This window comes from Pseudomonas sp. TWR3-1-1 (assembly GCF_049896545.1).
GTDB lineage: Bacteria > Pseudomonadota > Gammaproteobacteria > Pseudomonadales > Pseudomonadaceae > Aquipseudomonas > Aquipseudomonas weihenstephanensis.
Map to the genome: position 1 here is coordinate 1 of NZ_JAFCUO010000011.1, position 57,671 is coordinate 57,671.

At 57.7% G+C, this 57,671-nt stretch carries 47 protein-coding genes, 1 tRNA gene and 1 pseudogene (1 of these 49 running past the window's edge); 18 read left to right on the forward strand and 31 right to left on the reverse strand.

All coding sequences use genetic code 11. The annotated features are described in order from the left end of the window. The 4 genes and pseudogenes from ACP7A4_RS19940 to ACP7A4_RS19955 all read left to right on the forward strand — a co-directional run. A pseudogene (locus tag ACP7A4_RS19940) lies at window positions 1-228 on the forward strand (SAM-dependent methyltransferase); the annotation flags it as partial. Between the two features lie 68 nt (window positions 229-296). Continuing rightward, window positions 297-677, forward strand: coding sequence for a hypothetical protein (locus ACP7A4_RS19945; protein WP_426248036.1), 381 nt, complete (start codon window positions 297-299; stop codon window positions 675-677). A gap of 40 nt (window positions 678-717) precedes the next feature. Beyond that, entirely contained in the window at window positions 718-1,122 is a 405-nt protein-coding gene (locus ACP7A4_RS19950; RefSeq protein WP_338101696.1) for a hypothetical protein, read from the forward strand. Continuing rightward, on the forward strand, window positions 1,008-2,171 hold the full coding sequence (locus tag ACP7A4_RS19955; protein WP_338101697.1) for a tyrosine-type recombinase/integrase: 1,164 nt from the start codon (window positions 1,008-1,010) through the stop codon (window positions 2,169-2,171). The genes ACP7A4_RS19950 and ACP7A4_RS19955 overlap by 115 nt, the downstream gene beginning before the upstream one ends. 78 nt (window positions 2,172-2,249) lie before the next feature. On the opposite strand, the gene ACP7A4_RS19960 is transcribed toward ACP7A4_RS19955, so the two are convergent. From ACP7A4_RS19960 to thrS, 9 genes are all read right to left on the reverse strand, one after another. Beyond that, window positions 2,250-2,326 (reverse strand) — tRNA-Pro (locus ACP7A4_RS19960). 83 nt (window positions 2,327-2,409) lie between these two features. Beyond that, a complete protein-coding gene (locus ACP7A4_RS19965) occupies window positions 2,410-2,766 on the reverse strand; it encodes a MerR family transcriptional regulator (RefSeq protein WP_047275136.1) in 357 nt (118 codons plus the stop codon). Then, entirely contained in the window at window positions 2,747-3,049 is a 303-nt protein-coding gene (gene ihfA, locus ACP7A4_RS19970; RefSeq protein WP_002553164.1) for an integration host factor subunit alpha, read from the reverse strand. Before ihfA ends, ACP7A4_RS19965 begins: the two co-directional genes overlap by 20 nt. Before the next feature lie 3 nt (window positions 3,050-3,052). Then, complete coding sequence (gene pheT / locus ACP7A4_RS19975) at window positions 3,053-5,431, reverse strand: phenylalanine--tRNA ligase subunit beta (protein ID WP_426248037.1); 2,379 nt, start codon at window positions 5,429-5,431, stop codon at window positions 3,053-3,055. A 26-nt stretch (window positions 5,432-5,457) separates the two neighbouring features. Beyond that, a complete protein-coding gene (gene pheS / locus ACP7A4_RS19980; protein ID WP_048365677.1) occupies window positions 5,458-6,474 on the reverse strand; it encodes a phenylalanine--tRNA ligase subunit alpha in 1,017 nt (338 codons plus the stop codon). Window positions 6,475-6,583: 109 nt separating this feature from the next. Continuing rightward, a complete protein-coding gene (gene rplT, locus ACP7A4_RS19985; RefSeq protein WP_047275143.1) occupies window positions 6,584-6,940 on the reverse strand; it encodes a 50S ribosomal protein L20 in 357 nt (118 codons plus the stop codon). 28 nt (window positions 6,941-6,968) lie between these two features. Next, window positions 6,969-7,163: a 50S ribosomal protein L35 gene (gene rpmI, locus ACP7A4_RS19990; RefSeq protein WP_003442181.1), complete on the reverse strand. Its 195-nt coding sequence runs from the start codon at window positions 7,161-7,163 to the stop codon at window positions 6,969-6,971. 59 nt (window positions 7,164-7,222) lie between these two features. Continuing rightward, window positions 7,223-7,774: a translation initiation factor IF-3 gene (infC, locus tag ACP7A4_RS19995; protein WP_169916631.1), complete on the reverse strand. Its 552-nt coding sequence runs from the start codon at window positions 7,772-7,774 to the stop codon at window positions 7,223-7,225. Then, entirely contained in the window at window positions 7,774-9,696 is a 1,923-nt protein-coding gene (gene thrS / locus ACP7A4_RS20000) for a threonine--tRNA ligase (RefSeq protein ID WP_059762875.1), read from the reverse strand. The genes infC and thrS overlap by 1 nt, the downstream gene beginning before the upstream one ends. A 364-nt stretch (window positions 9,697-10,060) precedes the next feature. Between thrS and ACP7A4_RS20005 the strand changes: the two genes are divergently transcribed. Both ACP7A4_RS20005 and ACP7A4_RS20010 read left to right on the forward strand, forming a co-directional pair. Beyond that, on the forward strand, window positions 10,061-10,381 hold the full coding sequence (locus ACP7A4_RS20005) for a hypothetical protein (protein ID WP_426248038.1): 321 nt from the start codon (window positions 10,061-10,063) through the stop codon (window positions 10,379-10,381). A 273-nt stretch (window positions 10,382-10,654) separates the two neighbouring features. Then, window positions 10,655-10,867, forward strand: coding sequence for a cold-shock protein (locus tag ACP7A4_RS20010; RefSeq protein ID WP_003179963.1), 213 nt, complete (start codon window positions 10,655-10,657; stop codon window positions 10,865-10,867). A gap of 74 nt (window positions 10,868-10,941) precedes the next feature. Here ACP7A4_RS20010 and ACP7A4_RS20015 read toward each other — a convergent pair whose 3' ends face one another. Continuing rightward, window positions 10,942-11,250, reverse strand: coding sequence for an I78 family peptidase inhibitor (locus ACP7A4_RS20015; protein ID WP_059762877.1), 309 nt, complete (start codon window positions 11,248-11,250; stop codon window positions 10,942-10,944). A 162-nt stretch (window positions 11,251-11,412) separates the two neighbouring features. Then, window positions 11,413-11,718 (reverse strand): hypothetical protein, encoded by a 306-nt coding sequence (locus ACP7A4_RS20020; RefSeq protein ID WP_059762912.1) that lies wholly within the window; start codon window positions 11,716-11,718, stop codon window positions 11,413-11,415. Between the two features lie 144 nt (window positions 11,719-11,862). On the opposite strand from ACP7A4_RS20020, the gene ACP7A4_RS20025 reads away from it, so the two are divergent. Continuing rightward, a complete protein-coding gene (locus ACP7A4_RS20025; protein WP_203302778.1) occupies window positions 11,863-12,057 on the forward strand; it encodes a hypothetical protein in 195 nt (64 codons plus the stop codon). A gap of 33 nt (window positions 12,058-12,090) precedes the next feature. Here ACP7A4_RS20025 and ACP7A4_RS20030 read toward each other — a convergent pair whose 3' ends face one another. From ACP7A4_RS20030 to ACP7A4_RS20060, 7 genes are read right to left on the reverse strand one after another with little or no spacing between them, the layout of a single operon-like run. Further along, complete coding sequence (locus tag ACP7A4_RS20030; protein WP_426248039.1) at window positions 12,091-13,119, reverse strand: nucleoside hydrolase; 1,029 nt, start codon at window positions 13,117-13,119, stop codon at window positions 12,091-12,093. A gap of 25 nt (window positions 13,120-13,144) precedes the next feature. Next, window positions 13,145-13,549, reverse strand: coding sequence for a D-ribose pyranase (rbsD, locus tag ACP7A4_RS20035; RefSeq protein WP_426248040.1), 405 nt, complete (start codon window positions 13,547-13,549; stop codon window positions 13,145-13,147). Further along, window positions 13,546-14,466: a ribokinase gene (gene rbsK / locus ACP7A4_RS20040; RefSeq protein WP_426248041.1), complete on the reverse strand. Its 921-nt coding sequence runs from the start codon at window positions 14,464-14,466 to the stop codon at window positions 13,546-13,548. Before rbsK ends, rbsD begins: the two co-directional genes overlap by 4 nt. Window positions 14,467-14,476: 10 nt before the next feature. After that, complete coding sequence (locus ACP7A4_RS20045; protein WP_426248042.1) at window positions 14,477-15,508, reverse strand: LacI family DNA-binding transcriptional regulator; 1,032 nt, start codon at window positions 15,506-15,508, stop codon at window positions 14,477-14,479. A gap of 3 nt (window positions 15,509-15,511) precedes the next feature. Beyond that, window positions 15,512-16,489, reverse strand: a complete 978-nt coding sequence (locus ACP7A4_RS20050) for an ABC transporter permease (protein WP_059762883.1) — start codon at window positions 16,487-16,489, stop codon at window positions 15,512-15,514. Then, on the reverse strand, window positions 16,486-18,039 hold the full coding sequence (locus ACP7A4_RS20055; protein WP_059762884.1) for a sugar ABC transporter ATP-binding protein: 1,554 nt from the start codon (window positions 18,037-18,039) through the stop codon (window positions 16,486-16,488). Before ACP7A4_RS20055 ends, ACP7A4_RS20050 begins: the two co-directional genes overlap by 4 nt. 54 nt (window positions 18,040-18,093) lie before the next feature. Further along, window positions 18,094-19,047, reverse strand: a complete 954-nt coding sequence (locus ACP7A4_RS20060; protein WP_059762885.1) for a sugar ABC transporter substrate-binding protein — start codon at window positions 19,045-19,047, stop codon at window positions 18,094-18,096. A 442-nt stretch (window positions 19,048-19,489) separates the two neighbouring features. On the opposite strand from ACP7A4_RS20060, the gene ACP7A4_RS20065 reads away from it, so the two are divergent. Then, complete coding sequence (locus ACP7A4_RS20065) at window positions 19,490-20,569, forward strand: asparaginase (protein WP_059762886.1); 1,080 nt, start codon at window positions 19,490-19,492, stop codon at window positions 20,567-20,569. Window positions 20,570-20,652: 83 nt separating this feature from the next. Here ACP7A4_RS20065 and ACP7A4_RS20070 read toward each other — a convergent pair whose 3' ends face one another. The 5 genes from ACP7A4_RS20070 to ACP7A4_RS20090 all read right to left on the reverse strand — a co-directional run bounded on the left by ACP7A4_RS20070 (window position 20,653) and on the right by ACP7A4_RS20090 (window position 26,180). Continuing rightward, window positions 20,653-20,874 (reverse strand): MbtH family protein, encoded by a 222-nt coding sequence (locus tag ACP7A4_RS20070; protein ID WP_047275172.1) that lies wholly within the window; start codon window positions 20,872-20,874, stop codon window positions 20,653-20,655. Between the two features lie 82 nt (window positions 20,875-20,956). Then, on the reverse strand, window positions 20,957-22,363 hold the full coding sequence (locus tag ACP7A4_RS20075; RefSeq protein WP_059762887.1) for an aspartate aminotransferase family protein: 1,407 nt from the start codon (window positions 22,361-22,363) through the stop codon (window positions 20,957-20,959). Window positions 22,364-22,589: 226 nt separating this feature from the next. Continuing rightward, a complete protein-coding gene (gene cycA / locus ACP7A4_RS20080) occupies window positions 22,590-24,014 on the reverse strand; it encodes a D-serine/D-alanine/glycine transporter (protein WP_059762888.1) in 1,425 nt (474 codons plus the stop codon). A 169-nt stretch (window positions 24,015-24,183) separates the two neighbouring features. Beyond that, window positions 24,184-25,503 (reverse strand): ATP-binding protein, encoded by a 1,320-nt coding sequence (locus ACP7A4_RS20085; protein WP_177332369.1) that lies wholly within the window; start codon window positions 25,501-25,503, stop codon window positions 24,184-24,186. Next, window positions 25,500-26,180: a response regulator gene (locus tag ACP7A4_RS20090; RefSeq protein ID WP_048365661.1), complete on the reverse strand. Its 681-nt coding sequence runs from the start codon at window positions 26,178-26,180 to the stop codon at window positions 25,500-25,502. Before ACP7A4_RS20090 ends, ACP7A4_RS20085 begins: the two co-directional genes overlap by 4 nt. A 127-nt stretch (window positions 26,181-26,307) precedes the next feature. Between ACP7A4_RS20090 and dsbD the strand changes: the two genes are divergently transcribed. Genes dsbD through dsbG form a run of 3 tightly spaced genes read left to right on the forward strand, consistent with a single transcriptional unit; the run spans window position 26,308 to window position 29,672 of the window. After that, window positions 26,308-28,050 (forward strand): protein-disulfide reductase DsbD, encoded by a 1,743-nt coding sequence (gene dsbD, locus ACP7A4_RS20095; RefSeq protein WP_203302771.1) that lies wholly within the window; start codon window positions 26,308-26,310, stop codon window positions 28,048-28,050. Further along, a complete protein-coding gene (locus ACP7A4_RS20100; RefSeq protein ID WP_203302770.1) occupies window positions 28,051-28,920 on the forward strand; it encodes a TlpA disulfide reductase family protein in 870 nt (289 codons plus the stop codon). Further along, window positions 28,899-29,672, forward strand: a complete 774-nt coding sequence (gene dsbG / locus ACP7A4_RS20105; RefSeq protein WP_203302769.1) for a thiol:disulfide interchange protein DsbG — start codon at window positions 28,899-28,901, stop codon at window positions 29,670-29,672. Before ACP7A4_RS20100 ends, dsbG begins: the two co-directional genes overlap by 22 nt. Before the next feature lie 47 nt (window positions 29,673-29,719). Here the strand turns inward: dsbG and ACP7A4_RS20110 are convergent, their stop codons facing one another. Beyond that, window positions 29,720-42,721, reverse strand: a complete 13,002-nt coding sequence (locus tag ACP7A4_RS20110; protein WP_426248043.1) for a non-ribosomal peptide synthetase — start codon at window positions 42,719-42,721, stop codon at window positions 29,720-29,722. 71 nt (window positions 42,722-42,792) lie between these two features. Beyond that, the gene (locus tag ACP7A4_RS20115) at window positions 42,793-43,551 is read right to left on the reverse strand and encodes a thioesterase II family protein (protein ID WP_203302767.1); all 759 of its coding nucleotides are present in this window, start codon (window positions 43,549-43,551) and stop codon (window positions 42,793-42,795) included. Between the two features lie 368 nt (window positions 43,552-43,919). Here ACP7A4_RS20115 and ACP7A4_RS20120 point away from each other — a divergent pair, with 368 nt between their 5' ends. Continuing rightward, window positions 43,920-44,468, forward strand: a complete 549-nt coding sequence (locus tag ACP7A4_RS20120; protein WP_059762894.1) for an RNA polymerase factor sigma-70 — start codon at window positions 43,920-43,922, stop codon at window positions 44,466-44,468. 64 nt (window positions 44,469-44,532) lie between these two features. On the opposite strand, the gene ACP7A4_RS20125 is transcribed toward ACP7A4_RS20120, so the two are convergent. Next, window positions 44,533-45,534 carry a GNAT family N-acetyltransferase gene (locus ACP7A4_RS20125; protein WP_426248044.1) on the reverse strand — a complete coding sequence of 334 codons (1,002 nt, stop codon included), beginning with the start codon at window positions 45,532-45,534 and terminating at the stop codon, window positions 44,533-44,535. 61 nt (window positions 45,535-45,595) lie between these two features. Beyond that, window positions 45,596-46,387 carry a substrate-binding periplasmic protein gene (locus tag ACP7A4_RS20130; RefSeq protein ID WP_426248084.1) on the reverse strand — a complete coding sequence of 264 codons (792 nt, stop codon included), beginning with the start codon at window positions 46,385-46,387 and terminating at the stop codon, window positions 45,596-45,598. Between the two features lie 220 nt (window positions 46,388-46,607). Between ACP7A4_RS20130 and ACP7A4_RS20135 the strand changes: the two genes are divergently transcribed. Both ACP7A4_RS20135 and ACP7A4_RS20140 read left to right on the forward strand, forming a co-directional pair. Next, window positions 46,608-47,159, forward strand: a complete 552-nt coding sequence (locus ACP7A4_RS20135; protein ID WP_203302766.1) for an exonuclease domain-containing protein — start codon at window positions 46,608-46,610, stop codon at window positions 47,157-47,159. Window positions 47,160-47,229: 70 nt separating this feature from the next. Beyond that, window positions 47,230-47,511 carry a pyrimidine/purine nucleoside phosphorylase gene (locus ACP7A4_RS20140; protein WP_048365652.1) on the forward strand — a complete coding sequence of 94 codons (282 nt, stop codon included), beginning with the start codon at window positions 47,230-47,232 and terminating at the stop codon, window positions 47,509-47,511. 99 nt (window positions 47,512-47,610) lie between these two features. Here ACP7A4_RS20140 and ACP7A4_RS20145 read toward each other — a convergent pair whose 3' ends face one another. Further along, the gene (locus tag ACP7A4_RS20145) at window positions 47,611-49,377 is read right to left on the reverse strand and encodes an ABC transporter transmembrane domain-containing protein (RefSeq protein WP_426248045.1); all 1,767 of its coding nucleotides are present in this window, start codon (window positions 49,375-49,377) and stop codon (window positions 47,611-47,613) included. A gap of 251 nt (window positions 49,378-49,628) precedes the next feature. Here ACP7A4_RS20145 and ACP7A4_RS20150 point away from each other — a divergent pair, with 251 nt between their 5' ends. Next, window positions 49,629-49,808 (forward strand): PA1571 family protein, encoded by a 180-nt coding sequence (locus tag ACP7A4_RS20150; RefSeq protein WP_048365650.1) that lies wholly within the window; start codon window positions 49,629-49,631, stop codon window positions 49,806-49,808. Between the two features lie 92 nt (window positions 49,809-49,900). Here the strand turns inward: ACP7A4_RS20150 and pdxB are convergent, their stop codons facing one another. After that, window positions 49,901-51,043 (reverse strand): 4-phosphoerythronate dehydrogenase PdxB, encoded by a 1,143-nt coding sequence (gene pdxB / locus ACP7A4_RS20155; protein ID WP_203302764.1) that lies wholly within the window; start codon window positions 51,041-51,043, stop codon window positions 49,901-49,903. A gap of 165 nt (window positions 51,044-51,208) precedes the next feature. Between pdxB and ACP7A4_RS20160 the strand changes: the two genes are divergently transcribed. After that, window positions 51,209-52,612, forward strand: coding sequence for an MATE family efflux transporter (locus ACP7A4_RS20160; RefSeq protein ID WP_048399158.1), 1,404 nt, complete (start codon window positions 51,209-51,211; stop codon window positions 52,610-52,612). Between the two features lie 104 nt (window positions 52,613-52,716). Here the strand turns inward: ACP7A4_RS20160 and tusA are convergent, their stop codons facing one another. Together tusA and rlmM are read right to left on the reverse strand one after the other, a co-directional pair. After that, window positions 52,717-52,965, reverse strand: coding sequence for a sulfurtransferase TusA (tusA, locus tag ACP7A4_RS20165; protein WP_059762900.1), 249 nt, complete (start codon window positions 52,963-52,965; stop codon window positions 52,717-52,719). 14 nt (window positions 52,966-52,979) lie between these two features. Beyond that, window positions 52,980-54,056: a 23S rRNA (cytidine(2498)-2'-O)-methyltransferase RlmM gene (gene rlmM, locus ACP7A4_RS20170; protein ID WP_426248046.1), complete on the reverse strand. Its 1,077-nt coding sequence runs from the start codon at window positions 54,054-54,056 to the stop codon at window positions 52,980-52,982. Window positions 54,057-54,271: 215 nt separating this feature from the next. Here rlmM and acnA point away from each other — a divergent pair, with 215 nt between their 5' ends. Continuing rightward, entirely contained in the window at window positions 54,272-57,013 is a 2,742-nt protein-coding gene (gene acnA, locus ACP7A4_RS20175) for an aconitate hydratase AcnA (RefSeq protein ID WP_059762901.1), read from the forward strand. A gap of 115 nt (window positions 57,014-57,128) precedes the next feature. After that, on the forward strand, window positions 57,129-57,671 hold the 5' portion of the coding sequence (locus ACP7A4_RS20180) for a CPBP family intramembrane glutamic endopeptidase (RefSeq protein ID WP_059762902.1). The gene runs 249 nt beyond the window's last position; the window shows 543 of its 792 coding nt (coding positions 1-543); the start codon lies at window positions 57,129-57,131; its stop codon lies beyond the right edge, outside the window.

Sequence of the window (57,671 nt, forward strand, 5' to 3'; positions counted from 1 at the left end):
CTACGGGCCAAGTACGGGCTGCTAACAGATGACTGGCGCGATGACTTGGCCAAGGGCTTTGCGGAGTGCTTTCGCGTGTTGGCCACTGACGGAGTATTGATCTTCAAGTGGAACGAAACCCAAGTCAAAGTCAGCGAAATACTGGCCCTAACTGATCAGCAGCCTCTGTTTGGCCATAAGTCCGGCAAGCGTGTGAACACACACTGGATGACGTTTATGAAGCGCTAAACCTTCTGCTTCAAACCCAAACCTCACAACTCAATCAACCTGCCGCCCTAGGCGGGCAAGGATTTTTCATGCCTGAAATTAAGTGTCACCACGGCTGCTCATTGCATGTCAGCACGCCCGAGTGGGTCGCCACTCTCACCGTCGACCAGTTGCGTTGCGCCCGAGAGGCGATGGACGCAAAGATCAAAACCGTTGAGGAATCCCCAAAGCGCACAGTGTGGCGGGTATGTATAGGCGTCATCTCTGAGGCCAATTACCGCGAAGATGATTTCGATAAAGCAGCAGACCATCTGTTACGGATCTTCAAAAGTCGGTTCATGCGTGAAGCGGCTGACTGGATCGAGAAGCCATATGGCTACCTGAACTTTGAACGCAACCTGCCCCATATCACTCCTGAGCTGGTTTCCCAGATCGAATACGACACCGAATGGTTTCCAATCAAATCCTAATCAACCTTCTGCCGCCCGGCGCGGCGGCACGGAGACAGCCATGTCAAATCGAAGCGCGGCGCAGGTCGCGTCTACCCCTCCAAGGTTCCTGCGCGCCATGGATGCGCCCGCTTATCTCGGCATGTGCCGGGATGAGTTCAACAAAACAGTTCGCCCGGATGTGCGCGAATTCCCGATAGGAAAACAAGGCATTGGCTTTGATCGAATTGAGCTCGACGCATGGGCTGATGCTTACGTTGAGCGTAAGTCGATTGAAAAAGCAGCAAATCAGGACAACAATCGGCCTCGCAGCGAGCGCCTACAAGGATTAGATCCATGGCGCGAAAAACAATCACCGGCATCTACAAGAAAGGCGGCATCTGGCAAATCGATAAGGTCTTCCGGGGCCAGCGATTTCGCGAAAGCACTGAAACTAGTGACAGGGAAGAAGCCGAGCAGTACCTGATTCTCAGGCTAGAGCAGCTTCGGCAGGAAAAAGTATATGGCGTTAGACAAGTTAGAACCTTTTCCCATGCAGCGGCACGCTTTCTAACAGAGTTTCAAGATCAGCCCTCTATCAAGTTGTCAGCGCATCACCTGTCACAACTGATCGAGTTTATTGGAGAAGTGCCTCTCACCCACATTGATGACCAGGCGCTTGCGCCCTTCATCAAGGATCGGCTTGCAACGAAAAAGCTCGACGATGGAACCGTGAAGAAAGGGGTTGCGAACAGAACGGTCAATATCTCAATAGAGCGCGTGGTAAGGGTTTTAACGCTTTGTGCGCGCAAGTGGAGAGATGACGAGATGAGGCCGTGGCTTGATAGCGTGCCAATGCTCACAAAGCTGGAAGAGAAGAAGTCGAGCCGTAAGCCCTACCCCATGTCATGGGAAGAGCAGTCGATTCTTTTTGGAGAGTTGCCTGCCCACTTGCAGGCGATGGCCTTGTTCAAGGTGAACACAGGTTGTCGCGAACAAGAGGTCTGCAAACTGAAGTGGGATTGGGAGATTGCGGTACCGGAACTGGGCACCAGTGTATTTCTGATACCTGCCGATTTTGGCGGGCGAAATGAACGCTCGGGCGTGAAGAACGGCGATGAGCGCTTAGTGGTACTCAACAACGTGGCCAAGTCGATCATTGATAAGCAGCGCGGTATCAGCAAGGAATGGGTATTTCCTTACAGCGGGACCGCGATGCACCGAATGAACGACTCAGCTTGGAAGAAAGCGCGAGTGAGAGCGGCGAAACTCTGGCAGGAGAAAAACCTTCGCCCCGCTCACCCTGGATACTTGTCTATCCGGATTCACGATTTGAAGCACACGTTTGGTCGGCGTCTGCGAGCAGCAGGTGTGACTGAGGAAGACCGCAAGGCATTGCTCGGTCACAAGAACGGCAGCATCACCAGTCACTACTCCGGCGCAGAGCTGGGGCAACTGATTGAAGCTGCAAATATGGTATCAGCAACCGACTCAAGAGGCCCGGTTCTGACAATTTTGAAGAGGAGGCAGGGATGAAAATCGGAAAAGCCCCGAAAATCTCCCGAAAATGAAAAAGCCCAACTCGCAAAAGTTGGGCTAAGTCATTGAATAATATGGTCGGGACGGAGTGATTCGAACACTCGACCCCTAGCACCCCATGCTAGTGCGCTACCGGACTGCGCTACGCCCCGACTAGGCGTTAGAACGACTTGCTATAACAAACGCGGTTGAATATACCTCATGCTTTCAGAATGCGAAAGCACTTGATCACGCATTATTTACGGAGAATCAGCAAAACATCCTCCAGCTCGGAGATTGTTTGACGTATCAATTGCTTGTACTGCGTTGTGTCATCTTTGGCCTCATCACCCGAAAGACGCAAACGCGCCCCGCCAATAGTGAAGCCTTGGTCATAAAGCAAGGCGCGTATCTGCCGGATCATCAGCACATCCTGTCGCTGATAATACCGGCGGTTACCGCGGCGCTTTACGGGGTTGAGCTGAGGAAACTCTTGCTCCCAATACCTCAGAACATGCGGCTTAACCGCACATAGCTCACTTACTTCGCCTATGGCGAAGTAGCGTTTGCCTGGTATTGGCGGGAGCTCGTCGTTATGACTTGGTTCCAGCATAAGCCTCTACTCGGGCCTTCAACTTCTGCCCTGGACGAAAGGTGACCACACGGCGTGCCGTGATCGGGATTTCCTCTCCCGTTTTCGGATTGCGGCCAGGCCGCTGTCGCTTGTCACGCAAATCAAAGTTGCCAAAACCTGACAGTTTGACCTGTTCATTGTCTTCAAGAGCGTGCCTGATTTCTTCGAAAAACAACTCAACCAACTCTTTGGCTTCGCGTTTATTCAGGCCTAGCTCTTCATAAAGACGTTCCGCCATCTCAGCTTTCGTCAGAGCCCCCATACGTCACTTCCTTAACGTGGCGTTCAACCTTTGTTCGAGCGAGGTGAGGATATTTTGCGTAGTAGTATTCACCTCATCGTCATTAAGAGTGCGCGATGGATGCTGCCAGGTCAAGCCAACTGCAAGGCTTTTTCTATTTGGATCAATACCTTTACCTTGATAAACGTCAAAAAGCCTTAGGTCCGTCAGCCACTCTCCTGCATTTTCACGAATGACTTTCAGGACATCGCTGGCCGCTACGTTGCAATCAGCAATCAACGCCAAGTCCCGACGCACTTCGGGAAAGCGCGAGAGTTCTTGGAATTTAGGCATTTTACCCAAGGCAACTTCCGCCAATACCATCTCAAAGACGAATACCGGTCGATCTAGGCCCAGCTTTTTTGACAGCTCAGGGTGGATTGCGCCTACATACCCCACCTCTCGACCCTCGCGCTCGATACGAGCGGTTTGACCCGGGTGCAGCGCCGGATGCTTGCCTGACACAAAAGTGAAAGCGTCCAGAGCACCTGCGAATCCAAGAACAGCCTCGACGTCTGCCTTAACATCGAAAAAATCCACAGCATCACGACCCTGCGCCCAGCCTTCTGGCAAGCGCGAGCCACAGACTACGCCTGCCAACATTGGCTCTTGCTTCAGGCCTTCCAACTGCCCCACGAAACGCAGTCCACTTTCGAACAAACGAACACGATCTTGTTGACGGTTGAGGTTGTGCTGCAGCGATTTGATCAAGCCTGGCCACAAGGACGCACGCATCGCCGCCATGTCGTTAGAAATCGGGTTAGCCAGCAGCAAGGGTTCAACACCCGGACTGAATAGCTCGAACTGCTTAGGATCGATGAAGCTATAGGTGATGGCTTCTTGATAACCGCGTGCGACTAACAGGCGACGAAGCTCTGGCAGGTCGCTGCGTGCTTCAGCTTTGGCTTGTGGCGCCAAGCGAGCTTGCGGGTAGCGAACCGGCAGGCGGTTGTAGCCGTACAATCGCGCGAGTTCTTCAATCAAGTCGACTTCAAGGCTGATGTCAAAGCGGTGACTAGGCACTTCTACGCGCCACTGCCCTGCGGTTTCTGCTGTGACGGTCAGGCCCAGTGCGCGCAGCAAGCGCTCAACCTCAATCGGGTCCATCTCCATGCCCAGCATCTGACTGATACGCGCGGCCCGCAGAGTTATAGGGGCAATCGACGGCAAATACTGTTCGTTGACGGCTTCGATGATCGGACCCGCTTCACCGCCCGTGATGTCTAGCAGCAAGCCAGTGGCTCGCTCCATAGCCTCACGCGCAAGCTTCCAGTCCACCCCGCGCTCATAACGGTGCGAAGCATCCGTGTGCAGACCATATGAACGGGCTTTACCTGCTACTACGATCTGATCGAAGAAAGCACTTTCAAGGAAGATGTTTCGTGTTGTTGAGGTTACACCGCTGTGCTCGCCACCCATGACACCTGCTATGGCTAACGCACGCTGATGGTCAGCAATTACAAGCGTGTCGCTACGCAAGGTAACTTCCTGACCATCAAGGAGTACCAGTTTCTCTCCTTCCTCAGCCATACGCACTCGGATACCGCCATGGATCTGAGCGAGATCAAACGCATGAAGCGGCTGCCCCAGCTCAAGCATCACATAGTTGGTAATATCCACGGCCGCGTCGATACTACGTACGTCGGCGCGACGCAAACGCTCAACCATCCACAAGGGTGTAGGTCGTGATAAATCCACGTTACGAATGATACGGCCCAGGTAGCGCGGACATGCTGACGGGGCAAGCACGTCTACCGGGAGGACTTCGTCGTGTACGGCAGCAACAGGTGCTACAACTGGACGCGTCACTTGGGCAGCATATAAGGCGCCCACTTCACGGGCCAGACCTGCCAACGAGAGGCAGTCACCACGGTTCGGGGTCAGATCGACTTCAATGCTGGCATCTTCAAGCTGCAGGTAGGCACGAATATCCTCACCCACCGGCGCATCGGCTGGAAGCTCCATCAGCCCGTCATTGCCTTCACCGACTTGCAGCTCAGCTTGCGAGCACAGCATGCCGTTTGACTCAACGCCGCGTAGCTTGGCCTTCTTTATTTTGAAGTCGCCCGGCAGTTCGGCACCCAACATGGCAAACGGTATTTTCAGACCCGGACGCACATTCGGCGCTCCGCAAACGACCTGAAAAGTTTCGGCGCCATTACTGACCTGACAAATGCGCAGCTTGTCGGCATCGGGGTGCTGCTCGGTACTCAGCACCTCACCCACCACAACACCACTGAAAACACCGGCAGCCGGGGTAACGCTATCAACCTCAAGACCCGCCATCGACAGACGAGCAACCAGCTCATCGCGACCTACCTGCGGATTAACCCAACCACGCAGCCATTGTTCACTGAATTTCATTCTGCTCTCCTAAGAATCCGTTACGACTAGCGAAATTGCGCAAGAAACCGCAAGTCGTTATCGAAGAACAGACGCAAGTCGTTCACGCCGTAACGCAGCATGGCCAAACGCTCTACCCCCATACCAAAGGCAAAGCCCGAGAACTCTTCCGGGTCAATCCCGGACATACGCAGCACGTTCGGGTGAACCATGCCGCAGCCCATAACCTCAAGCCAGCCGGTCTGCTTGCAAACGCGGCAACCTTTACCGCTGCACATCACGCATTCCATATCAACTTCGGCCGATGGCTCTGTGAACGGGAAGTACGAAGGACGGAAACGGACAGCCAGTTCTTTTTCGAAAAATACCCGCAAGAACTCTTCGATAGTGCCTTTGAGGTCAGCAAAATTAATGTCGCGATCGACCAACAAGCCCTCAACCTGGTGGAACATTGGCGAGTGAGTGATATCGGAGTCGCTGCGATAAACACGGCCTGGGCAGACGATGCGAATCGGGGGCTGCTTGGATTCCATGGTGCGGACCTGTACCGGTGAGGTATGGGTGCGCAACAGCATGTTCGCATTGAAATAAAAGGTGTCATGCATCGACCGGGCCGGGTGATGGCCAGGGATGTTGAGCGCCTCAAAATTATGGTAATCGTCCTCAACTTCCGGGCCTTCGGCGATGCCGTAGCCAATATGAGTGAAAAACTGCTCAATGCGCTCCAGAGTCCGGGTGACCGGATGGAGACCGCCTGAGGTCTGGCCGCGGCCAGGCAGGGTCACATCAATGGATTCGGCAGACAGTTTGGCGGCCAGTTCAGCCTCTTCAAACAGTGCCTTACGCGCATTGAGAACCTCTGTTACACGCTCCTTGGCAACGTTGATCAGGGCGCCGACTTGCGGACGCTCCTCTGCAGGCAAATTCCCCAGGGTCTTCATCACCTGAGTCAACTCACCTTTCTTGCCAAGGTACAGAACCCGGATTTGCTCCAGGGCATTGATGTCTTCCGCGCTTTGCACAGCCTCTAGTGCTTGGGCGACCAGCGCATCCAGGTTTTCCATGTACAGACTCCAGATACAAAATAGGGGAAGAGCTTAAAGGCTCTTCCCCTATTTATGACGTTTAGTATCCGAGCTCACACAGGTAGGCCCGGATGACTGTCGGGGGTACTTAAGCCAGAGTGGCTTTAGCTTTCTCGACAATCGCAGCAAACGCCGCTTTTTCGTTCACTGCCAGATCAGCCAGAACCTTACGGTCGATCTCGATGGACGCTTTTTTCAGGCCGGCGATGAAACGGCTGTAAGACAGACCGTTGATACGTGCACCAGCGTTGATACGAGCGATCCACAGAGCGCGGAACTGACGTTTTTTCTGACGACGGTCACGGTAGGCGTATTGGCCTGCCTTGATTACCGCTTGCTTGGCAACACGGAATACGCGTGAGCGTGCGCCGTAGTAGCCTTTAGCCAGTTTCAGAATTTTTTTGTGACGTTTACGGGCGACAACGCCACGCTTTACACGAGCCATGAGTTACTTCCTCTATTCTTGACCGAAATTAGCAAAGGCGCAGCATGCGCTTCACTTTTGCCACGTCAGACGGATGCAGCAAGCTGCTACCGCGCAGTTGACGCTTACGCTTAGTCGACATTTTGGTCAGGATGTGGCTCTTGAAAGCGTGCTTGTGCTTGATGCCGTTAGCAGTTTTCAGAAACCGCTTAGCAGCACCACTTTTAGTTTTCATCTTTGGCATGTTCGGTACTCCGCATTCAGTTGATAAACATAATCAGAAGGCCTGCCGTGCCCAATTGATTACTTCTTCTTTTTCGGGGCGATGACCATGATCAGCTGGCGTCCTTCCATCTTAGGATGCTGTTCGACGGTACCGTATTCCGCGAGGTCAGCCTCAACCCGCTTCAACAGTTCCATACCCAGCTCCTGGTGGGCCATCTCACGGCCGCGGAATCGTAACGATACCTTGGCCCTGTCCCCATCACTCAGGAAACGTACCAGGTTGCGCAGTTTTACCTGGTAATCCCCTTCCTCCGTCCCTGGACGAAACTTGATTTCTTTAACCTGGATCTGTTTCTGGTTTTTCTTTGCAGCGGCAACCTGCTTCTTCTTTTCGAAGATCGATTTGCCGTAGTCCATCAGTTTACAAACTGGGGGTACTGCATCAGCGGAAATTTCCACCAAATCCAGTTTGGCCTCTTCAGCTTTAAGAAGCGCGTCTTCAATTGACACAATCCCAAGCTGCTCGCCTTCAGCCCCAATTAACCGAACCTCGCGTGCCGAGATATTCTCGTTGATCGGGGCTTTCGGTGCAGCTCGTTTATCTTGTCTCATTTCACGCTTAATAATAATTACTCCGAATCATGGCGACCACGCCGGGAAACCGCTTGTGCGAGGAATTCAGCGAATTGCGCGACGGGCATAGAGCCCAGGTCAGCACCTTCACGTGTACGCACAGCGACAGTCTGCATCTCGACTTCCCGATCTCCGATAACCAAGAGATAAGGAACCTTGAGCAAAGTATGCTCGCGGATTTTAAAGCCGATCTTTTCATTTCTCAAGTCAGACTTGGCACGAAATCCGCTCTGATTGAGAGTTTTTTCAACTTCAGCAGCAAATTCTGCCTGTTTATCAGTGATATTCATGATCACTGCCTGAGTTGGCGCTAGCCACGCAGGGAACGCACCTTCGTAATGCTCGATCAGAATACCGACGAAACGCTCGAACGAACCGAGGATCGCGCGATGCAGCATGACAGGGTGCTTGCGGCTATTGTCTTCAGACACATATTCTGCGCCAAGACGGATAGGCAGGTTGAAATCGAGCTGTAAGGTACCACACTGCCAGACACGACCCAGACAATCTTTCAAAGAAAATTCAATCTTGGGTCCGTAGAAAGCACCCTCACCCGGCTGCAAATCATACGCCAGGCCAGCACTATCAAGGGCTGAAGCCAATGCGCTCTCAGCGCGATCCCACAACTCATCTGAACCCACGCGTTTTTCCGGGCGAGTCGAAAGTTTCAGCTCGATGTCTTTGAAGCCGAAATCTGCGTAAACATCCAGCGTTAGCTTGATGAACGCTGCGGACTCCGCCTGCATTTGCTCTTCCGTGCAGAAAATATGCGCATCGTCTTGCGTAAAAGCCCGAACCCGCATGATGCCGTGCAAGGCGCCCGACGGCTCGTTACGGTGGCAAGCACCAAATTCAGCCAAACGCAGCGGCAACTCACGGTAGCTTTTCAGGCCCTGATTGAAAACTTGCACATGGCACGGACAGTTCATCGGTTTGATCGCGTAATCGCGGTTTTCCGACTCAGTGGTGAACATGTTTTCAGCATAGTTAGCCCAGTGACCGGACTTTTCCCACAAGCTGCGATCCACAACCTGAGGCGTCTTGATCTCCAGGTAGCCGTTATCACGCTGCACTTTGCGCATGTATTGCTCAAGCACTTGATACAGCGTCCAGCCATTCGGGTGCCAGAACACCATGCCCGGCGCTTCTTCTTGTGTATGGAACAGACCCAGGCGCTTGCCGATTTTACGGTGATCGCGCTTCTCAGCCTCTTCGATACGCTGGATGTAGGCTGCCAGCTGCTTTTTATCCGCCCATGCGGTGCCGTAAATACGCTGCAACTGCTCATTCTTGGCATCGCCGCGCCAGTAAGCGCCTGACAATTTAGTCAGCTTGAAGGATTTGAGGAAGCGCGTATTAGGCACGTGAGGCCCACGACACATATCGACGTATTCTTCGTGAAAGTACAGACCCATCGCCTGCTCATCGGGCATGTCCTCGATCAGGCGAAGTTTGTAGTCTTCACCGCGCTCAGAGAACAGCTCGATAACTTCTGCGCGAGGCGTGACCTTTTTGATCACGTCGTAGTCTTTCTCGATCAGCTGCTGCATACGCTGCTCGATAGCAGCCATGTCATCCGGGGTGAAGGGACGATCATAGAAAATATCGTAGTAAAAGCCTTCCTGAATGACAGGACCAATGACCATTTTGGCCGTTGGGTACAGCTGCTTCACTGCATGGCCTACCAAGTGGGCGCAAGAGTGACGAATGATCTCCAGCCCCTCTTCATCTTTAGGCGTGATGATTTGCAGAGTGGCGTCATTTTCAATCAGATCGCACGCATCAACCAGTTTGCCGTTGACCTTGCCGGCCACGGTGGCTTTTGCCAGACCTGCGCCAATCGATGCTGCAACATCGGCAACAGAGACTGCATGATCGAACGAACGTTGACTGCCGTCGGGAAGAGTAATAGTTGGCATGGCGCCTCCTCTCCTAGTGGTGACCCCTACCAAAGGTCACGTGGGTTGGGATGAGCCAGTACGCGATTCGGCGGTGTGCCTGCCTCACAGTGGCAGGAGCCTTGCGGCCAACCATTTACCGAACCAGAGTGACTGGAGTTCAAATCAAAAAGGGTGTATGGCTCTGTTCCGGGGCTAACACTGGGCGCACCGAGAAAAAAGCCAAGGGCGGCATGCTAGCACAGATGCCTGGTTGATGCAGCGTACCCCGGCATTCAGCGCTTCACGCTGCCCTTTTTTGCATAATGCTGAACTTGAGCTGCACTTGTGCCCTCAAATACACCGTGAATCACGTTCGACTTAAATGTCCAAGAAGGAGCATCACATGCGCTTGAATCCTCTGTTTGCTTTCGCTGCCCCTCTGGCACTGCTTATTCCTCTAAGCGCTCACGCCGATAACTGGCCTGCGGGCGCTAAAAGTGACTACATGAAGGACTGCGTTGCAGCCGCCAGCCAAAGCGTCGATCTAAAGACGGCTCAACAGCATTGCGCCTGCGGTGCTGACAAATTATCCGAAAAGTTTTCGACTGCCGAAATCACGCAGTTAATGAGCAAGACCACTCAGCCTAGTGCCGAACTACGCACTAAAGCTCTGGATGCAATTCAGACCTGCCGCGCTGAGAAAAAGCCCGCCACCAAAGGCTGAGCTAGTGCTTTCGCGAGTAAAAACGACTTAAAAAGCACTTATCCTTAAAAAAAAATCATTCACAGCAGCTTTTTTTTAAAGCGTTTTTCGACCCCAAGCCCCCATAAAATGGGGGCCATGGCGGTTTTCAGCAACACATACACGCTAACAATTGTGCAAACTGTGACTCAGGGGGGGTTCCAAACCGTACATTTCGACTATGATAGCCAAGTGTGCCCAGTTGGCCTGAGCAACACAGTACTACTGAAAATATAAGTTTCTTGGAGATACACCATGTCTAATCGCCAAACCGGCACCGTAAAATGGTTCAACGATGAAAAAGGCTTCGGCTTCATCACTCCTCAAGGTGGCGGTGACGACCTGTTCGTACACTTCAAAGCTATCGAAAGCGACGGTTTCAAAAGCCTGAAAGAAGGCCAGACCGTTTCCTTCGTGGCTGAGAAAGGCCAAAAGGGTATGCAAGCTGCGCAGGTTCGTCCGGAGTAAATCTCCCTCGAACAAAAAAACCCCGTCCATGTGACGGGGTTTTTTATGCCTGACAGAACGTTAAACCGCTGCGCCTAACCGCAATTCACGCGCGTAATGATCGCGTTATCGTCAGCATTCAGGTTCAGTCGATCAGAACGATACTCAAGCGTCATAACGTCGTGCGGCCCCAGAATGCGTGCGTTCTGCGCCCCGGCCTTGACTCGTGCCTGCTCCAGAAGCTCAGAGGAGGCTTTTTTACCGATCACAAACGCTGCTGCTTGAGCGTCGCACCGGCTGTGTCCAGCGTCTTGTGTCACCTCGTTGTCAGAACTCGGCGTGGTGCAGCCAGATAAGACCAGCACCGCCAACAACGAACCCAATGGCATTAGCTTCCAGGACATGAAACCTCCTTAAATTGAATGATCGAAGCCTTTGCGACAGCGGTATCGCAAAGAGGTTGCACGGCACAAAGCAACAAAACACCTCATGACCGAAAGGCGCGTGATTCTGGACGAAAAATTGGCTATTGCTCATTCCCAATCGTCACGGCATGTGTGCACGCTCTAGTACACGTCAATGTAGTCAAAAGCAGGATTGGGCCAGTTCTCTTTGAGCGCGTTGAAAATCTGCATCACCCAAACCTCATCGTTGGCCGCCACGTTGCCCACGTACCCCGACCCTGCCGCCCAGGTTTCCAGCCTGAACAGCAGCCCGTCGATATCGGTTCCACCTACGGCACTGACAGACAGATACGCAATGCCTGCTTTCGTTACGCGCAACTGCGTATGTACATCATCGCTGGCAGAGGCCAGCAACTGGCGCACGGCGTCAATGGTGAGCGCATCCGCTTTGTTCAAATCAATGCTTATCATCCACCTGCCCCTCAAAAAGGCCAAGTGTGACACGCACCCGTCACAGATGGGCCTAAGGATTGGGACACGACGGCCTCCAACGCTGGTGGCTTATCGATAGCATTTTGCTAAAATCGCGATTTTAAACGCCATGAGATAACCATGATCACAGTCACGATTGACGCAAACATCAAGGCAAAGTGGTCTCAAGGCCAGTGTTCATACAGCCCGGGCACCCCTGAAGAACTGGCGATTATCGGGATTGATCTGCTGGTCAAGGAGCTGGGAACAGACGCTGCGCACGTATTTGTCAGCCAGATTTTCGAGAAATATGGAGACCTGTCCCGCGCCACATGAAGTTGCGCAGACATGCGTCTGCGCACTTTCTGGTTATTTCAAGCGCCCTAAACGAGCCGTCAGCAAATCAAAAAAACCTTGGGCGTTTCCGTTTTCGACCCAAAATGCATTTTTTGGCTGATCTAAGGTGTTGTACCAATCAGCAATCGTCTGACCAAACGTCGGGCCTTCGCGTGTATCAATCACAAGATTGACTTCACGCCCTGTAAACAAGCCAGGCTCCAGTAAATACGCGATAACACTGGCATCGTGCACCGGCCCACCTGGCAAACCATAGTGCTCCATGTCCCCTTTCACGTATTCATTCAAAATACCGCCTACCAGTTTCCCGGCCGTATTACCCAACGATGCAATTTGCTTTAACCGCGCTTCGCTGGTGAGGATTTTGTGTGTCACATCCAGCGGTATATAAGTCAGCTTGACCCCGCTTTTGAGCACCACATCGGCCGCATGTGGATCTGCGTACAGATTGAACTCTGCAACCGGAGTGATATTGCCGCCGTTAAAGTGCGCCCCACCCATTACCACCACTTCTTTAATGCCCTTGGCAATGCCAGGCGCCTGGGTCAACGCCAGCGCAAGATTGGTCTGAGGCCCCAGCATGGCAATGGTCACACTGCCAGGCTTGGCAGCCGTAAGCGTTTCGATCAGGTAGTTGACTGCATTTTTGGGCTCAAGACCTTTGGCAGGCTCATGCACAGGCACACCCGTTATGCCTTCCTGACCATGAATGTTCTCTGCGTAGATAGGCGAGCGAACCAGGGGGCGTGGCGCACCCGCGTACACCGGAATCTCTTCGCGCCCTGCCCACTCACGCGCCAGACGCGCATTGCGCGAGGTTTTATCCAGACGCACATTCCCGGCCACCGTGGTGATAGCGCGCACGTTCAATTGCCCTGGAGACGCCAGTGCCAACAGCAAAGCAACCACATCATCAGCCCCCGGATCGGTGTCGATGATGAGATCTATCTTTTCTGCGGCCTGAGCACTTGAAAGCGTGATAGCTGACAAAAACAAGACACTCCTGATGACGTGAGGCAGACGTGGTGTAAAGCGTGGCATAACCGAATTCCTGTATTGAACGTTATTAAAATGTAACACCCGCAAACAACGCGATATTGCTGTAAGGACGACACTCCCCCGTACGCACGATCACTTTTGCCTGCTGGCATAAGTCTTTGAACGCATCATGTGAAAGCAGGCGCCGACTCCCCAGCTCGGCCCCTCTTGCATGCGCCTCGATACTGTCCAGCGCGGGACTGGGCGCCAGCAGCAGCTCGTGGGCCAGCGCATGACTTTGCACCTGCATTTCACTCAATACGGTCCGTAAGGTGCTAGCGAAGTCCGGCACGCCTTGAGTCAAGGCCAGGTCGATCAACTCAACACCTTTGGGCACCGGCAAACCCGCATCTGCAATCACCACGATGTCTCCATGGCCCAGCGATGCAATGAGCCGGGAGAGCGCAATATTCAATAAAGGCGTCTTTTTCATGACGGTGAAAACCCCTCAACGTCCGATAAATGAGGAATAGAGGGTTGAGCGCCTGAGCGTGTGACCGACAAGGCCGCCGCCACCTGGGCAAATCGGATGGCTTGATCCTCGCTACGACCAGCGGCCAGTGCGGCAGAAAACGCACCGACAAAGGTGTCGCCAGCGGCCGTCGCGTCAACCGCCAGCACCTTGGGCGCCGCAAAATGCACCGCCCGTTGCTCGCTGACAAACAGAGCGCCCTGAGCGCCAAGCGTGACAATGACCTTGCCTGCACCGAACCCCATCAACGTGCGCGCCGCCAATTCGGCTGAGTCGAGTGAGTCGACAACCACACCGCTGAGTGCCTGCGCTTCACTTTCATTGGGAATCAAATAATCAACAGCGTCATACCACTCAACCGGCAATGGGCCGCTGGCCGGCGCCGGGTTGAGAATGACGGTTTTATTCAGCGCGCGCCCCCGATCGAGCGTGTAACCCACAGTGCTCATTGGCACCTCAAGCTGACACACAATCACATCGGCTTTTTGCAATGCGCTATCACACGCATCGATGTCTTGTGACACCAGGCTCGCATTAGTACCCGGCACGACCACGATGGTGTTCTGACTGTTGGCATCGACCACAATCAACGCCACGCCACTGACGCCACCTTCAACGTTACGCACACCTTGGCAATCAATCTGTTCGGCCAACAGCCCCTCGCGCAATTGCAGACCATACGCGTCACTGCCCACGCACCCTATCATCGCCACCTGCGCACCAAGCCTCGCCGCTGCAACCGCCTGATTAGCCCCTTTGCCCCCGTGCACGGTCGCCAACGAATGACCAAAGAGCGTCTCGCCCGGTTGAGGTAGTCGCTCGGTACGCGTTACCAGATCCATATTCAGACTGCCAACCACTACGACATTTGCTTGCATGTATCGACACTCATCCATGGGATTGCTGTGGGTATTGCAAGGCTACGTCGTACGGACCCGTGGACTCTCGCAATACGATGTTGGGCGCAACAATCAACTGTTCGACGGCCTGCTGCGGTGTAGCAATGCGTCGTAATAAAACCTGTGCGGCGGTTTCACCCAGTTGCAGGATCGACTGCCCCACAGTGGTCAAGGCCGGGTACACATAACGGCTCATTTGCACATCATCAAAACCGATGACAGACAACTGCTCGGGCACCCGAATGTGCCGCTCGGCAGCTGCGCGCAGCACACCAATACCCATCATGTCGTTGCACGCAAAAATGGCCGACGGCCTGTCGCCGCTCAACAAGCGGCCCGCCGCCTCATAGCCACCCGTACAACTGAAGTCACTCTCGATCATCCAGTCGTCGTTGGGTATCAGGCCCGCCTCGCTCAGCGCTCTCAGATAACCGGCCTTGCGCATGTGGGCCACGCTGGTGATGGCTGGCCCGCCAATGCACGCGATTGCGCGATGCCCCAGATCAAGCAGGTGCCGTGTCGCGAGATAAGCGCCCTGCTCGTGATCGATTCGCACCAGATCGGCATCTATGCCTTCAAGGCTGCGGTCGACGATCACCATCGGTGTGCGAACCCCCGCCAACCCGCTGGCAAGGCCCGCATCACCCCCCGCAGAGGCGACCACCAGCCCATCGACGCGTTTTTCCAGCAACACGCGCAAATAGCTGCGCTGCTTGTCGGGGTCATCGTCGCAATTGCACAGGATCACGCAGTAATTGTTGCGCTCGCAATAATCCTCAATGCCCCGCGCCAACTCAGCGAAATAGGGGTTGAGGCTATTGGCAACCAGCAGGCCAATGGTTGCCGTGCTTTTGGCCTTCAAGGAACGAGCGACAGCGCTGGGCACGTAGTCAAGGCGCGCAATGGCCTCTTCCACTTTCAACCGCACGGGTTCACTCACCGGGCGCGTTTTGTTCAACACATGAGAGACCGTTGTGTAGGAAATCCCTGCCAGTGCCGCGACATCTTTAATCGTTGCCATTGCTTAATTCCGTCGACGTGCTCGTTGACTGCGGTAAGTGTCCAGAATCACTGCTATCACAATGACAGCACCGGTAATAATACGCTTGGTCGGCTCCGTTGCGCCGATTTGGGCCAATCCGGCCGCCAGCACCGAAATAATCAGCACACCAAAAAACGTGCTGATGACCGAGCCACGTCCGCCCATCAAGCTTGTGCCGCCGATCACCACGGCAGCAATGACCTGCAATTCAAGGCCAGAGCCCGCATTGGGATCTGCGGCCTCAAGACGTGAAACCTGGAACAACGCCGCCACGCCAGCCAGTAAACCCATCAGGCTGAACACCAGCACCTTATAAGGTTTGGGGTTGATACCCGCCAGCCGCACCGCCTCTTCGTTGGTACCAATGGCGATCAGGTAACGACCAAACACCGTTCGGGTCAGCACTGCTTGAGCAATCAGGATCACCAGTAAAGCGATGATGAACGAAGGCGCGATGCCAAACGCTATCGGGTTGGAGAGCCATGCAAAGGCGTCACCGATATAAGCCGTGCGCGAGCCTGTCATTTGATACGCCGCGCCGCGCGCCATTTCCAGCACCCCCAGTGACACGATGAACGAGGGAATACGCCAGGCAACGGTGATCGAACCCGTGATCGTTCCGGCCAATGCTGCGCAGCCCATACCCAGCAACGCAGCAGGCAAAACGCCCCACCCCCAGCCGAGTATTGCCACGCTCACCACCGAGGCTGCCAGCGCCAGTACCGAACCCACCGACAGGTCGATGCCGCCAATAATCAGCACGAACGTCATACCGACCGCGAGCACCATCAGGTCCGGGATCTGGTTCGCCAATGTGCTCAGCGTGTCATAGGAAAAGAAGTGATCACTGAGGCTGGAGAACAACACCACCATGCCCAGCAAAGCACCCGCCAACCCCAAGTACGTGCCCATCCCATAGAAATTGTGTGCAGCTTTGTGCTCCGAGGCAGCCGTTTTCATGACGCATCCTTTGGCGTTACTGGCGTGAGTAACGCATCGTGTTTTTGATAACCGGCAAATGCTGCGGCCAGCAGTTGCTCCTGACTCCAGGACTCGCGCTCGAAGGTGTCGATCAAACGCCCGGCAGAGAGCACGCCGATACGATCACAAATCAGCATCAGCTCACGTAAATCACTGGACACCACCACCAACGCTTTGCCTTGGCGCGTTAACTCACCCAGCAAACGGTAAATATCGAATTTGGCGCCGATATCAATGCCGCGGGTAGGTTCATCAAACAGTAATACGGTGCAGTCACGTTCAAGCCAGCGGCCGATGACGACCTTCTGCTGATTGCCGCCCGACAATTGCGCAACGATTTGCTCAGGCCCGGAGCTGCGAATGCCCATCGCGTCTATCTGACGCTGAGCCAGAGCGTCTTGAGCAATACCGTTAACAACACCTGCGCGGGAGATGCGAGCCATATTGCCCAGGCCGAGATTGGCGCCGATGGATTGACTCATGAGCAAGCCTTCGCCTTTGCGGTCTTCGGTGATCAGGGCGATGCCCTGCTTAACCGCGTCAACCGGCGAACGGATACTCACCACCTGCAAAGGCGAACCCACGGCTACCGAACCGCTGTCAGCGGTGTCTGCGCCATAAATCAGGCGCAAAAGCTCGGTGCGCCCTGCCCCGATCAAGCCAGAAATACCAAAAATCTCGCCCTTTCGGACCTCAAACGAGACGTCCAGCACTTTGTTCGAGCGACCCAGCCCCTTCACCTGCAACACAGGTTCCCCACGCTGGCGAGACCCCATATCCAGATGATCACCCAGCTCTCGCCCCACCATCAGGTTGACCAGTTGCTGGCTGTCGTAATTGGCCATCGGCTCGACACACACCAGGCAACCATCACGCAGTACTGCAATGCGCTGCGCCACCCGTGCCAGCTCTTCAAGGCGATGCGAGATGTAGACGATGGCAACCCCGCGCGCTTGCAGTTGCGCGATCTGCACAAATAACAGCTCAACCTCACGACCGGTGAGCATGGCCGTGGGTTCGTCGAGAATCAGTACATGGCAGTCGCCGATCAAATTGCGCGCAATTTCGACCATCTGCTGATGGCCAACGCCCAATTCTCCCACCAACGTATCGGGGTCTATCGCTTCAAGCCCAACTTGCGCCATTGCTTCAATAGCCGCCTGGCGCAACTTTTTACGGCTGATCCACCCGCCACGGCTGGGCAGATTATCGAGAAACAGATTCTCAGCCACCGTCAGTGTCGGCAGCAGATTGAGTTCTTGCATGACCATGCGCACACCCAGGCGCTCAGCCTGCGCCCGGCTGCCGGGCGTATAAGGCTGGCCATTGAACTGCATCTGGCCGGTGGTAGGCGTTTCCAGGCCGCCGATGATTTTCGACAGGGTACTTTTGCCGGCACCATTTTCACCGGTCAACGCCAGCACCTCGCCACGATTCAGGGTCAAATCGATGCCGCTCAACACAGGCTGCGTATAGGTTTTACCAATGCCGCTGACTGAAAGGGCCACTCCGGCTACAGGAGTCGTCATAGAGCATCTCCGAACACCTGCTCAACCGAACAGGTGCTCCGGGCAGGAGGAAGTTTAAGGTTGGGTGACCAGTTGAACCGGGGTATCGATCACACCCTCTTTGAGGTTTTCAACCGGCTCTTTCTTGATCAGTTTGAGCGCCGTTTCGATACCAAAAACAGCCTGTTGGGCAGCCGCCTGATCCGCAGTGGCAACGACACGACCATCCTTGAGCATCGGTTTGATGGCATCGATATTGTCATAACCCACCACCAACACCTTGCCGGTCTTGCCTGCCGCCCGAATGGCCGAGACCGCACCGATCGCCATGCTGTCGTTACCGGCCAGCAGCGCTTTTATGTTCGGGTATTCGCTGAGCATGGCAGCCGCTTTCTTGTTACCGCCATCAATCTCCCAATCCCCCGATTGCACCGAGACCACGTTCATCTGCGCCGCTTGCATGGCGTCCTTGAAGCCAGCCGTGCGCTGCTGGGCGTTGGTGGTGGTCGACACCCCCTCAATAATTCCAACCTCGTCTCCCGCGCTCAGTTTGGCCGCCAGAAACTCGCCCACCTTACGCGCGCCATCACGGTTGTTAGGCCCGACAAATGGCACGTCGAGGTGCTTGGCTTTCAACACTTGAGGGTCTAGCTGATTGTCGATATTGACCACCACGATGCCGGCTTTGCGAGCTTTATCAATGGTCGAGATCAGCGCCTTGGAGTCTGCTGGCGCAATAACCAGCCCGTCGACTTTGGCGATGATCATCTGATTGATGATGTCGACCTGACCCGCGGTATCGGTTTCGTTCTTGATCCCGTTGGAGATCAAGTCGAAATCAGCCGGATGCTGTTGTTGATAGGCCTTGGCGCCATCGGCCATGGTGACGAAGAACTCATTGGCCAGCGACTTCATCACGAGGCCGATCTTCGGTTTTTCAGGGGTATCTGCGTGGGCAACAGGAAGGGATAAAGAGGTCGCCGCCAACATGGCGACAGCGAGAAGACGTCCAGCAAAGGGCAGCTTCATGGGAGCACTCCGATCTTATGATTATTGTGAGCAACGTCCTGTTTACGCGAAGTAGCAGGTCGACAGCTACAACCGACCTTGTGTGTTTTCAGACACTTAGAAAAAGCACAACTAAAAGCAGCGCGCAAACGTTTGCTTGAACCTCACTATGGAAACCCGTTTCGTATTTGTCAACGTCAAAAAATGGCGTCATAAAACCGACGAACGGACGCATCTCCGAACAAAAACCCTGTGCGACATTCGGAAAACCGTCCTGAACACGACATACACGGCTACAGATATTAATAATTTGTTGATACAAATCAGTGATTTGTAACATTCCTTGAGAACTTTTCGTATTGGCACAGATCATGCCTTCTTAAGGCCAGCGCGTGGCCAGTGGATGGCGCGCGCCGTGCTAGGTGTATGTGCATCAGCACTCTCATCATTAAGAGAGAACATAATGAAAACAGCTGTGTTGAAATCGATTGTTCCGGGCGCTTTGGCCCTTCTGCTAGCCCTGCCAACTGCTCAGGCGCAAGAAACCGCTACTAAGCCCAATGTGATCATCCTGGCCACGGGCGGCACCATCGCGGGTGCGGGCGCCAGTGCTGCTAACAGCGCGACCTACACCGCTGCCAAAGTGGGTATCGACCAACTGATCGCCGGTGTACCCGAGCTGAGCCAATTGGCCAACGTGCGTGGCGAACAAGTGATGCAGATCGCGTCCGAAAGCATCACCAACGACAACCTGCTGCAACTGGGCCGCCGTGTTGCTGAGCTGGCTGACAGCAAAGACGTTGATGGCATCGTGATCACGCACGGCACCGACACCCTGGAAGAAACCGCCTACTTCCTCAATCTGGTCGAAAAAACCGACAAGCCTATTGTGGTAGTCGGCTCCATGCGTCCAGGCACCGCCATGTCCGCAGACGGCATGCTGAACCTGTACAACGCTGTGGCGGTCGCCGGCAGCAAAGAAGCGCGCGGCAAAGGCGTACTGGTCACCATGAACGACGAAATCCAGTCGGGCCGTGATGTCAGCAAAATGATGAACATCAAGACCGAAGCCTTCAAAAGCCCTTGGGGCCCGCTAGGTATGGTCGTTGAAGGCAAATCCTACTGGTTCCGCTTGCCTGCCAAGCGTCACACCATGGATTCTGAATTCGACATCAAAAACATCAAGAGCCTGCCAAACGTAGGCATCGCCTACTCCTATGGCAACGTTGATGACACTGCCTACAAAGCACTGGCTCAATCGGGCGCTAAAGCCATCATCCACGTAGGCACTGGCAACGGTTCCGTTTCTTCGCGCGTGGTTCCGACCCTGCAAGCCCTGCGTAAAGATGGCGTGCAGATCATCCGTTCGTCTCACGTGAATAACGGCGGTTTCGTACTGCGTAACGCAGAACAGCCTGACGACAAAAATGATTGGGTCGTCGCACACGACCTCAACCCCCAGAAAGCCCGTATCCTGGCGATGGTTGCACTGACCAAAACCCAAGACAGCAAAGAATTGCAGCGGATGTTCTGGGAGTACTAAGTCACGCGTAATCACTTCCCTGTGAGCATTAAAAAAGCCAACTGACAGTCTGCTGTCAGTTGGCTTTTTTGTGAGCCGTCGCTTCAGTGCGTTGCCACGGCGTCCATTTTCTGGCGCAGGCTCAGCGGACGCATGTCCGTCCACACCTCTTCGATATAAGCCAGGCACTCCGGCTTCAAGCCGCTTTTGCCCACCGCGCGCCAGCCGTTGGGAATGGCCTTGTAATCGGGCCAGATCGAATACTGGTCCTCGTGGTTAACCACCACCTGAAAGAGAATGTCGTCGCGGTCAAATACTGAACTCATGTGCGGGTCTCCGTCGCAGCAATCTGGCTGCGCGATCACGCGCAGCGGGGTAATAAAACAAACGATCAAGGATGGCCTGGAATTAGAGCCGGGCGATGGCGGCTGCCAGCGCATTGCCAAAAATGGCGGCAACCTGATCGATTTCGGCGCGGGTGATGATCAGCGGCGGCAAAAACCTCACCACACTGCCATGCCGACCGCCCAACTCAAGAATCAGCCCACGTTTGAGGCATTCGCGCTGTACCAAGGGCGCCAACCGGCCAAATGCAGGGGGATGGCCCTGCGCGTCGGCCTTGCCTGTCGGGTCAACCAGCTCCACGCCCAGCATCAGCCCACGACCACGGATATCGCCCAACTGCGCAAAATCACGTTGCAGGATGTGCAGGTGTTCGCTCAATCGCTCACCCATCGCGGCCGCATGAGCGGCGACATCGTGTTCCTTGAGGTAACGCATCACGGCCGAGCCGGCCGCCATCGCCATTTGGTTGCCACGGAACGTACCCGCATGTGCGCCCGGCAACCAGGTATCGAGCCACTGGCGATACACCACCACCGCCAGCGGCAGACTGCCGCCAATCGCCTTGGACAGCACCACCACATCAGGAATGATCCCGGCATGCTCAAACGCAAACATTTTACCGGTACGGGCAAAACCGCTTTGGATTTCATCGACGATCAGCGCCACGCCGGCCTGCTCCGTGATGCGACGCACACCCCGCAGCCAGTCCAGATCAGCCGGAATCACTCCGCCTTCACCCTGCACCACTTCTACGATCACGGCGGCAGGCAATTGCACACCGGCTTCCGGGTCACTGAACAGGTTTTCCAGATAGTGCAGGTTTGCCTTCACACCTTGCTCACCGCCCAAACCGAAGGGGCAGCGGTAATCGTAGGGATAGGGCATAAACTGCACACCGTTACCGAGCAGTGCGGCCATCGGCTTTTTCGGCCCCAGGCTGCCCATCAGGCTCAACGCACCTTGGCTCATGCCGTGATAGCCGCCCTGGAACGACACCACCGTGTTGCGCCCGGTCGCCGTGCGCACCAACTTCAACGCTGCTTCGACTGCGTCGGTGCCGGTCGGTCCACAAAACTGGATTTTCGCTTCTGCGGCCAGCGCTTCGGGCAGCAAGCCGAACAAGTCCTGAACGAACTGGTCTTTGACCGGCGTCGTGAGGTCCAGCGTGTGCAGCGGCAGACCGTCATCCAGCACCTGGCGAATCGCGTCGATCACCACCGGATGGTTATGCCCCAGCGCCAACGTGCCGGCACCCGCCAGACAATCGATAAAACGTCGGCCTTCAACGTCCTCGACGTACAGGCCATTTGCGCGTTTCAACACCAGCGGGATACGCCGCGGATAGCTGCGCGCATTGGACTCTTGGCGGCTCTGACGGGCCAACAAAGGGGATTCTTCAAATTCATACAGCGCTTCAGTTGGACTGACTCCAACCGGCTGATCGTCGATAAAACGGCTAGCGACTGACATTTCCGGGACCCTCAATACGCTGATGAGATTGACCAAAACCGCAGACCTGACCCGTGACCTCCCTGTACGGAAGAACACCGCAGGTTTTCCTGCTTTGGAGACGCATCAGCGCGGTCACGATTTAGAGTTCAAGCAGATAATTCTCAGGCGACGGGGCACCAGATGACAAAGGGGGCGGCACCTTGCAGCGCCACCCCCTTAAACAAACCGCAAAGCGCTCCGGCCTTTAGAGATCCGCTTTACAGGCCCGCAGTGCTATGCGCTGCTTGTTGCGCACAATTGATCGATAAGCCAATGCCAGCAACACAAACCACCCTGGCACGACGTACAGCGCCTGGCGGGTGTCGTCTTCGAGCGCCAGTAACACCAGAATGAACGCAAAGAATGTCAGGCACACCCAGACCATGACTTTGCCCCCCGGCATTTTGTAGCGCGATGCCAGATGCAAATGGGCACGGTTTTTACGGTAGGCCAGATAGGACAACAGGATCATCGACCAAACAAACATGAACAAAGTCGCTGACACCGTGGTGATCAGGGTGAAGGCTTCCATCAAATTAGGGATCAGATAAATCACCAGCGCCCCCGCCAACAGGCAGATGCAGGAAAAAATAAGACCGTTTGAAGGCACTGCACGACGCGACAGGTGCTTGAATTTACCGGGTGCATCGCCCTCCAGCGCTAATCCGTAAAGCATACGACTGGTCGAGAACACGCCGCTGTTGGCCGAAGACGCCGCCGACGTCAGCACCACAAAATTAATGATTCCCGCTGCCGCCGGAAGGCCCGCCAGCATAAAGAGTTCAACAAAAGGGCTTTTATCGGCGACCACATCCCGCCACGGGGTCACGGCCAAAATGGCAATCAGCGCGAACACATAAAACATGATGATGCGCAGAGGGATGGAGTTGATCGCACGGGGCAGATTGCGCTCCGGGTTCTTGGTTTCTGCGGCTGTGGTACCGGCCAACTCAATGCCGACAAAAGCAAATACGGCGATCTGGAAGCCTGCAAAAAAGCCCATCACACCATGTGGAAACATGCCGCCGTCATTCCATAGGTTCCCCAGGCTTGCCGTGTGGCCGACAGGGGACTGGTATGCCGTAACGACCATATACAGACCGGTGCAGACCAACGCGCAAATGGCAACGATCTTGATCATGGCAAACCAGAACTCCAGCTCGCCGAACATTTTCACGGTAATCAGGTTCAGCGACAGCAGTAACGCCACACACCCCAGCGCCGGCAACCACAGAGGTACGTTGGGAAACCAGAATTGTGTGTACCCGGAGATGGCAATCACATCCGCGATGCCCGTGACTATCCAGCAAAACCAGTAGGTCCAGCCCATGAAATAGCCAGCCATCGGTCCGAGCAAGTCGGCCGAGAAATCAATAAATGACTTGTAGTTGAGGTTGGATAAGAGCAATTCGCCCATCGCACGCATGACGAAAAACAGCATGAAACCAATGATCATGTAGACAAAAATGATCGAGGGCCCTGCCAGGCTAATGGTCTTGCCAGAGCCCATAAACAGACCGGTACCAATGGCTCCGCCAATGGCAATCAGTTGAATGTGGCGGTTGGACAAACTGCGCTGCAATTCTGGGGGTTCCCCAGCTGGACGGTGATCAAACGCTGAATCCTTCAATGTTCTATTACCTTACAAGTGGATTATTTTTATAGGCGGGACCCATGTGGCCCCCTTATAAATCGAGAGCCACTGTAAAGATGTAACGGGTGCGAAACACTGAGCTATATCAGTGCTTGCTCGACTGCCTGGTTGCCGGTTCGATACAAACACGCGCCCAAAACCTGCCCTATTGCAACGGCATCCTGAGTTCAACCCGCAGCCCGTCGGGCTGACTGTCAAACTGCAACTCCCCCCCACAACGCTCAACAATTGCCTGCACAATCGCCAGTCCCAACCCACAACCATTGCTGTTGCCATTGCGCCAGAAGCGCTGAGTCATGTGTTGCAAGGTTTGAGGCGAAATACCTGGCCCATGATCGCGCACCACAAAATAGATGAACTGACCTTCGGCACGCAATTTCAATTCGACCCGGGCTTCTTCCGGCGTATGGCGCAAGGCGTTGTCCAGCAGATTGCGCAATGCGGCAATGGCCAGAACCGACGGCACCTTCAGTGCTGTGGCGGGCAAATCTGCGGGCACTTGCACAATGATTCGATCCGCTGCACCACTCGCCGCATCGTGGATCGCCAGACGCGCCACTTGCTCGGCCGAACATTGCACACCGTCATCGAAGGACAAGCTGCCCTCCACCCGCGCCAATAACAACAATTGCTCAAGGGTACGGTGCAAACGGTCAGCACCCGCCTCGGCATGCGCCAGCGACTGCTCACGGGCCTCGCCATCGGTCATGCGGGCCACCTGCAAGTGGGTCTTGATTGCCGTCAGCGGGCTGCGCAATTCGTGGGCAGCGTCACCCGTCAGGCGCCGTTCACGCTCAATCGCTTTGGCAATACGCGCCAGCAACTGGTTCTGCGAGTCGAGCAAAGGTTGCAGCTCGCTGGGTAATGGGCTGATTTGCAACGGTTGCAACGAATCTGCATCCCGGCGCATCAACGCATCGCGCATCCGTTTGAGTGGCGCCAGCCCCTGACCAATCCCTAGCCATAACAACAGCAAACACACCATCAGCGCCATGCCCACCGGCACAGAGGCCGCCAGTAACACGGAGAGATTCAGCGCCTCGCGCTCCACTTGGCGATCTGCGGTGGTGATGCGCAAGTCACCGCGCACCAGGGTAAACGTGCGCCAGGCTGCGCCATCGATGATCTGATCGCGAAACCCGGTCGACTCGGACTGCATGGGTTGATCGGGATTGTTATGGCTGCGGGCGAGAATTTCTCCACGCAGCGAACTGACCTGGCAGGCCATGCCGCCGGGTATGGTCAACTGCTCGGCACTGAAATGCGTGCCCTCGCCTTTTACCGGCAGTTGCGGCAATTGCTCCAGCAAGCCCGCCACCATTCGTGCAGACGCCACCAGACGCTGATCGAGGGAAAACATCATTTGTTGACGCAGATCGCTGAGCATCCAGGCCGCCGCCAACACCCATATGAGGATGAAGGCTGAACCAATGGTCAGGCTCAAACGCAGGCGCAGGCTCATCATGCGTCAGGCTCGGCGCCATCTGCTGGCCCCAGGCGGTACCCCAGGCCGCGCACGGTTTCGACGATGCCATTGCCCAGCTTGCGCCGCAGATGATGGATATGAACGTTCAAGGCGTTGCTCTCCAGTTCGTCGCTGAAACCGTAAATGCTGTCTTTGAGTTGCTCAGTCGACAACACCCGTCCGCGGTTATGCAGCAAAGCTTGCAGCAGGGCCTGCTCGCGACGGGATAGATCCACTGGCTTGCCGCCCAGCAATGTTTCGCGGCTGCTGGGGTCGTAACTCAAGCGACCGTGCTCGATCAGGTTGACACTGCGCCCCGCCACGCGGCGCAGCAAGGTGTGCAAACGGGCCGCCAGCTCGCGCAGGTCGAACGGTTTGAGCAAGTAATCGTCCGCGCCGGCTTGCAGGCCATCGACCCGATCAGTCACCGAGTCACGCGCAGTGAGCACCAGCACGGGCAACTCCAACCCCTGCTGGCGCAATTGTTGCAATAACTTAAGACCGTCTTCGTCGGGCAAACCGAGGTCAAGCACCATCACGTCAAACTCAGCCGCCTTGAGCATGGCCCGGGCGGCACCCGCAGTGGCGACATGCTCAACCGTCATACCCTGAGCCTTAAGCCCCGCCACAATGCCGCTGGCAATCAGCTCGTCGTCTTCGCAAACCAATACGTGCATGCAGATACCCGCGTAAATAGGCCGATTAAAGGGCGGTGGGATTAAGGCCCGATTATGCCGTTTTTAACACTCGGTTAATCAAGTGCCTCCAAGGTGGCGGTTAATTGAAAATACCAAGGTCTGGCGCATGTCTCGTTTGATTGTGTTTTTTTTCCTGCTGCTGACGGGTTTTAGTCAGGCCTACGCCAGTGACAATCCCTTTGAGCAAAAAGCCGACTTCCTACCGGCTGAACAGGCGTTCGTCTTCAGCACCGAGCCGCTGCCTTCAGGTGAAACGCGTCTGCAATGGAAAATCACCGATAAGTATTACCTGTACAAGAAGCGTCTGAAGTTCGAAGGCCTGGATGCCGCACACACGCCACCACTCCCTGAGGGGTTGGCGCACAGTGACGAGTTTTTCGGCGCGACTGAGGTTTATCGAGACCGCCTTGAGCTGCTCATCCCCGCCAATGCCCGTGGCCAGATCAAGGTCAGTTGGCAAGGGTGTGCCGACGCCGGATTGTGTTACTCACCGCAAAGCCAAAAGGTTGATCTGGGGGGCGCTCAATCCGCGACTGCGCCCGAACAGGCGCAAGACCAGTCGTTAGCCGCCACGTTGCAGCAGGGTTCACTGGTCTGGAGCTTGCTGCTGTTCTTCGGGCTGGGCCTGTTGCTTGCTTTCACCCCTTGTTCGCTACCCATGCTGCCTATTTTGGCAGGTCTGGTGGTGGGTAGCGGCGCCAGCCCCGGTCGCGGCTTTGCGGTGGCGGGCAGTTATGTCGTCAGCATGGCGCTGGTGTACGCAGGTTTGGGAGTACTGGCGGCCTTGCTCGGCGCCAATTTGCAGGCGCTGCTGCAACAGCCGTGGCTGCTCGGCAGTTTTGCCGCGTTATTTGTGGTTCTGGCACTGCCGATGTTTGGTTTCTTCGAACTGCAACTGCCCACCGCGCTGCGTGATCGCCTCGAAACAGCCGGGCGCGGGCGCAAAGGCGGCAGCCTGATTGGCGCGGGCATTCTCGGCGCTTTGTCGGGCTTGCTGGTCGGCCCGTGCATGACCGCACCCCTGGCGGGCGCCTTGCTCTATATCGCGCAAAGCGGCAATGCCGTGGAGGGCGGTTTGGTGCTGTTTACGATGGGTGTCGGGATCGGCATGCCGCTGTTGCTTCTGGTCACTGTGGGCAGCCGTTTCCTGCCTAAACCCGGTGCCTGGATGAACCTGATGAAAGGCCTGTTTGGCTTCCTGTTCCTGGGCACCGCCCTGCTGTTGGTGCGCCCGGTGCTGGATGAATCGTTGTGGGTCGGCTTATGGGGCGTCCTGCTGCTGATTTTTGCCAGCAGCCTGTGGCAACAAGGCCAGCAGTTCTTACGGGCCAAAACCCTGTTCAGCCCATTGAGCCTGATTGCAGGCATATGGGGCGCACTGATGGTGATTGGTGCCGCCGGGGGCAGCACCGATACCTGGCAACCGCTAGCGGTGTACACCGCCAAAACCGTGGCGGGCAGCAGTGTCAACACGAGCCACGACGCATTCATCACGGTCAAGGACATCCCCACCCTTGAGCGAGAACTGGCCAGCGCCAAAGCGCAGGGCCAGTGGGTGATGCTCGACTACTACGCTGACTGGTGCGTGTCCTGCAAGGTGATGGAGAAAAAAGTCTTCGGCCAGGCGCAGGTGATGAACGCCCTGCAAGGCGTGCGCTTGTTGCGTCTGGACGTGACCGCCGATACTGTCGCCAGCCGCGACCTGCTCAGCCGCTATCAAGTACCCGGCCCGCCCAGCTTTATCTGGATAGGCCCCAACGGGGTTGAGCGTCGCGCGCAACGCATTACCGGCGAAGTCAACGCCGAGACTTTTTTGAATAACTGGAACGCCACCCGGGAACTCCTCTAAATGCTGACCCTGACCATCGGTTCGTTTGCACTGGCAATCAACCACTTGCTGCTGATACTGGCCCTCGCCCTGGCGACGCTGGTGGGCTGGCGCGTGGCAAAACGCGGTGGCGAAAACCCTGAGTCAGTGTTGTTCAGCTTGTTCCTGCTGGGTTTGCTGGCGGCACGTATAGGGTTCGTGATTGGCTACTGGCGCTACTTCGAAAACGATCCTCTGCAAATGCTCGACCTGCGCGACGGTGGCTTTTTGATGTGGCCGGGGTTGCTGGCCGTCGTGGGCGGGGCCGTGGTCTGGAGCTGGCGTCGCACCGGCCTCAGACGCCCGCTCGGCTGGGGGTTGGGCAGTGGCCTGGCGTTCTGGCTGCTCGCCAGCCTGGCCTCGAATCTCTACGACAAAGGCACCCAATTACCCGACATGGCGCTGCGTAATGCCAACGGCGAGTCGGTGCAACTGAGCAGTTATAAAGGCGGCCCGTTAGTGATCAACCTCTGGGCTACCTGGTGCCCGCCTTGCAGACGCGAAATGCCCGTGTTGCAAAACGCGCAGCACCAACACGAAGACGTGACCTTCTTGTTCGTCAATCAGGGCGAGAGCATGCAAAGCGTCAGCACCTTCCTTGAAACTCAAGGTCTGAACCTGAGTAACGTGCTGTTCGACAGTGGCGGCCAACTGGGGCAGAAAGTAGGCTCGATGGCCTTGCCGACCACCCTGTTCTACAACGCTGAAGGACGCTTGCTGGCCAGCCACTTGGGCGAGTTGTCGCAAGCCAGCCTGGCCCGGGCGCTCGAAAATTTTGACCCGAACACCTCAAAGTCAGCCCTCCAGGGCGACCCTGCAAGGACTACCCAATGCCTAACCGCACACTGCTAAACCTGAGCATGACCACCCTGCTCGGCGCTGCCCTGCTGCAATCGCCATGGCTGCACGCCGAAGAGTTGCCCCCGGCGATCAAAAAAATCGAAGCCAAGGGCGCCAAAATCGTTGGCAGCTTTGACGCGCCCAGCGGTTTGCGCGGCTATGCAGCGCAATACCAGAATCGCGGCATGGCGCTGTACCTGACCAAAGACGGCAACGTGCTGGTGGGTAATTTGTATGATGCCCAAGGCAAAGACCTGAGCCTGGAACCGCTGCAAAAGTTGGTGTACGAACCGATGGCCAAGGAAGTCTGGGCCAACATGGAAAAGAGCAACTGGATCGCAGACGGCAAAAAAGATGCACCGCGCATTGTTTACCTGTTCAGCGACCCGAACTGCCCGTACTGCAACATGTTCTGGGAGCAAGCCCGCCCGTGGGTAGACTCTGGCAAGGTGCAATTGCGCCACATCATGGTCGGCATCATCCGTGAAGACAGCCCCGGTAAATCGGCCGCGCTGCTGGCAGCCAAAGACCCGATGCAAGCCCTGCATGACCACGAAAAAGCCGGCAAAGCCAGCACCCTTAAAGCATTGGGCAGCATCCCGGCCGACGTACAGGCCAAGCTCGATGCCAACATGCAACTGATGACCGAGCTGGACGTAGCGGCCACCCCGGCGATTTTCTATCTCGACGAGCAAGGCAACCTGCAACAGCAGCAAGGCGCGCCGTCGCCAGACAAACTGCTGAAGATTCTCGGTCCCAAGTAACGCCACAAAAGGCCCGCGCTTGATGCAAGCACGGGCCTTTGTGCTGATTACAGCCCTTCCAGTTCCGCCATCAAATCGCTGAGACGGTCTACTTTCTCCTCGTTGATTTCACTGCTTTGCAGCCCTTCGATGTACTGCGCCAGTTCCTCCACGCAACTGCATTCGAACATGGCGCGTAACGGCACATTGCGTTGCAGCACTTTCTGCACCCGCGAAGCAATTTGCGTGGCCAACAACGAATGACCACCCAACTCGAAGAAGTTGTCGCTCACCCCCACCCGCTCCACCGTCAGCACCTCGGCCCAGATATCGGCCAGGGTCTGTTCCAGCTCGGTGCGTGGCGCCACATAGTCTTCACGTTGCAACTGGCCGATCTCGATCACGGGCAATGCCTTGCGGTCCAATTTGCCATTGGCATTGAGCGGCAAGTGTTCGAGCCATGCCCAATGCAACGGCACCATGTACTCCGGCAGCTCGGCGCGCAAACAGCGCTTGAGCTGCTCCAGACGCTCGCTGTGGCTCAGCGTCGAAGGCGCCGCCACCAAATAACCCACCAGGTACTTGCCGTTTGGTCCTTCTTGAACGCTGACCGCCGCATCGCGCACCTGCGGTTGCTCGTGCAGACGCGCCTCAATTTCTCCCAGTTCAATGCGATAGCCGCGGATCTTCACTTGATGGTCGATGCGGCCCACGTACTCCAGCACCCCGTCCAGGCGTCGGCGTGCCAGATCGCCGGTGCGGTACAAGCGCTCGCCCGGCGCACCGAACGGGTTAGGCACAAATACCGTCGCCGTGCGCAGCGGATCGCTGACATAACCGCGCCCGACCCCGGTCCCGGCTACACACAGCTCGCCAACGGCACCCAGCGCAACCAGTTGCAAGTCGCCGTCGAGCAGGTACAAACGGTTGTTGTCGGTAGGTGTGCCGATGGGCAAATAACTGCCTTGGGTTGAAGCCTGATCGACACGGAAGAACGCCACGTCATCAGAGCATTCCGCCGGGCCATAGGCATTCACCAATCCAACGTGGGGGTAACGCAAGAGCCATTGCTGAGCCAGTTCGGGCGGCATCGCTTCGCCCGTCGGCAGCATCCAGCGCAACCCGTCGAGCACAATGCGCTCTTGCGCCAGCATCCCCTGAATCAGCGACGGCACGCTTTCCAGCACCGTGATGCCCTGCGCATTGACCTGCGCCAACAAGGCCTGCGGGTCATGGGCGAGGGTGTTCGGCACGATGTCGACGCGAGCACCAAACAGGGGGGGAGCCAGGAACTGCCAGACTGAAATATCAAAGCTCTGTGAAGCCGTTTGCGCGATGACGTCGTGTTCGGTCAACTGCAAATACGGCACTTTGCTCAACTGGTTGTTCAACATCCCGCGCTGTTCGACCATCACCCCTTTTGGCAGCCCGGTCGAACCCGAGGTGTAAATCACGTACGCCAGATTGTCCGGCTGGCTGTAAACCTGCGGGTTATGGTCGGCCAGCGCGGCGGCTTGTACCTGCTCCCATACCAGTAAACGCGGACGAATCGGGCAACCCGCCTCGTCGAGCAGCGCCTCGGCCTGTTCGAGGCAGGCTTGGGTGCACACCAGCAACGGCGTGCGGCTCATATCAATAATGCGGCTCAAGCGTGAACTCGGCAGCGCCGGGTCCAGGGGCAAATAACCGGCCCCGGCTTTAAAGCTGCCGATGATCATGCCAAGCAGGTCCAGCCCGCGCTCGGCCAACAGCGCCACCGGTTGGTCCGGCTGCACCAAGGCGTTGATCAAGGCATGCCCCAGACGGTTACTGCGCGCATTCAACTCGCGGTATCGCCACTGCTGATCAAGGCAACTGGCAGCGATGCGTTCTGGATGGGCTGCCACTTGCGCTTCAAACAGCTGGGCATAGCTCTGATCCAGCGGGTATGCACGCTGGCTCTGGTTGCACCCCGCAAGCAGAAATTCGCGCTCGCAGTCACCCAGCAAGGGCAACTGCGCCATATCGCCTTCAAGCCCGTCCATCAGCGCCAGCAACATACGCTTGAATTCGGCCAGCAAACGCTCAACGCTGCTGCGTTCGAAGTAGCGCTGGTCATACGACAGGTGCAGGCCCAAGTCATCACCGGGATAGCACACGGCCGTCAGCGGGAAGTTGGTGTGGGTGCGCCCCGAGTCCGACGTCGCCTTAAGGCTGTGCGCCCGATCCATGACCGTCATGTCGACCGGCGCGTTCTCGAACACAAACAGGCTGTCGAACAGCGGCTGGCCTTTTGGCAGCTCGCTGCGCTCCTGAATCGTGACCAGCGGCAGGTATTCATACTCACGCAGCTCCATGTTGTGTTCGAGCAGGTTGCTCAGCCACTGACGCACTCCCAACGCCTGGCCCTCAGCCGGCATTTGCACGCGCAGGGCCACGCTGTTGATGAACAGACCGACCGTGTGTTGCATCTGCGGCAATTCCACCGGGCGACCGGCCACGGTCACGCCAAACAGTACGTCGCGCTCGCCGCTAAAGCGTTGCAGCACTAAGGCCCACGCGGCTTGAGCGAAGGTATTGATGGTCAATTGATGTTGCTGCGCCAGCTCACGCAAGCGCACACCGTCTTGCACCTCAAGCCGCGTGTAGCAATCGCCCACCAGCATGCCGCCGCTGTCGCCCGCGTGTTCACGCAAGAACGGCCGGTCACTCGGGATGTAAGTGGTTTGCTCGAAACCTTGCAGGTTGCGCTGCCACCAGTCGTTGGCCTGTTGCAGGTTTTGCTGCTGCAACCAGCCGATGTAATCGCGGTAGCGCGGCGGGGTGGCCAGTTGTGCAACACGGCCTTCACCCAACGCGCTGTAAATGTCGAAGAAGTCGCTCATCAGCAATGAACGGCACCAGGCGTCAATCAGGATGTGGTGGTTGCTCATCATGAACCAGTAACGCTCAGCCCCCAGACGGATCAGGCGCAGGTGGAATGGCGCTTTATTGAGCAAATCAAACCCGGCCTCACGCTCCTGCTTGAGCAGGGCTTGCAAGCGCGCTTCATGCCCCTCCTGCGGCTCGGCACTCCAATCCAGATAATCAATGTCAGTGCTGCCGGGGCGATGAATGATTTGCAGCATGTCTTCGCCCACGTTCCAGCAGAACGAGGCGCGCAGCGCTTCATGCCGCCCGACCACTTCCTGCCAGGCTTGCGCGAACCGTTGCGGGTCAAGCGCGCTGTTGATGCGGTAACGGTCCTGCATGTAATACAACCCGGTACCCGGCTCCAGCAAGGTGTGCAGCAGCATCCCCTCTTGCATCGGGGTCATCGGGTACACGTCTTCAATCAGCTCGGCCGCCACCGGCAAGGCGTCCAGTTGTGCCTGACTAAGCCTGGCCAGCGGGAAGTCAGAAGGCGTCAGGCCGCCAGCGCCGTCACTCACGCAATGGGCTATCAGCGCGTGCAGTTCACTGACATAGGCTTGCGCCAACTGCTCGATGATCGCTGCATCGTAACGCTGGGCGCTGAATGTCCAGCGCAGCAGTAGCTCGCCGCCATACACCTGACTGTCGATGCTCAGTTCGTTGGGTAACGGCGCCAACGGGTCATGGGCCGCGCCCACAGGTTCGTCCAACGGGTGGAACAGCGCATCACTGGCAAAGCTCTGATCGAACTGCCCCAGGTAGTTGAACGTCACCGCCGCTTGCGGCAACGCCGCCAGCGCCTGACGCGTGGCGTTATCGGTCAGGTAACGCAGCACCCCATAACCCAGCCCTTTGTGCGGCACGTTGCGCAGTTGCTCTTTGATTGCCTTGATCGAAGCGCCCTGTTCTTGGTCCGGCAACGGGGTCAAACGCACTGGATAGGCGCTGGTGAACCAGCCCACAGTGCGGCTCAGGTCGATGTCATCAAACAGCGTTTCGCGGCCATGCCCTTCCAGTTGCACCAGCGCCGACGGCTGCCCGGTCCAACGGCACAGCACCCGTGCCAGTGCGCTCAGCAGCAGGTCATTGACCTGCGTGCGGTAAGCACTGGGCGCCTGTTGCAAGAGTTGCCGGGTTCGCTCGGCGTCCAGGTGCACGCTGACCGTCTGTGCATGCTGATTTTGCCCGCCACCCTGTGGCCTGTCGCAGGGCAACTCGACCCGTGGCCCGTTCAATTGCTGGCGCCACAGGCTTAACTCTTCACGCAACGACTCGCTGCCGGCATAGGCTTGCAAGCGCTCTGCCCACGCCCGTGAAGCGCTGGTTTTTTCAGGCAACTGCGCAGGCTGGTGCGCCGCCAATTGGCGGTACAGCGTTTGCAAATCTTCAAGCAGTACGCGCCATGACACGCCGTCCACCGCCAAGTGATGGATAACCAGCAACAAGCGCTGCTGGCCTTGCGGCCCATCGACCAACAACGCACGCAGCAAAGGACCGTTTTGCAGGTCAAGACTGCGCTGGGCATCGGCGTACAGCGCCTCACATTGCTGCATGTCAGACGCGGATGCCTGCCACAAAAGTGCGTCATCGACCTCGGTGCGATATTGCGCACGCCATTGCCCCGCTGTTTTATGGAAGCGCAGGCGCAGCGCATCATGGTGCTCCAGCAGCGCACTCAGTGCCTGTTCCAGCGTATGAGGCTCAAGCGCCAGACTCGGCTCCAGCAGCAACGACTGGTTCCAGTGCTCACGGTGTGGCATGTCGGTGTCGAAGAACCAATGCTGGATGGGCGTCAGCGCCGACTCACCACTGAGTCGTCCTTGCTCGGCGTGGTGCTGCGCGGTGTGCGTCGCAACTGCTGCCAATGCCTGCACCGTTTGGTGCTGAAACAGGTCACGCGGGCTGAAATGAATGCCCAGTTGCCGCGCACGGCTGACCACTTGAATCGACAGAATCGAGTCGCCGCCCAGTTCAAAGAAGTTATCGTTGAGACCGATCTGTTTGAGGTTCAACACATCGCACCACACACCGGCCAGGCTTTGCTCCAGCGGGTTGCTGGGGGCCACATACTGTTGACGGTTCAGCTGCGGGTCCGGGGTTGGCAAGGCGCGCCGATCCAGCTTGCCATTGGCCGTCAGCGGCATGCTGGCCAGCAGCATCAGGTGGGTGGGGACCATGTAGTCGGGCAACTGCACCTTGAGCTGCGCTTTGAGTTCATCCCGTAGCGCAGCCTGTTCAACCTCGCTGTGTTGTGCAGCGTCGCACACCAGATACGCCGCCAGTTGTTTGCCTCCGACCATGTCGAGCGCCAGCACCACCGCTTCACGCACGTCGTGGTGATCCAGCAGGCGGTTTTCTATTTCCCCCAACTCAATACGGAAACCGCGGATTTTTACTTGGTGGTCAACCCGGCCTACGTACTCAACCAAACCATCGGCGCGTTGGCGTACCACATCGCCGGTGCGGTACAGACGCCCGCCATTATCGGAAAAAGGATCAGCCACAAACCGCTCGGCGGTCATGCCGGGGCGTTGATGGTAGCCCTGCGCCAATCCTGCACCGCCGACATACAACTCACCCGTGGCGCCTTGCGGCACCAGGGCCAACCCGGCGTCGAGGATATACGCCACCCGCGCGCCGATGACCTGGCCGATGGGCACACTGCTCGCGCCCTCTTCCAATTGTTGCGGCGCCAGGCTGGCCAACGGCATGACCACGGTTTCGGTGGGACCATAGGCATTGAAAAACACCTTTGGCGCGAACGCCGTGCGAATCCGTTGCAAGTGCTCGCCGGTCAGCGCCTCGCCACCGGTGATGCACATGCGCACCGGCAAGGTTTGCTGCTGCGTCGCCAACCACTGTGCCAACTGGCTGCCGTAGCTGGGGGTGAAGCCCAGAATATTGACCTGTTGCTCGCGGATCAGTTGGCAGATCTGCTGCGCATCCCACTGCCCCTGCGCGCGCAATACCACCCGCGCACCACACAGCAAGGGCACCAGCAGACGTTCCGTCGCCGCATCAAAGTTGATTGAGTAGAAGTGCAGCTCACAGTCGTCAGGGCGCATGCCGAAGCGCTCGATCACCGCACGACAGTGCATGGCAATTTCGCCGTGGGACACCACCACGCCTTTGGGCTGCCCTGTGGAGCCAGAGGTGTAAATCAGGTACGCCTGATGACCCGCCAGGCTGATAAACGGCAGCTCAGCAGACGGGTAATTGCCCAGTTCCTGCGCGATGTCTTCCAGGCACCCGAGCGCGACGTGCTGCGGCAACTCGCCCAAGGCGTCAAACAACGCACGGTGACTCAACAGCAGGCCAATGCCGCTGTCGTCAATCATGTAGTGCAGGCGTTCCAGCGGATATTCCGGGTCCAGCGGTACGTAGGCGCCCCCCGCCTTGAGGATCGCCAGCAGGCCGATCACCATCTCCAGAGATCGCTCAAGGGCCAAGCCCACACGCACCTGCGGCCCGACACCGCGCTCGCGCAGCAACCACGCCAACCGGTTAGCACGGCTGTCCAGTTCGGCGTAGCTCAGGTGCTGGCCGGCGAAGGTCAACGCGATGGCGTCGGGGCGAAGCCGTGCTTGTTCAGCAAACAGGCTATGAATGCACAGGTCCAGCGCATGTTCGGCAACCGGCGCGGCCATGCGCTGCACCAGTTGCTGTTGCTCTGGGGCCAGCATCAGCGGCAACTCGCTCAGGCGCTGTTGCGGATCGCCCAGCAGCGCCTCCAGCAGGTTGCCCCAGTGCCCGGCCATTTTGGCGATGCGCGGTTCGTCAAACAGATCGGTACTGTACGTCAGGCAGCAACCCAGACGATGGTCAAGGTCAGTGACTTCCAGGTTGAGGTCAAACTTGGTGGCACGCGCATCGTTGGCCAGGTACTCGACGGTCATCCCTGCCAATTCACGGCGTTGCTGGAACTCCCAGCGCTGCACGTTGCACATGACCTGGAACAGCGGGTTATAGGCCGCGCTGCGCGGTGGCTGCAACGCTTCGACCAAATGATCGAAGGGCAAGTCCTGATGCGACTGACCTTCAATCACGGTCTGACGCACTTGTTCTATCAGTTCGTCCACACTCATCTGCGCATCGAGTTGGCAACGCAGCACCTGGGTGTTGAGGAAGGCGCCGATCAGCCCTTCGCTTTCAGGGCGGATGCGGTTGGCGACAGGTGCGCCGATGCGCAGATCGCTCTGGCCACTGTAGCGATAGAGCAACACCGCCAGCGTGGCGGTCATGGTCATGAACAACGTCAGGCCATGCTCGGCATTGAAAGCCCGCACCCGCGCCGCCAATTCGTCGCTCAGGTCGAAGCGGTACAACTCACCCTGATAGCTTTGCACCGGGGGCCGCGCACGGTCGCTCGGCAGCTCCAGCAGCGGGTGTTCGCTGCCCAGTTTGGCGGTCCAGTAATCGAGCTGGCGTTGACGCTCGCCCGACTCCAGCCACTGGCGTTGCCACACGCTGTAATCCAGGTATTGCACGGCCAGCGGAGCCAGCGGTGACAGGCGGTCATCGAGGAAGGCTTCGTAGAGCACGCCCAATTCACGGGCGAAAATGTCCATCGCCCAGCCTTCCGTCACGATGTGGTGCAAGGTCAGCACAAAGTAGTGTTCGCGCTCACCCGCCTTGACCATGCACGCACGCAGCAGCGGCCCCACTTCCAGGTCGAACGGTCGATGCGCTTCACTGTCGGCCAGCGCTTGCAAACGCTGCTGACGCGTCGGTTCATCCAGCTGGCTGAGGTCGAGCCAGGCCATGTTCACGCCGGTTTCGTGGTGCACGCGTTGGCACGCCACGCCGTTAATGCTCGGGAAGGTGGTGCGCAAGGTTTCGTGACGCAAGATCAACGCTTGCAACGCGGCCTCAAAACGCCCGACATCCAGCAAGCCCTTGAGCCGCGCCATGCCCCCCACGTTGTACGCCGGGCTGTCGGGTTCCATCTGCCACAAGAACCACATGCGCTGCTGCGAGTACGACAAAGGCACCGGCTGGCGACGGTCGACTTTTTCAATCGGCCGTTGCGTATTACGCGTGCCCGCCGCCTGAATCAGTGCCACCTGGGCGGCAAACGCTCCCAGTTCACTGGCTTCAAACAGCGTACGCAGCGCCAGCTCCACGTCACACGCCTGACGCACCCGCGAAACGATTTGCGTGGCCAGCAACGAATGCCCGCCCAATGCAAAAAAGTCATCGCGCAAACCGATGCGCGCTTGCCCCAGCACTTCACGCCAGATGCCCGCGATCTGTTGTTGCAGTTCTGTCTCAGGCTCGACATGTTCACGCACCTGCCACAGCGGTTCAGGCAATGCGCGCCGATCCAGTTTGCCGCTCGGGCTCAGCGGCATGGCGTCCAGTCGCAGCAGTTGCGCGGGCACCATGTACTCCGGCAACACCTGTGCCAGCGCAGCCCTCACATATTCGTTGTCAAAGGCGTCAGCCCCGTGCGCGGTGTAGTAACCGATCAGTTGCGGCCCCGCGGCGGTTTCACGAATCAAGACTGCCGCTTGCGCCACGCCCGGTAGCGTCAGCAAACACGCTTCGATCTCTTGCGGTTCGACACGAAAGCCGCGCAATTTGACCTGTTGGTCGAGTCGCCCGAGGTACTCCAGCACACCGTCAGCGCCCCAGCGCACCTGATCGCCCGTGCGGTACAAGCGCGCGCCAGGCTCACCCAGCGGGTCGGCGATAAAGCGTTCGGCAGTCAGCCCCGGCCGTTGCAGGTAGCCACGCGCCAAACCGATACCGCCGATGCACAACTCACCCGGCACCCCGGCTGGCAGCGGGTTCAGCTCACTGTCGAGAACACGGCACAGCACGTTGCCCAGCGGTCGTCCAATGGGCGAGCGCTCGCCGTCTTCGGGGCCGCAGTGCCAATGGGTAACGTTGATGGCGGTTTCGGTGGGACCGTAGCGGTTATGCAACTGCACCTGTGGCCATTGCGCCAGCACCCGATTGCGCAACTCGGCCGGCAGCGCTTCGCCCCCCGAGAACAGGCGACGCAGGCTGTGGCACTGCGCCGCCTGGGGTTCATCCACAAACAGACGCAACAACGGTGGCACAAAGTGCAAGGTGGTCACGCCAAACTGCTGCACCAACTGCGCGATACGCTGCGGGTCGCGGTGCTCGCCGGGGCCGGCCAGTACCAATGGGCACCCGGTGATCAGCGGCCAGAAGCACTCCCACACCGACACGTCAAAACTGATCGGCGCTTTTTGCATCAGCACATCGTCGGCGTGTAGCCCGTAGGTGGCCTGCATCCATTGCAAACGCTCACTCAGCGCGGCATGGGTATTGCCTACGCCTTTGGGTTGCCCGGTGGAGCCAGAGGTGTAAATCACGTACGCGAGGTTGTCGCCGTGCAGGTGCAAGCCCGGCGCGTGGCTCGGCCAGTTGTCGAGCTTGAGCAAGTCCATCGCAATGACGCTGACCGTTTCGACAGCAGGCAAGGCAGCGAGCAGTTGGCTCTGAGTCAGCAACAATTGGGCGCCGCAATCCTCAAGCATGTAGGCCAGGCGGTCCTGCGGGTAATCGGGGTCCAGCGGCACATAGGCGCCACCGGCCTTGAGAATCGCCAGCAGCCCGATCAACAGTTGTGGCGAACGCTGGGCGGCAATCGCGACGCGTACATCCGGGCCGACGCCTTTATCGCGCAGGTAGTTGGCCAACCGGTTGGCCTGGGCATGCAGGCTGGCAACGTCAAGGCTGCCACCGTCCCACAGCAACGCTACAGCGCCAGGCGTTTGCAGGGCCTGTTGTTCCAATAATTGCGGCAACCACTGCGCTGCTGGCGCGCAAGGTGCCTCGCCCCAGCGTTGCTGCGCAGCGCACTGCTGAGCCGAGAGCATGTGCAAATCACCCAGTGGCTGATCCGCGCGCGCACTGACCTGGCCCAACAGGCTGACAAACTGTTCGGCCAGACGGGCAATGGTGCTGGCATCAAACAGTTCATCGGCGTAATCGAATGACAGTTTCAGGCGCCCCTGGCGGTCTTCTTCACTGTGCAACTGCAAGTCGAACTTGGCTTCGCGGCTGTGCCACTCCAACTCTTCGGCGAGCAAACCCGGCAACCGGCGCAAGGCACTCAGGTCGCGCTGCTGGTGATTGAACATGACCTGAAACAAACCGTGTTCGCGAGCCTGCGGGCAGGCTTCGACCAATTGTTCGAACGGCAAATCCTGATGCGCTTGAGCCTCCAATGTGGCCTGACGGGTGTGTTGCACCAGTTGTGCAAACGTTAAACGCCCCTCCAAATGACCGCGCAGCACCAAGGTGTTGATGAAGAAGCCGATCAGGCCGTGGGTTTCCTGACGTGGCCGGTTGGCGCTGGGCACGCCAATGCGAATGTCGTTCTGGCCGCTGTAGCGATAGAGCAGGGTTTGAAAAGTCGCCAATAGCCACATGAACGGCGTGGCGTTGTGCGCGTGCGCCGCCGTGCGTACCGCCTCACTCAGGGCGGCGTCCAGCTTTAAGCTGTGGCGAGCAGCGCTGGCGCGCTGGAGGGCTGAACGCGGGTGGTCGGCCGCCAGCCGCAACACCGGGTGCTCGTCGCCCAACTGGCGATGCCAGTAATCGAGCTGGCGTGCCGCTTCACCTTGCGCCAGCCATTGGCGCTGCCAACTGCCATAGTCGGCGTATTGCAGCGCCAGCGGCGTCAGTTCCAGCGGTTGGCCCAGACAGGCAGCCGCGTACAACCGCGAGAACTCTTCTATCAACAGGTTGAGCGACCAGCCATCGGCAATGATGTGGTGCAAGGTCAACAACAACTGATGCTCTTCGTCATCGAGCTTGACCAGCGTGACCCAGAACAACGGGCCATTTTGCAGATCGAACGGGGTGTGTGCTTGTTCTTCGCGTATCTGTTGTGCACGGGACTCGCGCTGATCAACTGCCAGGTCGCTGAGATCAATCCGTTGCAGGTCAAAATCGGCACGTTCATCGACCCGCTGCATGGCTTGCCCGTCATGCTCATAAAAGCGCGTGCGCAAGGCTTCATGGCGTTCAACCAACTGCGCAAAACTGCTGCACAACGCGGCTTCGTTGAGTTCACCGCGCAGGCGCAAGGCACCGGGAATCGTATAGGCGCTGCTGGTCGGGTCGAGCTGCCACATAAACCACAAGCGGTTTTGCGCCAGCGATTGAGGCAGACCGTCCTGGCGCGACAACGCCGCGATCTCGCCCTGGGCCAAGCCGCCATCCTGCTGCAATGCGCCGATTTGTGCGGCGAAAGCGCCCAGCGTCGGCGCTTCAAACAACAGGCGCAGGCTCAGCTCCAGCTTGAGTTCTTCGCGCAGGCGGGCAATCACTTGGGTGGCGAGAATCGAGTTACCGCCCAACAGGAAGAAATGATCATCGCCAGCGACTTGCTCGACCTGCAGGTGCTCACACCAGACCCAGGCAATCAGCGCTTCAAGTTCGGACACGCGCTGTGCGCCATCCTCTTTGAGCGCTGCTTCGTCGCCCGACGGGAACTGCGCGTAACTGTCGAGACTGCCATCGGCCAGGCGATTGCGACAGGCTGAACGTTGCAGTTTGCCGCTGGAGGTTTTGGGCAACGCGCCGGGGTTGAGCAGCACGACCACGCTGGGAGCTTGTTGGCAGGCGTCGGCTACCGCTTGGCGAATGGCATTGATCAACGCGTCGGGGGGGAGAATTTTTTGCACGCTGCGGCTGATTTCTGCCGCAATGCCAATCCCCTCCTCGCCTTTGACATTCACCGCAAACGCCGCCACCCGACCTTTGCGCACCACTTCGACTTCGCGCTCGATGGTTTTTTCGATGTCTTGCGGGTACAGATTTTGCCCGCGCACGATCAGCAGGTCTTTCAAGCGACCGGTGATAAACAACTCGCCGTCGTGCATAAAACCCAGATCGCCGGTGCGCAGCCAGGTCGCCCCCTGAAACTCGACAAAGGTGTTGGCACTGGCCTGGGGGTTGCGCCAGTAACCGTGGGCAATACTCGGGCCGCTGGCCCACACTTCACCGACGCGATTCTCAGCCAGCACGTGGAGCTGACCCGGTTCGACGATCAATACCGCGTGTTCAGGCTGGCTGGTGCCACAGCTCATCACCGGGCTACCGTCGCCCGGCACGATGCGGTTATCGGCCAGCGCCAATTCGTCCAGGCACAAGGCCGGGATGCCCTGACCGCGTTGACCGCCGGCCACAAACAGCGTGGCCTCAGCCAAACCATAGGAGGCGAAATAACTGGCGGGGGTAAAACCGCAGGGGGCGAACTTCTCGGCGAAGCGCTCAAGACTGTCCTGGCGGATCGGTTCAGAACCCGAGTACGCCACACGCCAGCGGCTCAGGTCCAAGCCTGCCAGCGCCGCGTCACTGACTCGCTCGCTGCACAAACGATACGCAAAGTCCGGGCCGCCGCTGATAGTGCCGCCGTACTCGCTGATCGCTTCAAGCCAGCGCAAAGGGCGGGTCAAAAAGTACGCCGGGGACATCAATATGCACGGCACACCGCTGAAAATCGGCTGCAACAAACCGCCAATCAAGCCCATGTCGTGGTACAGCGGCAACCAGCTGACAATGACGTCGTCCGGGTTCAGGTCGATGCCAAAACCACGGCGAATCAATACTTCATTGGCCACCAGATTGCCGTGGGTGACTTGCACCCCTTTGGGCAAGGCGGTGGAACCCGAGGTGTACTGCAAGAACGCAATGTCGTCAGCCTGCAAGACGACCGGTTGCCAGCCCTGAGCAATGCCCGGTTCAAGCTCATCGACACACAACAGCTGTGGCGCGCCTTCGCCTGAGAGTTCATCCATGTGCAGCAAAGGCGCGCGCAAACCGCTGCTGGTCAACAGCAGGCGCGGCTCGGCATCGGTCAGAATCGACAGCAAACGCTCTTGATGATGACGTCGCGCTGACTCAGGCGGATAGGCCGGTACAGCAATGACACCCGCGTACAGGCAGCCGAAAAACGCAGCCACATAATCCGGGCCACTGGGAAACAACAACACCGCGCGATCACCCACCCGGGCATTGGCCTGCAATGCTGCGGCAATGGTGCGCGCGCGAAGATCCAGATCGCCATAGCTCAGCACCTGACCTGCCTGCGGGTCGTCGGCCAGAAAGCGTAACGCCAGTTGATCCGGGGTGTGGGCTGCACGTTGTTGCAGGGCTTGGGCCAATGTGCCGGGAAGTTCGAACGCGTCCATCATGGGGTTTCCTGCCTGGGGTCGGCTTGAAAGAAATTCGGTCTGCTAGAAGTACGAGGCGCCGGGGCTGCGCTTTACACGCTCACCCCGGCCAACTGCCGGGCCTGGTGATTGCGCCAGCGGGCCAGATGCTCTTCGAGATAGCGGCGCACGCAGCGCAGCAAGGGCTGCTCTTGCTCGACCAGAAAGAAGTGGTGCCCCTCAAACATGTCGAGGGAAAAGACGCTGCTGGTGTCGGCCTGCCAATCGAGCAATTGTTCGGCACGTACGCTGTCCTGCTTGCCGCCGAAGACGTGGATCGGCAGCGCCAGGGCGGGGCGTTGACCGTGGACGAAACTGCCGCACAACAGAAAGTCCGCACGCATGATGGGCAGCATCAATTGCATCAATTCGCCATTGCCCAGCACCGCTTCGTCAGTGCCTTTCAACTCACGTAAACGGGCGATCAGTTGCGCATCGGTTTTAGCCACGGTGTATTCGCTCACATCGCGCCGGGCAGGCCCCGCCGTCGCTGACGCAAACAGCGCCAGCGGTTCAGGCACGCCGCGTGCACGCAAGGCATGCACCAGCTCAAAGGCCAGCAACCCGCCCAGGCTATGGCCGAACAGCGCATAAGGCCGGTCCAGTTCCAGGCTGATTTCATCCGCCAACTGGCTGGCCAAACGCTGGATATCGCATTGCAGCGGTTCGTCCATGCGCATGCCACGCCCTGGCAGCTCCAGCGGACGCACGTGCAGCCATGCGGGTAGTGAACGGCGCCAGCGGCTGTACGACATGGCACTGGCGCCCGAATGCGGCAAGCAAAACAAGCGCAGTTTGATCTCGTCGCTCATATCAAACAGCCACTGCGGTATGAGGCGCCAATGCTCGGGCGGTGCGCGCTGTCACCCGGCTGAAACACACCCTGTTCACGATCAAAAAACATCTCGCCCTCCTGTCCGAGCCATTACGCGGCCAGCATTGATGCCCGACCTTTGTCCATTGAGAACGGTTGGCCACGGCAAATAATTAGTCAGGCGCCAGACAGCGGTTTTGAGCGGATGCGGCGTGATGTGAGGTGTTTCTCAAAGTTTTGTAATCGCGATCATTAATTCTCTTTCTCAATTGACAATCATTATCATTCAACCTAATTTGTTGCCAGCTGTGTAGGCGGCGGCTTGCGTACCCGCCCACACTTTTTCAATTGCAGCAGGTGATTTCCATGACGGAACAAGTGTCCACAAGCAAGTGCGATTCACCCTTACTTCAAGCCTTTGTTGAAAACAGGCTCATTCTGGTCAAGATCGCCGCGCGCATTACCGGTTGTCGTTCCAGGGCTGAAGATGTGGTGCAAGACGCCTTCTTCCGTTTGCAGTCAGCGCCGCAAATCACCTCTTCCTTCAAGGCGCAGTTGAGTTACCTGTTTCAGATCGTGCGCAATCTGGCGATTGATCATTACCGCAAGCAGGCGCTGGAGCAGAAATACTCCGGTACAGAAGAGGAAGGCTTGAATGTGGTCATCCACGGCGCGTCGCCCGAAACCTCGCATATCAACTTCTCGACCCTGGAAAACATCGCCCAAGCGCTGACCGAGCTGCCTAGCCGCACGCGCTATGCGTTCGAGATGTACCGGTTGCACGGTGTGCAGCAAAAGGACATCGCCAAGGAGCTGGGCGTGTCCCCCACGCTGGTGAACTTCATGATCCGCGATGCGCTTATTCACTGCCGCAAGGTCTCGGGCACCCCGCGCGATACCTTCGCACGCCGTTAAAGCCCGAGCCTTGCGCTCGATCCTGTAGCCGCGGGCGAGACATGCGGCTACAGGTCAGCACGGGTCAGAGCAATGAGCACCCGTCAAAGAACCGCTCGCGGCTTTGCATCATCAGCGCTGCGCGCTTGTGCGGGAAGTTGAACTCTTTTTCGCAGTGATACCCCTGAGCCTGCATGTAGCCGATCATTTTTGCGTTATCGGCACGCGGCTCTGCCACCACACGCCGGGTGCGCGGGTCAGCCAAAAACAGGTAATGGGTGAGCGCCGACAGCCAACTGGCCACTTTGTGCGGCCCACGATGCGCCTGCTCCCCCACCAGCATATGAATGCCGCGATCGAAATCATCCACGTCGTAAAACGGCGCGATGCGGTCTTCCTTGGCCCAATACGCCTCAAAGTACGCAAATGGCTGATCGTCGAAACAACCGATCAAGGTCAGGGTATGCGGGTCAGCGGCCAGGGTTTCGAGAAACTGGCGATGACGCTCAAGCGTGCCGCCCTCCTCCCAGAAGTCCATGACTCGCGGGGTGTTTTGCCAGCGGCTGAAACGCTCAAGGTCCAACTCGATATCCAGCGTGCGCAGGGAGATCCATTGACCGAGCCGTGAATCAAACCGGCGATACACTTCCCCCTCCGGTTTGGGCGCTCGCAGCGGGTGACGTTTGCCTGCGCTGATGACCATGTGCAATGGATACGCTGGCGCAACTGTTTCGCCCAGCCACGGCTGAGGCCGCTGCCAAAACAGGCTGCGCAAACAGGTGTATTGACCGGCGATGTCAGTGGCCAGAAGCAGACCGTCAAGCAGTGCTTCATGGGGGGGCTGGCTGAGGTGCCAAGTCAGCTGCTGGCAGTGCGGATCACTGGCCAGCAACCGGTAACACCCCGCCCAGACGGCCTGGAGTGACGGCGCCGCACGGTGATCGCCCAGGTACACATTCAGCCCTTTGCCGCGCTCAAGTCGCAGGTCGATCAACGGCTCATGGCCGAGGGCAAGGGTCAGGCGGGTGTCTGTCAAGTCGGCGCTCAAATCGCGCCAGCAGGGTTGATGCGCTAAAACAGAAGTCATGGTATGGGCTCACGATTATCGTCAACAGTCAGGCTGTTTGACGTTAGCCGCTCGCTGGAATTTAGGGCAGGGTTTGGGGCGATGCCGTGCGCACCGGCACCAGGGCAATTTTGAACGGCGCAAAAATAGCGTTCATTTGCCCGTTGTCCCGCAGTTTTTGCAGCAGGTCTGCAAATTGTGGCCCGCTGATCGGCGCCTGCGGGCGTAACAACGCGTAGTGATGGTAGATCTGGTCGATCCGCTGCGAGACCAGGATGTTGTGTTGGATCTGCGTATCGCGACTGAGCAGCTCAGCCAGGTTGGAGCGCGTGATCAAGGCGATGTCGACCCTGGCGCGCAGTACCATCAGCAGATTGCTCTCATGGGAATAGGTGAGCACTGCGTTGAAGGTCTGCGCCAGGTATTTAGGTGAAGGGTTGAACCCTGCAAACGCGTAGTGATAACCGCTGAACAACGCCAACCGCTTGTTGCTCAAGTCGTCGAAGTAATGTTGCTGGCGTTGCGGCTGGCGCTTGGCGACAAACACCTCGGCATCTTCCAGCCCCATGTCGACAGCGCTGTACGCAATGTCCTGCCAGCCCCAGGCCGGGTTTTCGAACATCACGACATCGACCCGCCCTTGCTCGAAATCGCGGAAGCGCCGGGGAATGGAGCTGGGCACCAGTACAAAACGGTAGTCACGTTGCAGGCGGTTCAACGCCTCCAGCAATTGCGGCAGCAAGCCGGTGTCGGCGCCGCTTTCAGGGCGCACGGTGTACGGGGGGAAATGAGCTGCGCCGACCCTGATTTCCTGAGCCGCCCACACAGGCGTAAGGCACATCATGCCAAGGGCCAGCAACACGCTGTGAGCCATCCGGACTGGCAAACACTTCAAACCGTACACCTCTGGAAACGCCCCTGGCTGGAACTTATTGATCGCCACACGACCTGAGATCGGGCGTGCTGGCGATTTAAGCCTGCATAGCCTACCAAGGAAGCGCTTGACTGGCCCATACAAAATAGAGCCTAGGCGGATGTCAACGCTTTAGCTACGCTCCATGGCTCAACGCGGATGCTGTTAAAGGAAGCTGCACATGCCTCACTGGCTGGTAATTGATCTGGAAGCCACAACCGACGATGGCGGCTGGCCTCTGGAGGAAATGGAGGTAATTGAAATCGGTGCCAGTGTTGTCACGCGGGCTGGCCGTGAGGTGGATCATTTCCAGCGCTTTATTCGCCCTGCACGCCGCCCTTTGCTCACGCCCTTCTGTCGCCAATTAACACGCATCACTCAAGCCAACATAGATGGCGCGCCAGCGCTGCCCCTCGTCTGGGAGCAGTTTGAGCGCTGGCTTGGGCAACACCGGCCCAAGCTTGAGGCCTGGGCCAGCTGGGGCGATTACGACCGCCTGCAACTTGAGCAGGAGTGGCAGCAAAAACAGCTCAACAGTGTGCTGGCACATCTGCCGCACCTGAACCTCAAGCAGCAATTTGCTCATGCCCGTCAGTTGAAGCGACCGCTGGGCCTCAACAGTGCGTTGCAACTGGCGGGCATGCAATTTAACGGTCAGCAGCATCGGGCACTGGAAGATGCGCGAAATACCGCACGTTTATTGCCGCTGATTCTTGAAGATAAGCGCTTATAAAAGGGCGTGACGGGATAAAACGGCTTCTGCATACTGGCCAGCCATTTTTAGCCCTTCCCGAGGAATCGCCATGTTTAAAGTCAACGAATACTTCGACGGCACCGTCAAGTCGATTGCCTTCACGCAAGCTGAAGGCAAAGCCACCATTGGCGTCATGGCCCCGGGTGAATACGAGTTCGGTACGGCCGAGCGAGAAATCATGCACGTGGTCTCGGGCGAACTGAGCGTCAAACTGCCAGGCAGCGACACGTTTCAAACCTTCAAAACCGCCAGCCAATTCAACGTACCGGCCAACAGCAAGTTTCAGCTCAAGGTCGCGGTTGAAACCGCTTACCTGTGTGAATACCGCTGAGATACCCCCCGGGCGTAGCTACCTCGCAAGGCGCACGCGCAAGACGTCGCCTCGCGTTACTCGTCAACGGCTACACATACAACGCACGCTTCAGTGCAATCACTCTCGGCCATTGAACTGCAACGCCGCCAACCGCGCATACAGCGGGTTGCTGGCGATCAGTTCGGCATGGGTGCCAATAGCCACCAGCTTGCCGTGATCCATGACCGCAATGCGGTCGGCATTTTGTACCGTGGCCAAACGGTGGGCGATCACCAGCGTGGTGCGCCCCGACATCAGGCTGGGCAACGCTTGTTGAATCAAGTGTTCGCTTTGAGCATCTAATGCGCTGGTGGCTTCATCCAGCAACAGGATCGGCGCATCCACCAGTAAGGCGCGGGCAATCGCCAAACGCTGACGTTGGCCGCCCGACAACCCAAGCCCACCATCGCCCAAATGAGTCTGATAACCCTGGGGCATTTGCAAAATGAACTCATGCGCGTGGGCAATGCGCGCGGCCGCCTCCACTTGAGCGTCAGAGGCCTGAGGGTTGCCGTACCGAATGTTGTCCTCCACGGTGCCGAAAAACAGCGCCGGGTTTTGGGACACCAGGGCAAAACAGCGGCGCAGGTCTTGCGGGTCTAATTGCGAAATGGGCAACCCTTCAAGCAGGATCTGACCTTGCTGCGGGTCGTAGAAGCGCAGCAGCAAATCAAACAGCGTGGATTTGCCCGCGCCAGACGGCCCCACCAGCGCCAATGTCTCGCCTGCATTGATGGTCAGTGTGAGGTCTTCAAGGGCGTAGCGTTCAGGCCGTGACGGATAGGAAAAACACAGCCGATCAAGCTGAAGGTTGCCTGCCACCCGCTCAGGCAAGGCCAGCACCCCCTGGCTTGGCGACACGATCAGGCTTTTGGATTGCAGCAGCTCTGCGATCCGTTCGGCTGCGCCTGCTGCGCGCTGCAATTCGCCGATGACTTCACTTAACGTGCCAAAAGCGCTGCCTACGATCAGGCTATAGAACACAAACGCTGCCAGCTCACCGCCCGTGATACGCCCTGCGATCACGTCCATGCCGCCCACCCACAACATGACCCCCACAGCCCCCAGCACCAGCAAGATCACCAGCGTTATCAGCCAGGCACGCTGAGCGATACGCTTGCGCGCGGTGGCAAAGGCCTGCTCCACAGTTTGAGCAAAGCGTTGACGGTCCTGCTGTTGGTGGTTATAGGCCTGCACGGTTTTGATCTGCCCCAGCGCTTCGGACACGTAACTGCCTACATCGGCAATCCGGTCCTGGCTCTCACGCGACAAACCCCGCACCCGTCGGCCGAAAATCAAAATCGGCGCCAGCACCAGGGGCAACGCCACCACCACGATGCTGGTGAGTTTGGGGTTGGTCACGAACAGCAGCACGATACCGCCGATCACCATCAGGCTGTTGCGCAAGAACAGTGACAAGGAAGAGCCAATCACCGATTGCAGCAACGTGGTGTCCGCGGTCAGCCGGGACTGGATTTCCGAGCTGCGGTTGTTCTCATAGAACCCTGGGTGCAAGTCGATCAGGTGGTTAAACACCTGGCGGCGGATATCGGCCACCACCCGTTCCCCGATCCACGACACCAGGTAAAAGCGTACAAAAGTGCCCACCGACAATGCCAGCACCAGCAGCATAAACAGGCCGATGGACTGGTTAAGCAGATGCGGTGACTGGGTCATGAAACCTTTGTCCACCAGCAAACGAATACCCTGCCCCATCGACAGCGTGATACCGGCGGTCACAATCAGCGCCAGCAATGCGCCTAGCGCTTGCCAGCGATACGGCGCTACAAAATGAGTGGCCAAACGAATGGCGCGGCGTTGAACGGAAGAAAGCATCAAGGGCATCCGAAAAATCAGCAAAAGAATGGACAGCGATTAAAGGCTGACAGCCTACAACGAATGTTCTGTAAGACCTGTAAACCTTTCTCACTCGTTTTGAATATGACCGGGTGCAGCAAACACTAGGCCTGAATGATCTAAACCGAGGCTAGTAGTTTCAGGATAATTCTGTTTGAGTAAATGGCCGCCAAGTGTTGTCACTACTTGGTCATTAAACGGAACTACCTTAGCGCTACACCCTGATGAGGAGACAGGCCATGGACTTGCAACACAACGCTCAACACGCAGTACCGGTGATTCGGACTCAGCCAGACCAGTCATTGGGGTGCGCGATCATTGATGCGCAGGGCAATGAAGTGTCGATCACTGAAGAAATGATTCAACACGCGTGCGCCGAACTGGATAAACGCCTGGTTCAGCCCAAGCACGAGAATTGATAGCCGTCGTTGGGTGACATCGGTTTAACCACGCATCCACCTGTAGGCGCGAACGTGCTTCGCGCCTACAGGGACCTTGTTCAGACGACCGTTTAAACGACTACACACCCGAGCGCTGTGACCATCGACGTCAGCGCCTCGTTTTCACCTTGGATGTGTACCGCCAGCCCTTCAATCTCGCGACGCACCGGGTAATGCTTGCGCAAAGCATCGAACGCCAGCTTTTGTTGCTCAACCGTACCGACCAGACTGCGGCGAAATTCGGCATCGTCACGACGCGGGTCATACACGCCCCGACACAACATGGCCAATGCCCAGTCCAGATCACTGTTGGCACTGAGTTCAACCTTGGCCAACCACGGTGCGGGCAGCAAGTCGGCCAGGTGGACCTCAGGTGTTTGCCCCAACGCATCACACAACGCCTGATAAATCTGCGCCGTGCCGCGTTGCTTGCCGTCCAGGCTGTAACCCGCGATGTGCGGGGTCGCCAACACACACAGCTCCGCCAATTCAACATCCACCTGCGGCTCACCTTCCCAGACATCCAGCACGGCTTGCAGGTCTTCTCGCTCGGTCAACACCTGGCGCAGCGCAGCATTATCGACCACCGGTCCGCGGCTGGCATTAATCAGCCAGGTGCCAGGCTTGAGTTGGTTCAAGCGTTGCGCATCGAGCAAGTGCCAGGTCGCATCATTGCCGGATTTGATCAGCGGGGTGTGCAGGCTGAGCACGTCGCACTGCTCGATGATCTGCTCAAGGGTGACGTAATCGCCCCCTTCTGCTGCCTGACGCAGCGGGTCGCACACTTTGACGTTCCAGCCAAGTGCGCGCAGCACGTTGACCAGCCGCCCACCGACCTCACCCGCACCGATCACGCCATAGGTACGCTGCTTGAGGTCTACGCCTTCGATCTCCGCCAGCGTCAACAAACTGCCCAGCACGTAGTCCACGACCCCGCGCGCATTGCAGCCCGGCGCGCTGGCCCACTGAATACCGGCTTGTTCGAAGTAGTCCAGCGCCAAGTGATCGGTGCCAATGGTGCACGTGCCGACAAATCTCACCGCACTGCCTTCCAGCAGCTCGCGGTCGACGCGCGTCACTGAACGCACCAGCAACACATCGGCATCATGCACGTCGGCACGGGTGATTTGACGTCCCGGCAAACGGCGGATTTCACCGAATGAGGCAAAGAACGCTTCGATCAGCGGAATATTTTCATCAGCAACAATCAACATGGCAGGCTCCTTTGGCGGAGCAGCAGTGTAGGCGTTGTTGTACACAATGGGCCAGTGAGGTGTCGCGCGAGTTTCTTCAGCCTGCTTACAAAGCTGCTACAACTCGGCGGTTAGGGGCGCGTACAATCCCCGCCTTTGCGCGTTAAACACTGTGGATGCACGCTTGTGAATTCTGTTTCTCCTGATATTTGTGCCACTCGCATCAGCCGCCCTGCACGGGTACGTACCGAAGTACGCGCGCTGATGGCGCTGGCGTTTCCGATCATCATTTCTCAAGTGGCCACCACGGCAATGGGGTTTGTCGATGCGGTCATGGCTGGGCGAGTCGGCCCGCGCGATCTGGCGGCCGTGGCGCTGGGCAACTCGGTGTGGGTGCCGGTATTTCTGCTGATGTCTGGCATTTTGCTGGCCACCACGCCCAAAGTCGCTCAGCGTTTCGGCGCCAACAACCACCGTGAAATCGGCCCTATCGTGCGCCAGGCCCTGTGGCTGGCCTTGATAACCGGCGTCTGCGCCGCCTTGATTCTGATCGCGGCCGAACCCTTGCTGCACTGGATGAAGGTCGCGCCTGACTTGATTGAACCGTGCATGGGCTATTTGCACGGGATTGCCAGCGGCATGCCCGCCGTGGCGATTTACTGCGTGCTGCGCGGGTTCAGTGACGGGCTGGGTAAAACCCGCCCGAGCATGGTGCTGGGCCTGTGTGCGCTGGCGCTGAACATCCCTCTCAACTACGTGTTCATCTATGGCCATTTGGGCGTACCGGCCATGGGCGGCGTCGGTTGCGGCTGGGCGACGGCCATTGTGATGTGGTTTATGGCGTTGGGCATGGTGGTGTGGACGTACCGTGGCGCGATCTATCAAACGAGCCAGGTGTACAGCCATTTCGAATGGCCCCAGTGGCCCATTCTCAAACGCTTGCTCAGCGTCGGCCTGCCCATTGGTATTGCCGTGTTTGCCGAGTCGAGCATTTTTGCGGTGATTGCGTTGTTGATTGGCAGCCTGGGCGCAACCGTGGTTTCTGGCCATCAAATTGCCCTTAACTTCAGCTCGCTGGTGTTCATGATCCCGTATTCATTGGGGATGGCGATCACCGTGCGCGTGGGTCAGGCGCTGGGCCGTGAGCAACCGCGTGAAGCACGCTTTGTCGCAGGCGTAGGCATGGGCACCGCACTGGTGTGGGCGTGTATTTCGGCCAGTTTGATTCTGCTGCTGCGCGGGCCGATTGCCAGTATCTACACCGCTGATCCAATGGTGCTTGAAGTGGCTACCCTGCTGCTGGTGTTCGCAGCGCTATATCAGTTTTCGGACGTGATTCAAGTGACCGCAGCCGGCGCCCTGCGCGGGTATCAAGACACGCGGGTGACGATGATCATGACCTTGTTCGCGTACTGGGGTGTGGGCTTGCCCGTGGGCTATGCGCTGGGCCTGACCGACTGGCTGGGCGAACCCAGCGGCCCGAGCGGGTTGTGGCAAGGTTTGATTGTCGGCCTGACCTGCGCGGCGTTGATGCTCAGCGTGCGACTGGTGAGCAGTGCCAAAAAACGCATTCGTGCGGCCCGCATCTAGCCTGGCTGGACACACGGTTTGCGTTGCAACCTTGCGCCGCCTGCGTCAGCGACTACGGGGTTTGTCTTGATCCCTGTAGTGGCTGGCGCAGGCGGCGGTCGGTTTTATCCCTGCTTCTTGCGGATCCAGTACAGGTACGTGCCCGCCTCTTCTTTTTGCTTCACCAGTTCGTGATCCAGAAACACACAAAACTTGGGGATGTCGCGTTTGGTCGAAGGGTCGGTGGCGATCACTTTCAACACACCACCCGGCACCAGGTCGCGGATGTGTTGATGCAACATCATCACCGGCTCCGGGCAGTTAAGGCCGCTGGCATCCAGCGTGCCGTCAACCGGCAGGTCAGCGCTACTCATCAGTCACTCCTTAATCAACGGGATTTAGGTTTTTTCACGTCCAGTCGACGCAAGTGGCAGGTCACTTCTTCGCGGTCGTGGTACAGCTGCTTGCAGCCAATTTCGACCGTGATGCCACGCGCCTTGAAGCCATCGGCGATGCGATCGAGCAAACGGCGCACTTCGGCATAGCGCTGTTTCATGGGCAGTTTGAGGTTGACCACCGCTTCACGGCAGTGGCCATCGCCGATCCACTCTTCGAGCATTGCCGCATTGCGCGCAGGCTTTTCGACGATATCGCAGACCATCCAGTCCACCGGCTGTTTAGGCTTGAAGGTAAAACCGTCAGCCATCAAATGCTGCACCAGCCCCGTGTCCATCAAGCTCTCGGCCATCGGGCCGTTGTCGATGGCCGTCACCAGCATGCCACGGTTGACCAACTGCCAGGTCCAACCGCCCGGCGCGGCGCCCAGGTCAACCCCGGTCATGTCGCTGTGCAGACGATCGTCCCACTGCTCACGGGGGATGAAGTGGTGCCAGGCTTCTTCAAGCTTCAAGGTCGAGCGACTTGGCGCCTCACGCGGGAACTTCAAGCGCGGGATGCCCATTGGCCACATTGCACTGTTGCCAGACTCAGCCAGCCCAAGGAACAGCTCGCGACCACTTTTAACCGTCAACAGCAAACGCGGTTTGCTGTCATCGTCTTCCACCAGCTTGCCGGCCTTGATCAGCGCCTTGCGCAGGTGAGCGTCAAACTTTTTACAGAAGTTGGACAGCTCTTTGCCGTCATTGGTGTCGACCATTTCCAGCCACAGGCTGCCACACACCGCAAAATCGGTCATGTGTTCAAGGATCACACTGATACGGTCGGTTTCGGGCAACTCAATAAATTCACCCCGCGCCCACTGCCGCGGAAAAATCAGTTCGGCGAAACGCAAACCGCGCATCAGGCGTTCAGCGCCGCCCGCTTCGGTGCACACAAATTCGGCGCAGGCACTGGCAGGCTTGGCTTTGGCGTAACCGGACACATTGAGGCGCGCGGCATGCTCGGCGATTTCCGAGCAGACCTCACCTTCAAAACCTGGGCGGCAGTGCATAAAAACGGTGTTCATTGAATCACTCCTGAGCAGCGCGCGAGGATTAGCCCGCTGCACATCCTTGCCTTGGCGCAAGGACTGTCACAAAAAGGCCGGCATGATAACTGAGATTGGAACCTTGAACCTGCATAGACAGTCCAGTTATTAGCCAGTTTGATGAATCAGAGCTAGGTTAGAAGCTCAGTTTGTTCCACACGACCCGTACCGTGCGGGTCTAAAGGAGTCATTTCATGTCCTCCCTCGATAGCCTGAACACCCTCAGTACATTAAAAGTCGACGATAAGACTTATCACTACTTCAGCCTCCCGCTTGCCGCCAAAACACTCGGCGATCTGAGTCGCTTGCCGATGTCACTCAAGGTGCTGCTGGAGAACCTGCTGCGTTGGCAAGACAACAAGACCGTCACTGAAACCGACCTCAAGTCCCTGGCGGCGTGGCTTAAGGAGCGTCGCTCGGATCGCGAAATCCAATATCGCCCGGCCCGCGTACTGATGCAGGACTTCACCGGGGTGCCCGCCGTGGTCGATCTGGCGGCCATGCGTGCCGCGATGGCCAAGGCCGGTGGCGACCCACAGCGCATCAATCCGCTGTCGCCTGTGGACCTGGTGATCGACCACTCCGTGATGGTCGACAAATTTGCCAGCCCCAGCGCCTTTGAACAGAACGTTGACATTGAAATGGAGCGTAACGGCGAACGTTATGCGTTCCTGCGCTGGGGCCAAAACGCGTTCGACAACTTCAGCGTCGTGCCACCCGGCACCGGGATTTGCCATCAGGTGAACCTGGAGTACCTGGGGCGCACGGTCTGGACCAAAGACGAAGACGGCCGCACCTATGCCTTTCCTGACACGCTGGTAGGCACCGACTCCCACACCACCATGATCAACGGCCTGGGCGTGCTGGGCTGGGGCGTAGGCGGCATCGAGGCTGAAGCGGCGATGCTCGGCCAACCCGTGTCGATGCTGATCCCGGAAGTCGTGGGCTTCAAGCTCAGTGGCAAACTCAAAGAAGGCATCACTGCCACCGACCTGGTGCTGACGGTGACGCAAATGCTGCGCAGCAAAGGCGTGGTCGGCAAGTTTGTGGAGTTTTATGGCGATGGTCTCGCGGATTTACCGCTGGCCGATCGTGCGACGCTGGCCAACATGGCGCCCGAATACGGTGCGACCTGCGGATTTTTCCCGGTGGATCAAATCACTCTGGACTACCTGCGCCTGTCCGGGCGCCCCGACGCCACTGTGAAACTGGTCGAAGCCTATTGCAAGGCGCAGGGCCTGTGGCGTGAACCGGGTCAGGAACCGGTGTTCACCGACACATTGGCGCTGGACATGGCCACCGTCGAGGCCAGCCTGGCCGGGCCGAAACGCCCACAAGACCGCGTTTCGCTGCCCAACGTGGGCCAGGCGTTTAGTGATTTTCTGAGCCTGCAATTCAAACCCACCAATAAAGAAGAAGGCCGCCTGGAAAGTGAAGGCGGTGGCGGTGTGGCCGTGGGCAATGCCGACTTGGTGGGTGAAGCCGATTACGACTGGGAAGGTAAAACCTACCGCTTGAAAAACGGTGCCGTGGTGATTGCTGCGATTACCTCCTGCACCAACACCTCCAACCCGAGCGTGATGATGGCAGCGGGCCTGGTGGCCAAAAAGGCGGTCGAAAAAGGCCTGATGACTCAACCTTGGGTCAAAACCTCCCTCGCGCCCGGCTCCAAAGTCGTCACCGATTACTACAAGGCGGCGGGCTTGACGCCTTATCTGGATCAACTGGGCTTTTCGCTGGTGGGTTACGGCTGTACCACCTGTATTGGCAACTCCGGCCCGTTGCCTGAGCCCATTGAAAAAGCCATCACCCAGAACGATTTGACCGTGGCCTCTGTGCTGTCCGGCAACCGTAACTTTGAAGGACGGGTTCACCCGCTGGTCAAAACCAACTGGCTGGCCTCCCCGCCGCTGGTGGTTGCTTACGCCTTGGCGGGCAGCGTGCGCACGGACATCAGCAGTGAACCGCTGGGCATTGGCAAAGATGGCCAGCCGGTGTACCTGCGCGATATCTGGCCCAGCCAAAAAGAAATCGCCGACGCCGTGGCCAAGGTCAGTACCGCCATGTTCCACAAGGAGTACGCCGAAGTGTTTGCGGGCGATGAGCAATGGCAAGCCATCGAAGTGCCACAGGCAGCCACTTACGTGTGGCAGGCAGACTCGACCTACATTCAACACCCGCCGTTCTTCGATGACATCAGCGGCCCTTTGCCGGTGATCAAGGACGTTGAAGGTGCTCGGGTGCTGGCGTTGCTCGGCGATTCGGTGACCACCGACCACATCTCCCCGGCCGGCAATATCAAGGCCGACAGCCCCGCCGGGCGTTACCTGCGCGAAAAAGGCGTCGAACCGCGAGACTTCAACTCTTACGGTTCGCGCCGTGGCAACCATGAAGTGATGATGCGCGGCACCTTTGCCAACATCCGCATTCGTAACGAAATGCTTGGCGGTGAAGAAGGCGGCAACACGATTTACATCCCGACCGGCGAAAAGCTGTCGATCTATGACGCGGCCATGCGCTATCAGGCTTCGGGCACGCCGCTGGTGGTGATTGCCGGTCAGGAATATGGCACCGGCTCCAGCCGCGACTGGGCCGCCAAAGGCACCAATCTGCTGGGCGTCAAAGCCGTGATTGCCGAAAGTTTTGAACGTATTCACCGCTCCAATCTGGTGGGCATGGGCGTGCTGCCCTTGCAGTTCAAGCTTGATCAAAATCGCAAAAGCCTGAACCTGACCGGCAAGGAAACCCTGGACATTCTGGGCCTGAGCGGCGCCGAGTTGCAGCCGCGCATGAACCTGACGCTGGTGATTACCCGTGAAAACGGCAGCAAAGAGCAGATTGAGGTGTTGTGCCGCATCGACACCCTCAATGAGGTGGAGTACTTCAAGGCCGGAGGCATTTTGCACTATGTGCTGCGTCAGTTAATTGCTTCCTGAAAACCGGAAGTCACTTACGACGTTTTTTGATAAATCCGTCTGAGCGTGATCGCTATAATTGCGCGCCCCGCACATGAGTCGGGGCGTGTTTTATTCGACCACTCAAAGGATTTTCATGATTGCTCTGCCATGGCCTTATCTGGCACTTCTGACCCTTGGATACGGGGTTGCCTTGAGCTACGGCCAATGGGGTCTGCAAGCTGCGGGCGCAGCCTCATTACTGATCATTAGCGGGCTTGCAGCACTGCAAACCCGGCACCGTTACCTGCGTTATGCAGGGCATGGGCTGTTTGTAGGGGTAGCGCTGGCCCTGGCGCTGCACTGGCTGCCGGGTTTTCATAATGGCCGCGCCATCGCCCCTCAACGGCTGACACCTGATGCCGTACCGTTCTCGATGTACCTCAACCTCGACAAACCCCTGATCGGCTTTTGGCTGCTGCTGGTGTGCCCGTGGATTGCCACGCGCGTCAACTGGCGTGCCTCACTCGGCGCAACCCTGATGGGGCTTGCACTGGCAGTCACCGGCGCACTGGGCGCAGCGCTGTTACTGGGCATGATCAACTGGGCGCCAAAATGGCCGCCTCAAGGCTGGCTGTGGTTATTGAATAACCTGCTGCTGGTCACGCTGGTCGAAGAGGTGTTGTTTCGTGGCTATATA

What these genes read in the sequence shown, in the direction of transcription:
- ACP7A4_RS19945 (WP_426248036.1), top strand. Translation starts at nt 297, where the DNA reads ATGCCTGAAATTAAGTGTCACCACGGCTGCTCATTGCATGTCAGCACG.
- ACP7A4_RS19950 (WP_338101696.1), top strand. Translation starts at nt 718, where the DNA reads ATGTCAAATCGAAGCGCGGCGCAGGTCGCGTCTACCCCTCCAAGGTTC.
- ACP7A4_RS19965 (WP_047275136.1), bottom strand. Translation starts at nt 2,766, where the DNA reads ATGCTGGAACCAAGTCATAACGACGAGCTCCCGCCAATACCAGGCAAA.
- ihfA (WP_002553164.1), bottom strand. Translation starts at nt 3,049, where the DNA reads ATGGGGGCTCTGACGAAAGCTGAGATGGCGGAACGTCTTTATGAAGAG.
- pheT (WP_426248037.1), bottom strand. Translation starts at nt 5,431, where the DNA reads ATGAAATTCAGTGAACAATGGCTGCGTGGTTGGGTTAATCCGCAGGTA.
- pheS (WP_048365677.1), bottom strand. Translation starts at nt 6,474, where the DNA reads ATGGAAAACCTGGATGCGCTGGTCGCCCAAGCACTAGAGGCTGTGCAA.
- rplT (WP_047275143.1), bottom strand. Translation starts at nt 6,940, where the DNA reads ATGGCTCGTGTAAAGCGTGGCGTTGTCGCCCGTAAACGTCACAAAAAA.
- rpmI (WP_003442181.1), bottom strand. Translation starts at nt 7,163, where the DNA reads ATGCCAAAGATGAAAACTAAAAGTGGTGCTGCTAAGCGGTTTCTGAAA.
- thrS (WP_059762875.1), bottom strand. Translation starts at nt 9,696, where the DNA reads ATGCCAACTATTACTCTTCCCGACGGCAGTCAACGTTCGTTCGATCAT.
- ACP7A4_RS20005 (WP_426248038.1), top strand. Translation starts at nt 10,061, where the DNA reads ATGCGCTTGAATCCTCTGTTTGCTTTCGCTGCCCCTCTGGCACTGCTT.
- ACP7A4_RS20010 (WP_003179963.1), top strand. Translation starts at nt 10,655, where the DNA reads ATGTCTAATCGCCAAACCGGCACCGTAAAATGGTTCAACGATGAAAAA.
- ACP7A4_RS20015 (WP_059762877.1), bottom strand. Translation starts at nt 11,250, where the DNA reads ATGTCCTGGAAGCTAATGCCATTGGGTTCGTTGTTGGCGGTGCTGGTC.
- ACP7A4_RS20025 (WP_203302778.1), top strand. Translation starts at nt 11,863, where the DNA reads ATGATCACAGTCACGATTGACGCAAACATCAAGGCAAAGTGGTCTCAA.
- ACP7A4_RS20030 (WP_426248039.1), bottom strand. Translation starts at nt 13,119, where the DNA reads ATGCCACGCTTTACACCACGTCTGCCTCACGTCATCAGGAGTGTCTTG.
- rbsD (WP_426248040.1), bottom strand. Translation starts at nt 13,549, where the DNA reads ATGAAAAAGACGCCTTTATTGAATATTGCGCTCTCCCGGCTCATTGCA.
- rbsK (WP_426248041.1), bottom strand. Translation starts at nt 14,466, where the DNA reads ATGCAAGCAAATGTCGTAGTGGTTGGCAGTCTGAATATGGATCTGGTA.
- ACP7A4_RS20045 (WP_426248042.1), bottom strand. Translation starts at nt 15,508, where the DNA reads ATGGCAACGATTAAAGATGTCGCGGCACTGGCAGGGATTTCCTACACA.
- ACP7A4_RS20050 (WP_059762883.1), bottom strand. Translation starts at nt 16,489, where the DNA reads ATGAAAACGGCTGCCTCGGAGCACAAAGCTGCACACAATTTCTATGGG.
- ACP7A4_RS20055 (WP_059762884.1), bottom strand. Translation starts at nt 18,039, where the DNA reads ATGACGACTCCTGTAGCCGGAGTGGCCCTTTCAGTCAGCGGCATTGGT.
- ACP7A4_RS20060 (WP_059762885.1), bottom strand. Translation starts at nt 19,047, where the DNA reads ATGAAGCTGCCCTTTGCTGGACGTCTTCTCGCTGTCGCCATGTTGGCG.
- ACP7A4_RS20065 (WP_059762886.1), top strand. Translation starts at nt 19,490, where the DNA reads ATGAAAACAGCTGTGTTGAAATCGATTGTTCCGGGCGCTTTGGCCCTT.
- ACP7A4_RS20070 (WP_047275172.1), bottom strand. Translation starts at nt 20,874, where the DNA reads ATGAGTTCAGTATTTGACCGCGACGACATTCTCTTTCAGGTGGTGGTT.
- ACP7A4_RS20075 (WP_059762887.1), bottom strand. Translation starts at nt 22,363, where the DNA reads ATGTCAGTCGCTAGCCGTTTTATCGACGATCAGCCGGTTGGAGTCAGT.
- ACP7A4_RS20085 (WP_177332369.1), bottom strand. Translation starts at nt 25,503, where the DNA reads ATGATGAGCCTGCGCCTGCGTTTGAGCCTGACCATTGGTTCAGCCTTC.
- ACP7A4_RS20090 (WP_048365661.1), bottom strand. Translation starts at nt 26,180, where the DNA reads ATGCACGTATTGGTTTGCGAAGACGACGAGCTGATTGCCAGCGGCATT.
- dsbD (WP_203302771.1), top strand. Translation starts at nt 26,308, where the DNA reads ATGTCTCGTTTGATTGTGTTTTTTTTCCTGCTGCTGACGGGTTTTAGT.
- ACP7A4_RS20100 (WP_203302770.1), top strand. Translation starts at nt 28,051, where the DNA reads ATGCTGACCCTGACCATCGGTTCGTTTGCACTGGCAATCAACCACTTG.
- dsbG (WP_203302769.1), top strand. Translation starts at nt 28,899, where the DNA reads ATGCCTAACCGCACACTGCTAAACCTGAGCATGACCACCCTGCTCGGC.
- ACP7A4_RS20110 (WP_426248043.1), bottom strand. Translation starts at nt 42,721, where the DNA reads ATGATGGACGCGTTCGAACTTCCCGGCACATTGGCCCAAGCCCTGCAA.
- ACP7A4_RS20115 (WP_203302767.1), bottom strand. Translation starts at nt 43,551, where the DNA reads ATGAGCGACGAGATCAAACTGCGCTTGTTTTGCTTGCCGCATTCGGGC.
- ACP7A4_RS20120 (WP_059762894.1), top strand. Translation starts at nt 43,920, where the DNA reads ATGACGGAACAAGTGTCCACAAGCAAGTGCGATTCACCCTTACTTCAA.
- ACP7A4_RS20125 (WP_426248044.1), bottom strand. Translation starts at nt 45,534, where the DNA reads ATGACTTCTGTTTTAGCGCATCAACCCTGCTGGCGCGATTTGAGCGCC.
- ACP7A4_RS20130 (WP_426248084.1), bottom strand. Translation starts at nt 46,387, where the DNA reads ATGGCTCACAGCGTGTTGCTGGCCCTTGGCATGATGTGCCTTACGCCT.
- ACP7A4_RS20135 (WP_203302766.1), top strand. Translation starts at nt 46,608, where the DNA reads ATGCCTCACTGGCTGGTAATTGATCTGGAAGCCACAACCGACGATGGC.
- ACP7A4_RS20140 (WP_048365652.1), top strand. Translation starts at nt 47,230, where the DNA reads ATGTTTAAAGTCAACGAATACTTCGACGGCACCGTCAAGTCGATTGCC.
- ACP7A4_RS20145 (WP_426248045.1), bottom strand. Translation starts at nt 49,377, where the DNA reads ATGCCCTTGATGCTTTCTTCCGTTCAACGCCGCGCCATTCGTTTGGCC.
- ACP7A4_RS20150 (WP_048365650.1), top strand. Translation starts at nt 49,629, where the DNA reads ATGGACTTGCAACACAACGCTCAACACGCAGTACCGGTGATTCGGACT.
- pdxB (WP_203302764.1), bottom strand. Translation starts at nt 51,043, where the DNA reads ATGTTGATTGTTGCTGATGAAAATATTCCGCTGATCGAAGCGTTCTTT.
- tusA (WP_059762900.1), bottom strand. Translation starts at nt 52,965, where the DNA reads ATGAGTAGCGCTGACCTGCCGGTTGACGGCACGCTGGATGCCAGCGGC.
- rlmM (WP_426248046.1), bottom strand. Translation starts at nt 54,056, where the DNA reads ATGAACACCGTTTTTATGCACTGCCGCCCAGGTTTTGAAGGTGAGGTC.
- acnA (WP_059762901.1), top strand. Translation starts at nt 54,272, where the DNA reads ATGTCCTCCCTCGATAGCCTGAACACCCTCAGTACATTAAAAGTCGAC.